The organism is Methanolobus sp. WCC1 (assembly GCF_045690315.1).
Classification (GTDB): Archaea; Halobacteriota; Methanosarcinia; order Methanosarcinales; family Methanosarcinaceae; genus Methanolobus; species Methanolobus tindarius.
On sequence record NZ_CP146979.1, the window covers coordinates 2,014,433 to 2,072,103 of the forward strand.

Annotated in this window: 45 protein-coding genes and 3 tRNA genes (1 of these 48 cut by a window edge); 28 read left to right on the plus strand and 20 right to left on the minus strand. The window is 40.1% G+C overall.

Translation table 11 applies throughout. The features are described from left to right. From V7O61_RS09690 to V7O61_RS09700, 3 genes are all read left to right on the plus strand, one after another. Positions 1 to 1,302 carry the 3' end of a PAS domain S-box protein gene (locus V7O61_RS09690; protein WP_407281958.1) on the plus strand. Its footprint begins 3,360 nt before the window's first position, so 1,302 of the gene's 4,662 nt are visible here — the last part of the coding sequence; the start codon falls outside the window, past its left edge; it ends in the stop codon at positions 1,300 to 1,302. Between the two features lie 558 nt (positions 1,303 to 1,860). After that, positions 1,861 to 2,493, plus strand: a complete 633-nt coding sequence (locus V7O61_RS09695) for a MarC family protein (RefSeq protein WP_023846205.1) — start codon at positions 1,861 to 1,863, stop codon at positions 2,491 to 2,493. Positions 2,494 to 2,571: 78 nt separating this feature from the next. Further along, positions 2,572 to 5,286: a cation-translocating P-type ATPase gene (locus V7O61_RS09700; protein WP_407281957.1), complete on the plus strand. Its 2,715-nt coding sequence runs from the start codon at positions 2,572 to 2,574 to the stop codon at positions 5,284 to 5,286. Positions 5,287 to 5,364: 78 nt separating this feature from the next. Here the strand turns inward: V7O61_RS09700 and V7O61_RS09705 are convergent, their stop codons facing one another. From V7O61_RS09705 to V7O61_RS09715, 3 genes are all read right to left on the minus strand, one after another. Further along, positions 5,365 to 6,219 carry a mechanosensitive ion channel family protein gene (locus V7O61_RS09705; protein ID WP_407281955.1) on the minus strand — a complete coding sequence of 285 codons (855 nt, stop codon included), beginning with the start codon at positions 6,217 to 6,219 and terminating at the stop codon, positions 5,365 to 5,367. Between the two features lie 118 nt (positions 6,220 to 6,337). Next, complete coding sequence (locus V7O61_RS09710) at positions 6,338 to 7,363, minus strand: DUF21 domain-containing protein (RefSeq protein ID WP_407281954.1); 1,026 nt, start codon at positions 7,361 to 7,363, stop codon at positions 6,338 to 6,340. A 113-nt stretch (positions 7,364 to 7,476) separates the two neighbouring features. Beyond that, on the minus strand, positions 7,477 to 11,043 hold the full coding sequence (locus V7O61_RS09715; RefSeq protein WP_407281953.1) for a PAS domain S-box protein: 3,567 nt from the start codon (positions 11,041 to 11,043) through the stop codon (positions 7,477 to 7,479). Between the two features lie 245 nt (positions 11,044 to 11,288). On the opposite strand from V7O61_RS09715, the gene V7O61_RS09720 reads away from it, so the two are divergent. The 17 genes from V7O61_RS09720 to V7O61_RS09800 all read left to right on the plus strand — a co-directional run bounded on the left by V7O61_RS09720 (position 11,289) and on the right by V7O61_RS09800 (position 31,383). Next, positions 11,289 to 13,091, plus strand: a complete 1,803-nt coding sequence (locus V7O61_RS09720) for a glycosyltransferase (RefSeq protein WP_407283409.1) — start codon at positions 11,289 to 11,291, stop codon at positions 13,089 to 13,091. 3 nt (positions 13,092 to 13,094) lie between these two features. Then, on the plus strand, positions 13,095 to 14,072 hold the full coding sequence (locus V7O61_RS09725; protein ID WP_023846198.1) for a DUF4931 domain-containing protein: 978 nt from the start codon (positions 13,095 to 13,097) through the stop codon (positions 14,070 to 14,072). Between the two features lie 25 nt (positions 14,073 to 14,097). Then, positions 14,098 to 15,261, plus strand: coding sequence for a glycosyltransferase family 4 protein (locus V7O61_RS09730; RefSeq protein WP_407281952.1), 1,164 nt, complete (start codon positions 14,098 to 14,100; stop codon positions 15,259 to 15,261). A gap of 46 nt (positions 15,262 to 15,307) precedes the next feature. After that, positions 15,308 to 16,375, plus strand: a complete 1,068-nt coding sequence (gene corA, locus V7O61_RS09735) for a magnesium/cobalt transporter CorA (RefSeq protein ID WP_288067931.1) — start codon at positions 15,308 to 15,310, stop codon at positions 16,373 to 16,375. Between the two features lie 33 nt (positions 16,376 to 16,408). Further along, on the plus strand, positions 16,409 to 17,128 hold the full coding sequence (locus V7O61_RS09740; protein WP_407281951.1) for a DUF432 domain-containing protein: 720 nt from the start codon (positions 16,409 to 16,411) through the stop codon (positions 17,126 to 17,128). Beyond that, a complete protein-coding gene (locus tag V7O61_RS09745) occupies positions 17,121 to 18,041 on the plus strand; it encodes a mechanosensitive ion channel family protein (RefSeq protein WP_407281950.1) in 921 nt (306 codons plus the stop codon). The genes V7O61_RS09740 and V7O61_RS09745 overlap by 8 nt, the downstream gene beginning before the upstream one ends. After that, a complete protein-coding gene (locus V7O61_RS09750; protein WP_407281949.1) occupies positions 18,016 to 19,194 on the plus strand; it encodes an alpha-amylase in 1,179 nt (392 codons plus the stop codon). Before V7O61_RS09745 ends, V7O61_RS09750 begins: the two co-directional genes overlap by 26 nt. Further along, entirely contained in the window at positions 19,191 to 20,387 is a 1,197-nt protein-coding gene (locus tag V7O61_RS09755; RefSeq protein ID WP_407281948.1) for a glycoside hydrolase family 57 protein, read from the plus strand. Before V7O61_RS09750 ends, V7O61_RS09755 begins: the two co-directional genes overlap by 4 nt. 42 nt (positions 20,388 to 20,429) lie before the next feature. After that, positions 20,430 to 21,239, plus strand: coding sequence for a V4R domain-containing protein (locus V7O61_RS09760; protein ID WP_407281947.1), 810 nt, complete (start codon positions 20,430 to 20,432; stop codon positions 21,237 to 21,239). After that, positions 21,236 to 23,254 carry a glycoside hydrolase family 15 protein gene (locus V7O61_RS09765; RefSeq protein ID WP_407281946.1) on the plus strand — a complete coding sequence of 673 codons (2,019 nt, stop codon included), beginning with the start codon at positions 21,236 to 21,238 and terminating at the stop codon, positions 23,252 to 23,254. Before V7O61_RS09760 ends, V7O61_RS09765 begins: the two co-directional genes overlap by 4 nt. Further along, a complete protein-coding gene (locus tag V7O61_RS09770) occupies positions 23,232 to 25,175 on the plus strand; it encodes an amylo-alpha-1,6-glucosidase (protein ID WP_407281945.1) in 1,944 nt (647 codons plus the stop codon). The genes V7O61_RS09765 and V7O61_RS09770 overlap by 23 nt, the downstream gene beginning before the upstream one ends. A gap of 104 nt (positions 25,176 to 25,279) precedes the next feature. Then, positions 25,280 to 26,446, plus strand: a complete 1,167-nt coding sequence (locus V7O61_RS09775; protein ID WP_407281944.1) for a glycosyltransferase family 4 protein — start codon at positions 25,280 to 25,282, stop codon at positions 26,444 to 26,446. Positions 26,447 to 26,458: 12 nt separating this feature from the next. Continuing rightward, positions 26,459 to 26,671, plus strand: coding sequence for a winged helix-turn-helix domain-containing protein (locus tag V7O61_RS09780; RefSeq protein WP_023846187.1), 213 nt, complete (start codon positions 26,459 to 26,461; stop codon positions 26,669 to 26,671). A gap of 212 nt (positions 26,672 to 26,883) precedes the next feature. Continuing rightward, positions 26,884 to 29,502: an S-layer protein domain-containing protein gene (locus V7O61_RS09785; RefSeq protein WP_407283408.1), complete on the plus strand. Its 2,619-nt coding sequence runs from the start codon at positions 26,884 to 26,886 to the stop codon at positions 29,500 to 29,502. 261 nt (positions 29,503 to 29,763) lie between these two features. Then, positions 29,764 to 30,387 carry a MotA/TolQ/ExbB proton channel family protein gene (locus V7O61_RS09790; protein ID WP_023846185.1) on the plus strand — a complete coding sequence of 208 codons (624 nt, stop codon included), beginning with the start codon at positions 29,764 to 29,766 and terminating at the stop codon, positions 30,385 to 30,387. After that, entirely contained in the window at positions 30,384 to 30,746 is a 363-nt protein-coding gene (locus V7O61_RS09795) for a DUF2149 domain-containing protein (protein WP_023846184.1), read from the plus strand. Before V7O61_RS09790 ends, V7O61_RS09795 begins: the two co-directional genes overlap by 4 nt. A gap of 286 nt (positions 30,747 to 31,032) precedes the next feature. Further along, on the plus strand, positions 31,033 to 31,383 hold the full coding sequence (locus V7O61_RS09800; RefSeq protein WP_023846183.1) for a zinc ribbon domain-containing protein: 351 nt from the start codon (positions 31,033 to 31,035) through the stop codon (positions 31,381 to 31,383). Positions 31,384 to 31,441: 58 nt separating this feature from the next. Here the strand turns inward: V7O61_RS09800 and V7O61_RS09805 are convergent, their stop codons facing one another. The 10 genes from V7O61_RS09805 to V7O61_RS09850 form a co-directional block, all read right to left on the minus strand. Beyond that, entirely contained in the window at positions 31,442 to 32,746 is a 1,305-nt protein-coding gene (locus V7O61_RS09805; protein ID WP_407283407.1) for an APC family permease, read from the minus strand. Between the two features lie 110 nt (positions 32,747 to 32,856). After that, complete coding sequence (locus V7O61_RS09810) at positions 32,857 to 34,581, minus strand: alpha-amylase family glycosyl hydrolase (protein ID WP_407281943.1); 1,725 nt, start codon at positions 34,579 to 34,581, stop codon at positions 32,857 to 32,859. A 76-nt stretch (positions 34,582 to 34,657) separates the two neighbouring features. Beyond that, the gene (locus tag V7O61_RS09815) at positions 34,658 to 35,086 is read right to left on the minus strand and encodes an EVE domain-containing protein (RefSeq protein WP_407281941.1); all 429 of its coding nucleotides are present in this window, start codon (positions 35,084 to 35,086) and stop codon (positions 34,658 to 34,660) included. 30 nt (positions 35,087 to 35,116) lie between these two features. After that, positions 35,117 to 35,341, minus strand: a complete 225-nt coding sequence (locus tag V7O61_RS09820; RefSeq protein WP_023846179.1) for a DUF2892 domain-containing protein — start codon at positions 35,339 to 35,341, stop codon at positions 35,117 to 35,119. A 112-nt stretch (positions 35,342 to 35,453) separates the two neighbouring features. Beyond that, entirely contained in the window at positions 35,454 to 36,872 is a 1,419-nt protein-coding gene (locus tag V7O61_RS09825; protein WP_288067952.1) for a sodium/glutamate symporter, read from the minus strand. Positions 36,873 to 37,014: 142 nt separating this feature from the next. Next, a complete protein-coding gene (locus V7O61_RS09830; RefSeq protein ID WP_407281940.1) occupies positions 37,015 to 38,385 on the minus strand; it encodes an MATE family efflux transporter in 1,371 nt (456 codons plus the stop codon). Between the two features lie 320 nt (positions 38,386 to 38,705). Next, positions 38,706 to 38,777 (minus strand) — tRNA-Gly (locus tag V7O61_RS09835). Between the two features lie 13 nt (positions 38,778 to 38,790). Further along, a tRNA-Phe gene (locus V7O61_RS09840) sits at positions 38,791 to 38,863 on the minus strand. Positions 38,864 to 38,926: 63 nt separating this feature from the next. Next, positions 38,927 to 39,003, minus strand: a tRNA-Val gene (locus V7O61_RS09845). Between the two features lie 321 nt (positions 39,004 to 39,324). Beyond that, positions 39,325 to 39,735 carry a hypothetical protein gene (locus tag V7O61_RS09850; RefSeq protein ID WP_407347381.1) on the minus strand — a complete coding sequence of 137 codons (411 nt, stop codon included), beginning with the start codon at positions 39,733 to 39,735 and terminating at the stop codon, positions 39,325 to 39,327. 216 nt (positions 39,736 to 39,951) lie between these two features. Between V7O61_RS09850 and lonB the strand changes: the two genes are divergently transcribed. The 5 genes from lonB to V7O61_RS09875 all read left to right on the plus strand — a co-directional run bounded on the left by lonB (position 39,952) and on the right by V7O61_RS09875 (position 47,684). Continuing rightward, positions 39,952 to 41,853 carry an ATP-dependent protease LonB gene (gene lonB / locus V7O61_RS09855; RefSeq protein ID WP_288070825.1) on the plus strand — a complete coding sequence of 634 codons (1,902 nt, stop codon included), beginning with the start codon at positions 39,952 to 39,954 and terminating at the stop codon, positions 41,851 to 41,853. 60 nt (positions 41,854 to 41,913) lie between these two features. After that, positions 41,914 to 43,245: a TldD/PmbA family protein gene (locus tag V7O61_RS09860; protein ID WP_407281939.1), complete on the plus strand. Its 1,332-nt coding sequence runs from the start codon at positions 41,914 to 41,916 to the stop codon at positions 43,243 to 43,245. Between the two features lies 1 nt (position 43,246). Beyond that, positions 43,247 to 44,557 carry a TldD/PmbA family protein gene (locus tag V7O61_RS09865; protein WP_407281938.1) on the plus strand — a complete coding sequence of 437 codons (1,311 nt, stop codon included), beginning with the start codon at positions 43,247 to 43,249 and terminating at the stop codon, positions 44,555 to 44,557. Positions 44,558 to 44,850: 293 nt separating this feature from the next. Further along, a complete protein-coding gene (locus tag V7O61_RS09870; protein WP_407281937.1) occupies positions 44,851 to 46,878 on the plus strand; it encodes a CHASE4 domain-containing protein in 2,028 nt (675 codons plus the stop codon). Continuing rightward, a complete protein-coding gene (locus V7O61_RS09875) occupies positions 46,878 to 47,684 on the plus strand; it encodes a response regulator (RefSeq protein ID WP_023846171.1) in 807 nt (268 codons plus the stop codon). The genes V7O61_RS09870 and V7O61_RS09875 overlap by 1 nt, the downstream gene beginning before the upstream one ends. A gap of 24 nt (positions 47,685 to 47,708) precedes the next feature. Here the strand turns inward: V7O61_RS09875 and V7O61_RS09880 are convergent, their stop codons facing one another. From V7O61_RS09880 to V7O61_RS09910, 7 genes are all read right to left on the minus strand, one after another. Next, positions 47,709 to 48,935, minus strand: coding sequence for an MFS transporter (locus V7O61_RS09880; RefSeq protein WP_023846170.1), 1,227 nt, complete (start codon positions 48,933 to 48,935; stop codon positions 47,709 to 47,711). A 41-nt stretch (positions 48,936 to 48,976) separates the two neighbouring features. After that, positions 48,977 to 49,837, minus strand: coding sequence for a phosphatase PAP2 family protein (locus V7O61_RS09885; RefSeq protein WP_023846169.1), 861 nt, complete (start codon positions 49,835 to 49,837; stop codon positions 48,977 to 48,979). A 230-nt stretch (positions 49,838 to 50,067) separates the two neighbouring features. Continuing rightward, entirely contained in the window at positions 50,068 to 50,460 is a 393-nt protein-coding gene (locus tag V7O61_RS09890) for a hypothetical protein (protein ID WP_407281936.1), read from the minus strand. A 66-nt stretch (positions 50,461 to 50,526) separates the two neighbouring features. Further along, positions 50,527 to 52,218, minus strand: a complete 1,692-nt coding sequence (locus tag V7O61_RS09895) for an ATP-dependent DNA ligase (protein WP_407281935.1) — start codon at positions 52,216 to 52,218, stop codon at positions 50,527 to 50,529. 31 nt (positions 52,219 to 52,249) lie between these two features. After that, entirely contained in the window at positions 52,250 to 53,245 is a 996-nt protein-coding gene (locus tag V7O61_RS09900; protein ID WP_407281934.1) for a homoserine dehydrogenase, read from the minus strand. Next, a complete protein-coding gene (locus tag V7O61_RS09905; RefSeq protein ID WP_023846165.1) occupies positions 53,245 to 53,754 on the minus strand; it encodes an allosteric regulator of homoserine dehydrogenase in 510 nt (169 codons plus the stop codon). Before V7O61_RS09905 ends, V7O61_RS09900 begins: the two co-directional genes overlap by 1 nt. 99 nt (positions 53,755 to 53,853) lie before the next feature. After that, positions 53,854 to 54,723 carry a helix-turn-helix transcriptional regulator gene (locus V7O61_RS09910; RefSeq protein ID WP_407281932.1) on the minus strand — a complete coding sequence of 290 codons (870 nt, stop codon included), beginning with the start codon at positions 54,721 to 54,723 and terminating at the stop codon, positions 53,854 to 53,856. Between the two features lie 319 nt (positions 54,724 to 55,042). Here V7O61_RS09910 and V7O61_RS09915 point away from each other — a divergent pair, with 319 nt between their 5' ends. The 3 genes from V7O61_RS09915 (at position 55,043) to V7O61_RS09925 (ending at position 57,337) form a co-directional block, all read left to right on the plus strand. After that, on the plus strand, positions 55,043 to 55,372 hold the full coding sequence (locus tag V7O61_RS09915; protein WP_023846163.1) for a hypothetical protein: 330 nt from the start codon (positions 55,043 to 55,045) through the stop codon (positions 55,370 to 55,372). A 188-nt stretch (positions 55,373 to 55,560) separates the two neighbouring features. Next, positions 55,561 to 57,021 (plus strand): hypothetical protein, encoded by a 1,461-nt coding sequence (locus tag V7O61_RS09920; protein WP_407281931.1) that lies wholly within the window; start codon positions 55,561 to 55,563, stop codon positions 57,019 to 57,021. 28 nt (positions 57,022 to 57,049) lie between these two features. Next, positions 57,050 to 57,337, plus strand: coding sequence for a hypothetical protein (locus V7O61_RS09925; protein WP_407281930.1), 288 nt, complete (start codon positions 57,050 to 57,052; stop codon positions 57,335 to 57,337). Positions 57,338 to 57,671: the final 334 nt, after the last annotated feature.

Consider the following 57,671-nt stretch of genomic DNA (forward strand, 5'->3'; position numbering starts at 1 on the left):
CTTTTGGCACCAGACCATATAAATTTTGGACCTGCAGGCATGGAAAATTTCAAAGAAACGGGAAGTGCGTCCCTATATACTCAATACCAGAAAGCTAATGGGGAAATATTTGATGCAGAAGTCAATGCAAAGATAATAGAGGGAGAAGATGATCTTGCACAGGGCATCGTCCGGGATATTAGTGAACGCAAAAAGGCCGAAGAGGAAATCATCCGAAGCGAGATGAAATACAGAGCACTTTTTGAGAAATCTAATGATGCTGTTCTTATTCATGATATGAGTGGAAAAGTTATTGATGTAAATGATAAAACCTGTGAAATGTTTGGATACTCAAAAGAAGAATTGATAAAAATCAATATTATAGACCTTATTTTTCCGGAAGATATCGAAAAAACTACCTTAGCAATAGGAAAAATAAAAGAAAATAAAAGCTGGCGTAATGAAACACGAATGTTTAGATCAGATGGAAGTATAATCCACCTTGATGTCAATGGTTCACTGATAGAAGCGCAGGGAAATATCATTCAAGCGGTTGGCAGGGATATCACAGAAAGGATTAAAGCGGAAGAAGAGATGATGCAGGCAAAAATAGAGGCTGAAACTGCAAGTCGTTCAAAGAGTGACTTCCTGGCCACTATGAGTCATGAACTTCGTACACCTCTCAATTCCATAATTGGATTTTCAGACATTATTCTGGATGGACTGGCAGGAAACCTTGAAGATAAACAGGAACATTATTTACAGCATATTTCCCAGAGTGGACGGCATCTGCTTAACCTGATAAATGATATTCTTGACATATCCAAGATAGAAGCAGGAAAAATGGAACTATACCCGGAAATAGTAGACATCAGAAAGTCTGTCAGTGAAATTGTAACGATGACTGAAAGCCTTGCATCCCGCAAGAACATAGCTGTTGATATTGATATGCCGGACGATATGCCGCTCATTTCTGCTGATAAATCCAAAATAAAACAGATAATGTATAATATCCTTGGAAACGCTATCAAGTTCACAGATAATGGTGGAAATGTATATATAAATCTCAGTAACGATGATGAAAATGTTATTATGTCCATTACTGATACAGGCATAGGTATTTCACCGGAAGATCAGAACAAACTTTTCAAGCCGTTTAGCCAGATTGATACTTCTATTTCCAGAAGGTTTGAAGGCACAGGCCTTGGACTTGCACTTGTAAAAGAACTCATTGAACTGCATGGTGGAAGGATCTGGGTTGAGAGTGAAGCAGGAAAAGGTAGTACATTCTCATTTAGGCTCCCAATCAAAACTGATGAATAAATCATTACTCAAAAATATGGATGATTTTTTTGTATACTCTTTTTTCAGTTCATAATGGACTTTTTTCCATATTTATGTCCCATTTTACAAACTGCAAACCACAAATGTAAACCACTTATTGTAAACGTCCATATTCACTAAAAATATATTCACTAAGATAGGAGCCATAAAAGGAAGTGACCCTGGCAAGCCAGGGCAACTATGGAAGTGGATGTGGTAAGTTTGAAGGAGGTAGTTAGATGGATTTCAAATGACCCACATCCGTAAATACGCCAGAGTAGGTATTCTCTGACAAATTATATTTTTCTGGAAACTAGTATATATATGTATCGAGAAAATATAAATACCCCATGCATATTTTACAATTGTGTAACAAAATAGATACATATATTGTAAACCAGCATATAAATGAAACTTCGTTTATCCAAAAAACAGAGAAAATTGTAGGTTAACAATAGAGTTACGCACTTTATGAAAATATAAACTATGTAATCTATGACACCATAAATCTTATAAATCTGGGAAAAGGAGTTTAGACGTACAGGAGAACTAACAGAAATGGACAACATTGCATTCCTCATTTATTCATTCAGTACTTTATTTGCAATAGTCAGTCCTGTAGGCGGTGTCATCACATTTGTTTCATTGACCAGTGATATAACACTGGAAGAAAAAAACATACTTGCCACAAAATCAGTTATCCTTGCCTGTACAATTGCTCTGTTTTTTGCAGTAACAGGAAAAATGATACTCAACTTCTTTGGAGTCAGCATTGACTCACTTAGAGTTGCCGGTGGAATACTCCTTTTCGTCGTAGCATTTGATATGATACTGGCAAAAGTTTCCCGTGAAAGTATTACGGAAAAAGAAATAGACAAATCAATGGACCGCAGTGATGTCTGGATATTCCCTATAGCACTTCCGCTTTTAACCGGGCCGGGAACAATAACGACCATAATCGTCCTCATGGGAAGTGCACTTTCAATATTCCAGAATGCAATCGTTATGATCTCTATCATACTTACTTTTGCAATCACATGGATATTCTTCCATTTCTCAAGAAGAATATACAAACTCCTTGGTTATACCGGAATGCTTGTTTTTACAAGGCTGATGGGACTTTTGCTGGCAGCTATGGCTGTGAATTTTGTAGCTATAGGCATCTGGAATATTTACATGTCATTCCAGTAATCCATCTGCAATACCAGATTAACAATCACAATCATTTTATTGCATAATCCCATAATAATAAAAGAGTGTGGGATAGGATTGACTAGCGATAATAAAATCCAGTGTAAATCCAGTGGCGATGAGCACAGAGTGTCCTTAGAAGAAATTCTGAAGAGACTTAATACGACAACTGGAGGTTTGTCTACAGAAGAAGCAAACCACAGAATCGAGCTTTGCGGAAAGAACGTTTTTGAAGAAACGGGAAAACAAAGTATCTTAGTCAGGTACTTCAAACAATACAAGAATTTCTTTTCACTTCTACTATTATTTGGTTCAATTTTATCATTCATAGCCGAATGGCTTGACCCGGGACAGGGCAATATTTTCATTGCCATAGCACTGCTTGGAGTAGTAATCCTGAACGGTACCTTCACATTTGTCCAGGAATATCAGGCCGAAAGGATAATGGCTAGCTTCAAGAACCTGATACCTCCGAAAACAAAGGTGTTAAGGGATGGAGAAATTACTGAAATAGTTGCCACAGACCTTGTTGTTGGTGACATAATATTCCTTGAAGAAGGAGATAAAGTACCGGCTGACGGAAGGCTTATAGAAGAGAATTCCCTGAAAGTTGACAACTCACCAATAACAGGAGAAGCTGAACCACAACTCCGATCACTGGACTGCACCCATCCGAATATACTTGAATGCAGAAACATGGTTTTCTCAGGAACCCTTGTTCAGACAGGAAATGGAAAAGCTATCATATTCGGTACAGGCTCTGATACCCAGATAGGTAAACTTGCAGCTTTGACCGAACAAACTGCTTCCGTTGACACACCCATACGCAAAGAGCTTAATGATTTTATCAAGATTATTTCAGCAATTGCTATTTTCCTTGGAATATCCTTCTTTATTGTTGGATTCCTGATACAGGATACTTTCCTTGCAAACCTCATCTTTGCCATAGGCATCATTGTTGCAAACGTACCTGAAGGACTGCTTCCAACGGTCACATTAGCGCTGAGTCTTGCTTCAAAAAGAATGGCAAAGAGAAATGCCCTTATCAAACAACTTGAATCCGTTGAAACTCTGGGTTCCACTACGGTAATATGTACTGATAAGACAGGTACGCTTACCCAGAACAAAATGGCAATCCATTCTGTTTACACAGGCTCAGGAATGCTTGATGTGCAGAACAAAGAGAAGCCGCCTGAAATGCTTCTAAGGGTTGCTACCATATGTAATAATTCAAGACTTACTGATGAAAAACCGGGATACAAAGGAGACCCTACCGAAGGTTCACTGCTGGTCTATTCAAGTGAATTCACTGATATTGATAAATTAAAAGATGATTACCCAAGAGCAGCTGAATATCCATTCGATTCCAAAAAGCAGAGGATGCAGGTTGTCTGCAAGACACCTGAAGGAACTATGGAAGCCTACATGAAAGGTGCTCCCGAAGTAATTCTCGATATGTGCAGTCATGTTCTTGTTAATGGAAAAGAAGAAACATTTGACGAGAATGAGAAAAAGGAACTTGCGGCTGAACATCTTGAGATGGCAAAGAGGGGAGAAAGAGTTCTTTCATTTGCATACAGGAAAGCTGACAGTGTTAAAGAATACGAAGACGGATTTGTCTTCCTCGGATTTGCAGGTGCTGTTGATCCTCCAAGACCTGAAGCCACGGAAGCTATAAAGAAATGTCATCTTGCAGGCATCAAAGTAGTTATGATAACGGGAGACCATCCTGTAACTGCCCGCTCCATTGCTGCAACTGTTGGACTTACCAGTGACCATGAAGATCCCGTTCTTATAACAGGTGCGGAACTGGAAGAGCTTTCAACAGATGAACTATCACATAGATTAAAAGCACCAAGCATTGTATTTGCCCGAACTTCCCCTGTGCAGAAACTCAAAATAGTGCAGGCTTTCCAGGAAGCCGGAGAGATAGTCACAATGACCGGAGACGGTGTAAATGATGCACCTGCCATGAAGAATGCTGATATGGGAGTTGCCATGGGAAGCGGAACTGATGTTGCAAGAGAAGCAGCAGACATGGTTTTGCTTGATGACAACTTTGCAACCATAGTCAACGCAATTGAAGAAGGCAGGACTGTCTTTGACAACATCAAGAAGTTCATTGCTTACATCCTTACAAGTAATGTTCCTGAAATTTTACCGTTTATCGCATTTGTTTTGCTGGCACTCCCGCTGCCAATGAATGTACAGCTGATTCTTGCCATAGACCTGGGTACGGATATTCTTCCTGCCCTGTCGCTTGCCGTTGAGAAGGGAGAAGGAGACATAATGAAACGTCCGCCACGTTCAAGTGATGAAAAGCTCCTGACGCCACAGGTATTGCTAACTTCCTACGGCATCAAGGGTCCCATAGAAGCCGCAGCAGGATTTGCATGTTACTTTGCCGTACTCTTTGACGGTGGATGGACATGGGGACAAAGCCTGCCGTTTACAGACACTCTTTACATGCAGGCAATCACTGCTTTCTTTGCAGCAGTTATCATCTGCCAGATAGCAAACGTGTTCACATCACGGACAAGAAGACAGTCCGTACTAACAAAAGGATTCTTCAGTAACAAAATGGTGCTTGTGGGAATTGCAAGTGAACTTGCCATACTAGCATTCATCATATTCAACCCACTTGTAAACCTGGTATTCAACACCGCTGCAATCTCAATGAAATATGTGCTTATTGCAGTGCCATTTGCAATACTCTTGCTTACAGTGGATGAGCTAAGGAAATATGGCATCAGAAAAGATTCGGCATTTGTGAACCGGTTCTTCAGATGGTAATTTGCAGGATAATTGTATGTAAATCCAAATTTGCAGTTTGAACTTAAAGTAAAATAATGGGCAAACTTATGGTTATACCTACATTGCCTTTTTCCTGAAGACAACCTCTGTATGAGGATAGGCTATTTCAACATCTTCAGCGTCATTTATCCTGTCAAAGATCTCTTTTGTAATCTTTGAGGAATATTCGTGCAATTGCCTTGCAGGTGAAAAATACTTTACCTGGACATCAATACCACTTGCCTGGAAATCAACCCTGACTTTCGGGGCTCCCGGACTGGTACTGATAGTTCCTGCAAGGAATTTTCTTGCAGAAAGATCTGCTATCTCTATTGCACGGTCAAGGTTGCTTTCATAGGTAACATTCACGATAACACTGTGCAACACAAAATCGTTATTTGAAGTATAGTTGATGATGTTTTTCTCAAATAACATCCAGTTAGGAACCATAATAGTCCTGCCGGAATTTTCTTCATCGGTTATCAGACCCCCGATCTCCATTACATGCACATGTGTCAGGTTGAAGTCAACGACATCTCCTTTTACGTCGCCTATAATAATCCTGTCACCAATATCAAAAGGTCTTTTTGTAACCACCATTATCCAGGCAGCAATACCTGTAATCGGCTGCTGGAGTGCAAAACCGATGGCTGCTGAAAGCAACCCAAGGAACACACCAAAACTGGACCAGGCACCTGAAGATGAAAGAATGGCCAATATGATAACAAGAAGTGACAGGGTATATCTTGAAAGCTGACCAAATATCCTGATATTGGAACGTTGTTTTTTGGTCTTTGCTTTTTTCATCAGATTCGTTCTGAGAATTGTGAAAAATACATTGATAAGCAAAAGGATGAAGAGTACTATCAGGACATTTATTCCGGCACTCACCCAGAGATCAACATTATCTAAAATATCCTGTATCACTGCCACTTAACCACCCTTCTGCAAAACAAATCCATATGAATGTCAGTTATTCATTTATTTGATACTATCCTTCCTGAAATAATATTATATCTTCTGCCTATATACATTCTTACATTACAGCAGTTCACTCGACCCTTACCACAATACCCCTGAGAAGTCTTCCCAGTATATCAGAACCGGTTATTATCATCTTTTCAGGGTCATCCCTGTTCCAGTAAAGTATAAGATCGTCATCAATGACGTCATCCTCTGCATTTACAGGATAAACTGTAAGTCGATGGAGCACGCTTCCCAGTTTTTCTTCCGGGTTGCGGACAACTATTGGATGATGACAGTATTTGTAGGGATTGAAATTATCCTTTTTGTAAATAGCATCCCTGAGAAATGATCCCGAATCCACTGCCATTACAGGTTCACCTGTCTCATCCAGAATTATAGTCCACTTTTTAGAACTGGAAGCCATCTGTCCAAGAAGAGTCTCAAATTCCTGGCTTTCCCTTGCAGGAAAAACCACAAGGCCGTTAAAAGTAGGCATGGATATGATACTCAAAGGATCTACAACAGAACCTTCCTGTTTTATGTAAAGGTCATCAATTGACAGGAAATTCAGAGCTCCAAGACCTTCAAGGTGATCGATATCACTGCTTTCAGAGACGATGTGTTTTTTAAGCATTATTCCAAGGGAGCGTTCCTTGAAGTATTCCAGTTTCTCTTTTCCAAGCCACATATCAAGTAGCATTGCAGATGGTTTTGCAACTGGATACAACAATAGTGTATAAAATTTCACAAGGGGCGAAAGTTTAGCACCCAGACGCAGAGAGTTTCTTGTAAAATATGCTTGCGGAGCTATTTCACCAAACAGTGTAATAAAGACAGTGGAGAAAGCAAAAGCTGAAGCTCCTGTTAGTACTGAATTTGTGAGCAGTGCCAGAAGTACGTTTATTCCCACGTTACCCCACAAAAGCGTTGAAAGTAACAGGTGGGAATTGTGCCTCAGGGCAAGGACTTTTCTGGCGTTCTCATTTTTCGCCTCTGCTTCTATTTCAAGACGAAGACGACTGAGCCCAAACATTCCAATGGTCAGACCGGAAAAAACACCGGACTGAATCAGACATAAAAATATCAAAAACCATATAATTAGTTCATTCATGTTTTATTCCGCTAATGCAGTTTCAAAAGTATTGTTAAATAATGGTTTCAAGGTTAATAAAAAGCTTTTCTGATAATTTTAATTAAAAGGAAGTTTCAGTTAACTGATTTAACTCACAGTTTTTTCAATTCTTCCACCAGAGTTTCGTATCGCCTTTCAAGTTCAGGAATCATATCCTGCATGCCTGAACCATTACCGGATTTGGCTTCAGCTTCTATATCTGCAACAAAATTGCTGAGCGACATCCCGCCTACACTTGCACTGGCACCTTTAAATGTGTGAGCAAGATTTTCAATGTCATCATTCCCGGTAAGAATGGCAGTTTTCAGAGATTCTAATTGCCTGTTTGCATTATTCATAAAAATAGAGATTACTTTTCTTGCTAGTTGAATATCGTCCATTGTGTTTTCCAGAAGTAATTTATCATCAAAAATAAGTTCTGAATTTTCCGGCTTTACAGATAAAGAACCATCCTGTTGTAATTCCGGATGTTTTTTTATGAGCCAGTAATCAAGGGTATCAATAAGTGACTGGATCTTAATTGGTTTTGATATATAGTCATCCATACCTGCTTTCAGGCAACGCTGACGGTCATCCTTCATTGCATGAGCAGTCATGGCAATAATAGTGGTATGTTTTCCACTGGCTCCCTGCATCTTTCTTATGTTTCTTGTTGCTTCCGGGCCGTCCATTACAGGCATCTGGACATCCATGAATATAAGATCATATTTTTTCTTTTTGAGAGCTTCAATGGCTTCCATACCATTATCTGCAATTTCCACATCCAGTCCGAGTTTTTGTAACATACTTTGCGCAACATGCTGGTTTACCACATTGTCCTCTACAAGAAGTATGCTGGCGTTAATGTCAGGCAATTTTCCGGATGAAGATGAAGAATCCATATTAGATGAGATTGACTCCTGCAACTCATAACCATCACCATAGATTGCACACAATTTATTATAAAGTTCAGAAGCCTTCACAGGTTTTGTAATATATGCATCAAAAGTCTCTTTAAGTTCCGCCCATGATTCTTCAGGTTTTCCCAGGGAACTAAGTATTACCAGCGAAATGTCACGAAGTTTCTCTTCAGACTTGATTATTTTCCCAAGAGACAGACCATCCATTTCAGGCATATTCATGTCCAGCAATACCAGATGGAAAGGCATATCATTCTGACTGGATTTTAATAATACAAGAAGTGCTTCCGGCCCATCTGCTGCTTCCTCTGCAATCATTCCCCATGATCCCAGTAATTTTACAAGATACTCACGATTTGTAGCATTATCATCAACAACAAGAACACGGCTGTTTTTCATGCTGTTGCAGTTCTTTGGCCTGGTCTTTACTTTTGAATGTTTGGTGAATGAGATTTTAAACCAGAATTGCGAACCTTTCTCCGGTTCACTGTTCACTCCGATTGTCCCGTTCATCATTTCAACAAGCTCTTTTGAAATGGCAAGTCCAAGACCTGTGCCACCGTAATTTCTGGTAGTGGAAGCATCTACCTGACTGAATTTTGTAAAAAGAACATCTTTTTTATCTTCAGGAATACCAATTCCTGTATCTTTTACAGAGAAAAGTAATGTTGTTTGCGAATCATTCTCTGATACAAGAGAAACATTGATTACAACTTCCCCTTCATGCGTAAACTTAATGGCATTTCCACCAAGATTTATAAGAATCTGCTTTAATCTGACCGGATCTGCAATTATATTGCCAGGAACATCCGGATCAGCTGCACATATGAATTCAAGGTTTTTGTCATGAGCTTTAACAGCTAAAAGTGAAGCAACTTCCTCAAGAACATCATTCAGCTCAATCGGCAGCTCCTCAATTTCAAATTTTCTTGCTTCTATCTTTGAAATATCAAGAATATCGTTGATAAGCTCAAGCAGGGCATCACCGCTTTTCTGAACAGTATCAACATAATGTTTCTGCTCTTCATCCAGATCAGTACTGAGGAGGAGCGTCGTCATTCCGATTACACCATTCATTGGTGTGCGGATCTCATGAGACATATTGGCCAGGAACTCACTTTTTGCCCTTGTGGCTTCTTCCGCAATCATTAAAGCCTCATCAAGTTCCTTGTTCTTAAGTTTCAGCTTTTCGTTGTATTCCTTTAATTTCTTCTCTGCAATTTTGATATCCGTTATATCCAGGCGGGAAATTACGACTTTGCGTGGAAAAACTTCTATGCTGGCAAATGGACGGACTTTTGTTACAAACCACTGTTCATAATCTACAAAAGGACAGAGGAACTCGACTTCAAAATAATCCTCATATCCCTGCATCACACATTCAATACCGTTGGCGAAATCCAGGGTACCACCATAGAATACTTCATTGGATTCCCTGAGTGAATGAAGAATATTTTTTCCTTCGCTGAATTTATTACTCAGCTCTTCATTGATGCCGGCAAATTTCTTCCAGGATGAATTTGTTTTAATAATGATACCTTTTTCATCAAGGACACAGACATTTGCATCAAGTGAATCAAGGGTCGACTGATTCAGATAATTTATCTCTTTGATAGTCTGCTCAGCCTTCCAGTTATCAGTAATGTCATGTCCAACACCAACAATACCGATTATCTTTCCTGAATGATCAATAAGAGGAGCTTTAATCAGATCAAGCAGAATATCTGTACCATCAGGATATTTTTCCCACAGCTTATCGGATCTTACTTTTCCTTCCCTGATAGCCAATTCATCATTTTTAGTGAAAATATCAGCTTTTTCCTTGCTGAATATGTCATACGAAGTTAGCCCGATAATTTCTTCCCTGTCTTTGCCTGTAAACTTCGAAAATTCAGGATTGCATCCCAGATATTCTCCTTCGGTGTTTTTAAAGAAGATCATATCAGGAATGGAATCCAGAAGACCTTTAAGCAGAATACGTTCATTTTCCAGTTTTGCTTCAGTGAGTTTACGTTCGGTAATATCACGAACTGCAGCCACACGAATCTGCTTGCCATTATGCATTATACTGTGTGCTTCGATTTCAATTGGAAAAACAGTTCCGTCTTTTTTTATGGCACGGACTTCATAAGGCTTAGTATTATCATTAGCTATGTTCACAAAAACTATATTCAGGTCATCAGGATGAATCAAAAGTTTCAGGATATTCTGACCAATAACTTCATCTAATCCATATCCTGTTACACGTGAAACTGCACTATTGGCATCCAGTGTAATTCCATTATCATGAATTACTATGCCTTCAAAAGTTGTGTCTGCAAGCAAACGATATTTAATCTGGCTTCTTGTCAGCTCTTCGTGTACTTTAATATCCTCAGTTACATCATTGACGATTGCACATAAAAGGTTTTTTCCTCCGATATTAACTGGTATTGCATAGATTTCTACATCCCGAACATCACCATTTGCAAGTTTATCTTTAGAAACAAATCTGTTTTGTTCCTCGTTTACGGCCATTTCAATTGAAGAAATAATTTCCTGCTCGGGTAGCATGGCTATATCGAATATTTTTTTCGTAACCAATTCATCATGCTTCCATCCGTAAAAACTGCAAGCTGCATTGTTTGCGTCAACTATGTTTGCAGTTTCGGGATCAAACAGCACCATTACTGCATGGTTATTGTCAAATAATGACCTGTAACCTTCATCATTTTTCTGATGTGTATCAGGGAGAGTATTATTGTTATTCCGTATGACCATCTTTCCTGCCAGAATATCTAATTCTATCTGAATTTGATATTGAATAACTGTGATGATTATGGAGATAATTTAAGTATCCAAGGAATTGCTTCAGTATATACTATAAATATAATAGTATGAATAATAATATATAATTGTTAACTTCTAAAAATAAAAGGACAGTTAACAATCATAGATTTTCAGTTATTTTCATATATAATCGAAACTCTATTTAGAACATAAGATAATTAAGGGAGACGGGAATGATGCTGGAAAGCAAATGTATAATTATCGCAGGAGAAGAAGCAGGTCCAAAGTCCAATAAGATGGGCGGCATCTGGAATGTTATTGATGCCGAAGCAAAGAGTCTTGCAAGTCTGATATCAAAAGGAGTCATTGAAGAAAAACCGGCTCCTACAATAATTGTTGCCGGACCTTACTATGGTCATAGTGGCTCGGACTGGAACAAAGGGCTTAACCGTATCACAGATATGAGTTATATGGAAGAACTGGAACCTGAAGGTCCTATCTTTGAAGCTATCGAAAACCTGAAAACAAAAGGTATTGAAGTATTTCCGGGTGTTGAAGTTGTCCATGATGTGAGAATAATTCACCTGATGTTCAAGACAAATGATTTTTGCCGTTTCAGTGTGGAATACAAAGGAGAAGAAACATGCCTTGCAAATGCCATCAAAGGAGAAGCATTTGATCTGATTGGCCTGGATTCTATGGCTTATGAGAATATGGGCAACGGCATGGAATACAGTCATTATGTTAATTTATCCTATGCCATCTCTGAATTTGTAAAAGAACTTGTAACATCAAAGGACTCCAGTTCCGAAGAATATGGAGACAAGGCAATTTCCGAATTTGCTGCATCTCTTATGCCGGAAGTACACGTTTCACTTCATTGTCATGAGTTTGGTGTATTCTATGCACTTGCAAGGCTTAAAAAACTTGGAATCAGTGTCAAAAGCGTTGCAACATACCATGCAACACTTCCGGGAAGATCTTCAGGACACAAATCCATTCAGAAGATCAGGGAAAATGACAGCTCCTGGGACAGTGGCGTGCCGGTAAACTTTGCCAAACTGGAATCATTATCAGGATTTGCTGATGTTGTCACTGCTGTTGGAGATTCAACACGCAAGGAAATAAAACTCTTCTATGGAATTGATTCTATCGTTGTCCGCAATGGAATTGATAATGATGAGGAAGAAGATATTGAATGGGAGAAAAAAACAGATTGCCGGGACAGAATCCAAAACTTCCTTTCTGATAAGTTGTACGCTGTATACAATGGTAAGGTAATACCACCTGAAAAGATAATACCTATTTTTTCAATATCGCGTATTGAGATCGAGAACAAAGGTTATCCTGACCTGCTGGATTCACTTGTCCTGCTTGACAGGATGGTCAAGGTTGAGATTGATGCAGGGCATCTCGATGATAAATACCGTGTGGTATGCTTCATAATAGCAGCACACGGTCCGAAAACAAATCCACCGGAGAATTTCCCTATTAACCTTCCTGAAGAAGCGCTTGTGGGTGAAGAAATACGCCTCCAGCAGATGATCAAAGCCAGGGGTCTGGAATGTTCAAGACTGACAGATGGCAGCAGGCACGTCTCAGCTGTCCTGTATCCCCAGTGGATATCTGATCATGACGGCGGACTTAACATGAGATCTGATGAACTCATGGCAGGATGTATTGCCGGTGTTTTCCCGTCAAAATACGAACCTTTCCTTCTTACAGGACTTGAAGCAGGAAAAGAAGCAACCCCTAGTATCGTAAGTAAGATATGCGGATTCAGTGATGCTCTCAAGACCTTAAAAAGACTTGTCATGGGAATGGGAGGAGTAATCGTTGTTGACAACATCAATATCCCGTACCGGGAATCAATTGCAGATTACGCTCTTGCAATGGATTATTTCATTGACACATTTACAGATGATAAAGTAAAGTACAACCTTCTTTGCCAGGAAGCAAATCTCCTTGCAAAGGACATGAACTGGGAAGAACCAATAAAGACGTATTATGAGCTTTTAACCGGAACAAGAATGGAGTGAGACATGTCCGAAATACGTAAACACTATTTCCTTGATGAGTACTGCATAATAGCAACCGGAAGGGCCAAAAGGCCATCCGCACCGAAAGCCTGTGGCGAGGATATGAAAGCAGGCAGTTGTGTATTTTGCGGCGGCCATGAAGATAAGACACCTCCAGCACAGGCTGCTTACAAAGACGGAGAAATACTGAAGGACACCGATGAAGAACTGGTTACAAACTGGCAGGTCAGGTGTATACCAAACCTCTATCCGGCATTATCTCCTGATGCCCCGGAAGTTGAATCCTCAGGATTTGAAGTTAAAAAAGGATATGGATATCACGAAGTAATAATAGAAAGTCCATCCCATGAAAATAAAATAGACCTTTTTTCTGACGAAGAAATACTGCTTCTTATGAAAGCCTACAGGGACAGGGTTGTTCATTATCAGTCACAGGAAGGTGTTGAATATGTATCACTCTTTAAGAACTGGGGGAAAAAAGCAGGTGCTTCCTTGGAACACACTCATTCACAGCTAATTGCAGTTCCTCTTATGCCGCCATCCCTTGTTAAAGAGAAAAAGGCAATTTCTGAGATGAATAGTTGCCCTTATTGCCGTATTATTGAGAAAGAGCAGGGAAAAGAAAGACAGGTTTATGAGAATGATGATTTTATTCTAATTGCCCCATATTGTTCCAAAAACCAGTATGAAATGTGGATGCTTCCAAAGAAGCATGTGAATCATATCTCTGCTTTCACTGACGAGATGCTCATGTCCCTGGGAGACTGCATACGGACTGCTGTCAAATTGCTTGACAGGACAATACCGGAGCTGGCATACAATTACATGTTCTTCCAGATAGAGCATGATCTTAGCTATCATTTCAATGTCAGGATAGCACCAATCACTTCAATTGCAGCGGGTTTTGAAAAGAATACGGACATATACATTAATACTATCCCGCCGGAAATAGCTGTAGAGCATTTGCTGAATCCGGAATAAGGAGTCTGCATTAAGAAGGGATCTGATGGAAAATAAATTAAGAATAGCCATGTTCTCATGGGAAAGCCTGAATTCCATAACTGTCGGAGGGCTGGCTCCCCATGTTACCGAGCTTTCAGAAGCCCTGGCACTTCAAGGACATGACATTCACATTTTTACACGCAACAAGGACATGCTGCCTTACGAAGTGATAAAGGGAGTGCATTACCACAGGGTGTACCACGCCCTTGATGGTGGTATTGTCCAGCAGATGGACAGTATGTGTGATTCAATGTACAGTGCTTTTACCGAAGCTACCGGAAAATTTGGAAAATTTGATCTCACACATGTACATGACTGGCATCCCGTAAACCTTGTATGCAGACTGAAAGAGGAATCAGGAATTCCGTTTATTATGACATACCATAGTACCGAATGGGGCAGGAACGGTAACAAACATGGCAATTGGTGGGAAGCCATGGAAATCAGCCACCGGGAATGGAGAGGCGGCTATGAATCTGCAAAAGTGATAGCTACGTCTACAAAGCTAAAAGAAGAAATCCAGTACCTTTACCAGATTCCGGACTATAAAATTGCCATAATACCCAATGGGATACAGGGTGAGAAAATAAAGATGGATGTAGACCCTGGAAAACTAAAGGAAGAATATGGAATACATCCGTATGCACCTGTTGTCCTTTTTGTTGGAAGGATGAATTACCAGAAAGGTCCGGATCTTTTCGTTCAGACTATCCCTGCGGTGCTGGCAAACAGATGGGACGCGAAATTTGTTATAATTGGTGAAGGTGAAATGCGACCGGAATGCGAAAGACTTGCGCATGAATTGAACGTTATGGACAGTTGCCGGTTTCTTGGTTATGTTGATGAATCCGTGAAGAAAAAGTGGATGAACGCCTGTAACCTGGTATGCGTACCAAGCCGCAATGAGCCTTTTGGAATAATCCTTCTTGAGGCATGGGATGCGGGAAAAAATATAGTTGCAACTGATGCTATATCCCTTATTGATAATTTCAGGGACGGAGTCATAGTTTACCAGAATTCTGGATCAATTGCGTGGGGAATAAATCACGTATTCAACAATTATGCAGACGATGAACTTGGAAAAGAAGGGCAGAAACTCATCGGAACAAGGTACAACTGGGATAACATAGCAGAATCTACAGTAGATGTGTACAATGAACAATTGTAACACATACTTAAAGTAAAACGATAATGAATTTGTGTGGGGTGAAAACATGAAGAAATTGTTTTACAAGACTTCAAAAAAGGCGGGACTTGCACCGGGTTCTTTGATACATATCGGAGAGGAAAGAACCGAGAAGCCCAGAATAAGCATCATCGACTATGATAAAGAGAACTATCAGGAACGCGTAGTTGAAAATGTTGAAGAATGTTTCCCATTTAAAGATCATCCTACTGTTACGTGGATAAATATAGACGGAATCCACCAGGTTGACATAATTGAAAAACTGGGACAACATTTCGGACTCCACCCTCTTGTAATGGAAGATATTGTACACACAACTCAGCGTCCGAAAATGGAGGATTACGATTCCTACATTTATATTGTCCTGAAAATGCTCTGGATTGGAGATGGTGAAGAAACTGATGTTAAAGCAGAGCAGGTAAGTATAATTCTGGGAGAGAATTTCGTCCTGTCGTTCCAGGAACTTGAAGGAGATACTTTTAACTTTGTCAGGGAGAGAATACGAAATTCAAAAGGCAGAATAAGGCAGATGGGATCCGATTATCTTGCGTATGCACTGCTTGACTCCATTGTTGACAATTACTTTATTATCATTGAAAAATTCGGGGAGATTATTGAGGATCTGGAGGAAGAACTGGTTGATAATCCTGAACCGGAAACCCTTCAGAATATACACAACCTGAAAAAGGAAATGATATACCTGCGCAAATCAGTCTGGCCCCTCAGGGAAGTTATCAACGGACTGGACCGATCAGAATCAGATCTCATAAAAGATTCGACATTCGTATTCCTCAAGGATGTTTATGACCACACAATACAGGTTGCAGACGCCATTGAAACATACAGGGACATACTTTCAGGAATTCTGGATGTTTATTTATCCAGTGTCAGCAACAAAATGAACGAGGTAATGAAAACACTCACCATCATTGCAACCATATTTATCCCTCTTACATTCCTTGCCGGAATGTACGGAATGAATTTCAGCTACATGCCTGAACTGGGATGGAAATGGGGATATCCGGCTGTGTGGGTTATCAATATATTAATATTCATTTCCATGTATGCATATTTCCGCAGGAAGAACTGGCTTTGATTAAAAGAGTAATAAAACGAGTAAAGATCCAAGATGTTTGAGTTATATCACCCACCATTCACAAGAGAAGTCGAAGGTACTGAGATAATAGTTGAGAAGCAGGGAGATGAGCTTATCTACAAACGTATCCTTGATGGAAATGTTGAAAAGGAATTGCTCCTCCTCAATAATTACACAGATATCCTCATAAATCCTATTGAACCAGTAAACCTTCCTGAAAAGATAACATCATCTCTTCTTATTGATTTTAAAAAACCGGCAATTATTCGTGCGGGTGACAGAAAAAAGATCTATCTGAAATTTCCCGTTGAAATCGGGGTTTTTGTAGCTGATAAGCCCGGGAACTATGAAGTCATTGATATCTTAACATTCACAAAAATAAAATACACACTTTACGGAAGTCACACAAACGGAATAATATGCAGGCACTGGGAAAGTGATGTTTTTACAGAGGAACCTGAGACTGACATACTCTATGAAGGATTTATTGAACTTGATGTGCTCAATGATTCAAGTTACCATATCGAAATTTCAAAAGCAGTATTCAATGCCTATGGTATGAAACTCTATTACGGAGACAAAAGACTTGGCATGAAAGCCAGTATGAAAATAATAAACAAACTGCTTGCTGAAACGGATTTCAGCACACAGCCTACAACTTCAAGATTCAAGCGTTCCATGGAACTTTACACTGCACGCAAACTTGCAATGACAAGCACAAAGGGAATTATGGAGTTTGGTATTAATGAATAATAGCAGCGCTGTAGATACTGTATCTTCATATATGCCGGTACTTTCAGATCCAGTGCTGCAGGTAGTAACTGTAATAGTTATTCTATTCTTTACCATAGTCATAGCAAAGGGTATAACAATATACCTGCAGAGGTCACTTAAAGACAAGATGGACAAGGAACATCTCAATATTCTTATCAAATCCATCTATTACGGAGCCATAGTCCTTTCCATTGTAGGGGTAATTTTCCCACTACTGAATATTGATACATCAGGTCTTCTTGTTGCAGGAGGAGTAGTTGGTATCGTTATTGGTTTTGCCAGCCAGAGCATCGTTGGGAATTTTATTTCCGGTGTTTTCCTTATGATAGAAAGACCTATCAAAATAGGTGACCAGGTAAATATAGACAACAAGCTGGGTTATGTTGAAGACATAAAAATAATCTCTACTATAATACGTACCTATGACGGGCTTTATATTCGCCTTCCAAATGAAACGGTTTTCACCACCAGCATAACAAACTATGTTGCAAACCTTACAAGAAGATTCGAATACATAGTGGGAATCAGATATAGTGATGATGCCGATGAAGCCATAAAAATCATCAAGGATATTATTGAAATGGAACCATTCGCATTGGTAAATCCCGGGCCAAGTGTCTTTGTTGACACACTTGGAGACAATGCAGTCAACATAATTGTCAGGATATGGGCACCTGCAACTCACTGGTATGATATGAAAATGAAACTTCTCTGGGTTATCAAGAAGACACTTGAGGATAATGGCATAGAAATCGCATTCCCACAGAGAACTGTATGGTTTGCCAGTGAACTGGAGACCAGAAAGATGAATAGCAGCTGTGTTCAAAAAAACACATATAATGACTCAGGAATGGAGATTGATAAGCATGAAAGCAGTATGTATTTGTTTTGAGGTACATCTGCCATTACCTCTTCGCTGGTACTGGCCAAAAGAAGGCTATGGAGATGTACATATCGAAAAATACTTTGATATGGAAAAAGCGTTTCATAACTTCACAAAATTTGCTTCAAATATTGAAACACTGAATGAAGCACTGTCCAAATCCATAGATAACGGGGGCAAATACACCCTTGATGTTTCTGGTGTTTTTCTTGAGCAATGCAAGTTGAAGCCTGAGATAATAGATGGATTCAAAAAACTTGGGAGCAAAAATGTCTCATTTGCAGCTTCACCTTATTATCACTCCATATCATGCCTGTTCCCAACTCTTGACGAATTCAAAAAGCAGGTTGAAATGGATGTGAAAACTATCAGGGATGTTTTTGGGAACGAGCCCGAAACCTTTGTTAATACCGAACTTTTGTTTGATAAAAAGATAATGAAAACACTTAAAGAAATGGGATTTAAGTGTTTTATTTCCGAAGGTTCACACAACATAATGAATGGATATGACCCCATGCATGTCTACGATAATGAAGTTCCTACACTTTTAAGACACATAAACCTCAGTGAGGATCTTGAAATCAAATTCTCAGACAGGGCATGGCCGGGATACCCGTTGATAGCTGATAAATTTGCATCATGGATTGCAAGTATGAAAGGCGAAGTTATTACTCTTTACATTAAATACGATGCAATCAACACTCATCTCCAGAACAATGAAGGAATACTCGATTTCCTGCATGAGCTGCCTCTTTGCCTGAAAAAACATGGCGTGAAAATGTTATTGGCTGAGGAAGCTGTGGAGCTTTTCAAAAGACAGGAGCTTCCGTCACTTGAATCAAAAATGACGGCACGCTATGGAATGCATAACCTGCTTGGAAATCATGCACAGCATCTCTTCATGCATGAACTGGTAGATATAGGCGAGATGCTGGAAAAACTGGATGACGATTACAAACGAGAGAAGCTTACAAAAATTTTCAGATACCTGCAGCAAAGCGAAATATTCCAGGAAATGAATTCCGAGGAGAGAAGGCTTGGGTATGAACGTGCAGTGAATGATCTGTCCATACTTTCCGATATAGAGCGGGCAATAATTATAACAGAAGCAACTGAAGCCACGCAGAATAAATCAGCCTGGAAAAAGGAGGCAGCAAAATGAACTCCATATGCCCTTTCTTTGAAGTTCACCAGCCATACAGGCTGAGATGGTTCTGGCCTGATCACAAGCAGGGATTTGATAGATATTTTGACGAGACTGTCAATAAAGAGATTTTTCACAAGGTCGCAGGAAAATGCTATATTCCTGCAAACAGGACACTGCTGGAACTTGTTGACAACACTGACGGATATTTCAGGGCAAGCATGTCCGTCACCGGAACCCTTCTCGAACAATGCATAGAATGGGGAGAAGATGTACTTGATACATTCAGGGATCTTGCTGATACAGACTGCATTGAATTTCTTGATGAGACATGTTACCATTCCCTTGCATCACTTTTTGAATCAAAGGATGAATTCATGGATGAGGTTAAAGAGCACCGTGACCTCATATCAGATCTTCTTGGAGTGACACCACGGGTATTCAGGAATACCGAGATGCTTTATAACAACAGTGTTGCACACTTTGCTGAAAAACTCGGATACGATGCCATTCTGACAGAAGGTATTGAAACCATACTCCACGGAAGGTCACCAGACTATGTCTACAGGGCAAGGCATTCAGATATTGCAATTCTCATGCGTAACTATAAACTCAGTGACGATATTGGTTATCGTTTCTCATCACAGTGGTGGGAAGAATATCCGTTAACAGCAAGTAAATGGGCAGACTGGGCTTCCCGGAACCATGGAGAAACACTCAACATTTTCATGGATTACGAAACATTCGGTGAACACCAGTGGGAAGATACCGGAATATTTGAATTCCTCAGGGCACTTCCTGGTGAAGTCAGGGACAGAGGCATGCGATTCCTCACGCCTTCAGAAACCATTGACGCGTACAAACCTGTGGGAGAGATAGATGTAGGAGACTTTTCCACGGTATCATGGGCTGATATTGAAAGAGATACCAGTGCCTGGCTTGGTAATGATATGCAACGCCGCTGTTTTGAGGAAATGAAATTACTTGAACCTTATGTCAGGAAAACAAATGACCCGGAACTGCTCAGGATATGGAAACATATGCTTACATCCGACCATTATTACTACATGAGTACAAAATGGCTTGGTGACGGCGATGTGCATTCATATTTCAGTATTCACAACTCGCCATACGATGCGGCGGTGAACTTTATGGCAGCACTTAATGATTTCAAATCCCTGGTATTCAAAACCCTTAACTCACCAGCATAATAATATATTGTGTAATGTCATATAATTCTCTGGAGTTTATGTATGGTAAGAGATCTTTACATGTTCTCGAGAGTGAATGAGAAAGCGGACGTAGTCTGGTTCAAAATTGCCTATGAGAACACATTGCATTCTGAAGCGGATATAACTTCTTTTTTTGCTGAGAAAGAACTTGATATTAGATTTGCCTACCTTGATAGTTCGGAAGATCCGACAAAGGGCAAGTATGTTATGTTCACTGAAGCTGAAAAAGGAAGAGATATAGACAGTATTGCACAAGAACTTGAAAATATGGATGTAGTGCTCTCGGTCAAATGGGGCTATTCAAAAAATAGAGCCATCCAGTCAGTGGATTTTCCCCTGCAATTGCTGAGTAAAAGAGCAGTCATTATCAGGGCAAAGACTTTTGTTGACATTATCAACATCATGAATGAACAGGTACCCCAATCTGAGGGACTGCTTACCATGATAGGAATTCGAAACGGTTCCGGAGCTGCCAGATACATGCAGGAGATGACAGAGATGAATGATGACAACTTCCTTGATCTTCTGGGAGAATTATTCATGGCTGCAGGCTGGGGAAAAATTGACCATGAAATCAATATTTCCGAACTTACCGGAACTGTGAGGATGACAGATTCTTTCCTTGCAGATGAATTTGGGGACAGTGATGTCCCTTCATGCATATACATCAGTGCATTCCTTGCAGGATACATATCAGAATGCCTGAAAAAAACAGTACAGGTAAGAGAATCCAGATGTAAAAGCATGGGTGATGAAATCTGCGAGCATGTAATATCTCCTGCTCCGGCGGGGGTTAAAATAGAGCACGTACTCAGGGGAGAGTCACATTGATCCGGCAACCTAACGCAATCCTCGGAAATGAAAAACTGCTGGTCACCGTAGGTAAAAAAGGAGAGATATTTGGTTTTTATTATCCGGGAAAAGATTTTGCCCAGCATGTGGAAGAGTCCCAGGCGTGTATACATGATGGAAATCAATTAATATGGTCCAATTCCCGGGAATGGGTCTCTGAGCAGAAATACATAGAGAACACCAATATTGTGACCACTGAAATGAAAAATTCAAACGGGCTGCAAATGGATATTACTGATTTTGTACATCCCCGGTTATCGGTTCTTGTCAGGAAATATAAAATTACTTCCCAGAGAGGCTTACATGGGAAATTCTTCTACTATTCTAATCTCCAGGTAGGGGAAATGAAAAAGAAGAACTCTGCATTCTGTGATTATGATTCCGGAATTCTGGCCCAATACTGGAAAAGTCATTATGTTGGAATTAGTTCAGAACCTTTGTTTAAGGAATGGCAGATTGGAAAAGCCATGGACACAATATGGTGGACAAATGCAAAGTATGACATGGAAGATGGAGAACTCCAGAGGAACAACGAAGACATAGGCAACCTTAATTGTGCTGTGGGATGGGATCTGAATATTGAACCAGGAAGAACTGCTGAGTTTACAGTTTTCATTGGCGGAGCCTCAAGAAGACCAACTTTATACAGGAAGATGAGAGAGGTACAAAAAGAGAATTTTGCAGACATCTATAACGAAACCCAGGAGAAGTGGATTAAATGGCTTTCAAAAAAAGTAATCCCTGAACTTCCTGACTATCTTGGTTTTGAAAAATTCAAACTCGAACTTCAAATGGCATTTAACCGTTCACTACTCACATTAAGCATTCTCAATGATCCCGCAAGAGGTTCTTTTGTAGCATCCCCTGAATTTGATCATGAATTTGAAATGAGCGGGGGTTATGGTTACTGCTGGAACAGGGACAGTGCGGAGATTGTCACTTCCCTGCTGGAATCAGGATATCCTGAATACTGTTCCCTCTTTTTTAAGTGGTGCAAAGCAACACAGATGCATGATGGTTCATGGTTCCAGCGTTACTGGCTGGACGGGAATAAAGCACCTTCGTGGGGAAATTTCAGTTTTTCAACTCAAATAGACGAGACAGGCAGCACCATATTTGCAATGGACAGATACTACCGCACACTCCATCATCCCATAAAAGAAGAGTTTCTGGACAGTGTATGGGCTACCGTGTTAAATGCTGCTGAATACCTTATGAGAAGAACTGCTGACGGAGTTCATGACCCATGCATTTGCCTCTGGGAATCACATTCAGGTATTTTTACCTATACTAATGCTGCAATTTATGCAGGACTTCTTAGCGCTGCCAACATGGCAATGGATTATAATGAAAACGGTCTTGCGGAAAGGTGGACAGAAAGAGCTGAATTCATCAAGAAAACTACAATTGAAAGATTCTGGCTTGATGAAGGCTACTTTGCCAGAGGAATTACCAACGGACAGCTTGACACTGCAATCGATGCAAGTATAATAGGTACTTTTGTTCCTTTCGGAATGCTCTCACCTGAAATTCGGCAGGAGAAGAAAATGATAGAATCCATCATGGAGAACATAGAGAAGTACCTCCGAGTTCCCGTTAGCGATCATTTTGGCATCAAGAGATATGTTAATGACAATTACATTGAAGGAAATCCCTGGATAGTTACAACTCTCTGGCTTTCAAAAGCAATGCTTGAAATGGCATATATTATTGATCCCGACTCAGGAGAAGTCGAGAACAAAGAACACCGGAAATACACTCATGGTGCGCTCAAGTATATCCAATGGTCCCTTAAAGGAACAACAAGTGCCGGAATGCTGCCGGAACAGGTCAACAAGTACTCTGGTCGTCCGGCGTGGGCAATCCCACTTTGCTGGAGCTGCGCACTTATGCTTGATAATATTCTCCTGCTTGATAAGATAGAAAAGAAACTCAATAGCTCTAAAGAGATAGATAATACCGGACTTACACATGATGTTTTCAGATTATCATGAAGGAACAGCAAAGGAATGGCTAATTACCAACGGCCTTGGTGGATATGCATCTTCCACTGTGATAGGGACAAATACACGAAAGTACCACGGACTACTGGTCGCTTCCATGAATCCACCGGTAGAGAGAGTTGTTCTGCTATCATCCCTTGATGAAGAATTATATACTGAAGATGGTGTTCACAAACTAGCTGTTCACAGGTATCCTGGCACGATTTATCCGAATGGGAATGAGTACCTGAAAAGCTTTAGTGTGAAAACTATGCCGGATTTTCTTTACAATGCCGGCGGACTGACAATCAGAAAACGTATTCTGATGCTAAATGGTGAGAATACTACAATTGTGAAATATGAGATTGAAAATCCTGAAAAAAAGCAGGCTTTTTTTAAAATACTTCCTCTGGTTAACAGCAGGTCAATCCATCACCTCACCAAGGCTTCTGATATCTTCTTTACTCAGGAATCTGAAAAAAACAATACATTAATTAAGACTTCGAATCTGCAATTTGGCCTTGTATCAGATTTGCAATACCTGGCAGATGAACACTGGTATTATGATTTTGAATATGGAGTTGAGATTTCAAGGGGATATCCTTACCACGAAGATAATTTTAATCCCGGTTATTTTGAACTCGAAATTAATGAGAAACATTGCTCATGTTTTGTGATTGCAAGTACAGAATCCGCAGAAAGCCTGAAAAAAACAGACCTGCAGACAATTGAGGAATTGATAAGCAAGGAAGAAAAAAGGATTCGGGACATTGCAAATAAAGGTGAGAACGACAGCTTTTTGCAAAAACTGCTGATTGCAGGCGACTCTTTTATTGTTAACAGGAAAAGCACAGGTGCAAGATCCATTATTGCAGGTTATCACTGGTTCGGCGACTGGGGAAGAGATACCATGATATCATTGCCCGGCCTGACACTTGTGACCGGACGCTTTGATGATGCAAAGTCTATACTCTCTACTTTTTCGTCCAATTGCAGACGCGGGCTTATACCTAATCTTTTCCCTGAAAATCCTGCCGATTCACCTGTTTACAACACCGTAGATGCTTCTTTGTGGTTTGTTCATGCTGCTGGAAAATATCTGGATTATACCGGGGATCTTGAATTTATCGGGAAAATCTGGCCGACTATAATGGAGATTATTGATAATTACCGCAACGGTACAGACTATGAAATCAGGATGGATGATGACGGACTGATAGAACATTCAGGCCAGCTCACATGGATGGATGCAAAAATCGGCAACTGGGAAGTTACTCCAAGAAAAGGGAAGGCCTGCGAGATTAATGCACTCTGGTATAACGCACTTGTCTATGCTGCAGAAATGGGAGAGAAACTTGGCAGGGATGTATCAGGTCTTAGAACAACTGCTGGAATCACGGCTGAAAGTTTCAGGGAGAAATTCCATTATATTGAAAAGAACTGTCTTTACGACTGCATTTCAGGTCATGGTGAGAACTGGAAAGATGCTTCCATAAGACCAAATCAGGTTTTTGCTGTTTCCCTTACACATACAATGCTTCCGTATGAACTTGAAAAAGGAATTGTGGATATAGTTACTGAAGAACTGCTTACTCCTTTTGGACTGAGGACACTGTCACCTGCTGACAGCAGGTATACTGGTTTTTACCGGGGAACTACTGAAGAGAGGGATGCAGCTTACCATAATGGAACTGTCTGGCCGTGGTTACTTGGACCTTATATTACAGCATATGCAAGAGTCTACAAAGACAGGACTGAGACTAAGGATAAACTTCGGGATTTGCTCAGAGATATTGAGGAACACCAGGATGAGGCCTGTATTGGTGGAATATCTGAGGTGTTTGATGGTAACTGGCCTCATAAACCCAATGGATGTGTTTCACAGGCCTGGAGTGTGGCTGAAATCATACGTTGTTATGTCGAGTCTATATAGAACTAAATATATTGTGTATTGACTTCCATACGCAATGTTTAAGAGAGTTTAAATTCATTTTAATACGTAATTTTGGGTTTTATTACAAAAAGTGTGTGGGAATTATGGAAACAATGAGAATTGCTATGTTCTCATGGGAGAGTCTCCATTCGGCAAAAGTCGGAGGCCTGGCACCCCATGTGACAGAGTTATCAGAGCAGCTTGCTAAATTAGGACATGAAGTGCACATCTTTACACGCAGTGCCTGGTACCGGGACTACGATGAAATAAATGGTGTTCATTACCAGAGATGCCGTTTTGACGAATCAGGAGATATACTGACTCAGATGAACAATATGTGTGATGCCATGTTTGAGCGTTTTGTCCGGGTTTCAAAGGAGTTCGGAGATTTTGATGTAATCCACGGCCATGACTGGCATCCTGTAAATGTGTTAAACCGCATTAAGTATGAGCTTGGAAAACCGTATGTAATGACATATCATAGCACTGAATGGGGAAGAAATGGAAATTCCCATGTAAACTCTCCGACAGCCAATGATGTTTCCCACAGGGAATGGCAGGGGGGGTTTGATAGCTCACAGGTAATCATTACTTCTGATAATTTCAAAAGGGAAGTTCAGGATCTTTATAGCATACCTGACTACAAGATTTCAATTATTCCAAATGGCATTTCCCCCGGGAAAATGGAAAAAGAGGTTGATGCCGGCTCTGTAAAAAAGGATTATGGCATACATCCTTACGCACCTGTGATACTTTTCACCGGCAGGATGCACTACCAGAAAGGACCGGATATGCTGGTCAGAGCCATTCCAAAAGTGCTTGACGGAAACAACTGGGGAGCTCACTTCGTATTCATTGGAGAAGGGGAAATGAGACCATATTGCCAGGATCTTGCAAACGATCTGAACATAGGTAATTCATGCCATTTCCTGGGCTATTCACCGGATGATGTTCTCAAAGACTGGACTAATGCATGTGACATGACATGTGTCCCAAGCAGAAACGAACCCTTCGGAATTGTGGTCCTTGAATCCTGGGATGCAACAAAAGCAGTTGTTGCAACCGATGCAGTAAAAATAGTTGATAATTTCCAGAATGGAGTCCTGAGTTACAGGAACCCCGACTCAATTGCATGGGGAATTAATTACGCCCTTGATGGCCTGGATTCACGAACACCCAGCATGGGTTCAAACGGAAAGAAACTTGTGAAAACTAAATTCAGCTGGGATACTATTGCAAGAAACACGGTTGACGTTTATAGCAAAATATAATGAAGTGATATCATGGACGAAATGTGTTTAAGTATAGGTGAGGCAGCAGGTTGTGTTTACAAGCTGCTGGAGAACGGAGAATCCAATATGGCAAACCTGAAAAGCCACCTCAAGGAAAATGGATATGACCAGCAAATGACATTTATGGCTATTGGCTGGCTTTCAAGAGAAGACAAGATTTGCATGGCCAAGAATGGAAATTCATGGTCTTTAAAATTAAAATAGTCTCAATAAACAGACTCTTTTATCACCTGAGGTACAGGAATCCTCAGGCTATCTTTTTTCGTAGACATATTACATAGTCCCATATATTTATATATATTTTTGTATTTAATGCCGCAGTAATAAATTGATAAATGTTACGGAGTAATTTGATATAGGTAAAACTCAATAAATTATATACCTTATTAAAAAACAGAATTAGGGGGAATTATATGATGAAAATGGAAAATAAATCAGTAAAGAGCTTAGCTTTTAAGCCTATGTTATTGCTGGTTGCAGTGGTTTTATTAACAAGCACTGCAGTGGCAGCAAATAACAGCACAGGAAACAGAATATGGGATGCAGATGAAAATCTCTCCCTTGAATATACATGGACAGCACTAACTTATTCAGGATTCTACTATGACCTTGACTCAGGTGTCGGGTCAGAAACACTCACCATCACACTTGACAGCGATAGTGACAGAAGCATTGGAGATGGTGACCTTGAATATGCAACAACCCCTATTGACACTGAATTTGAACAGGATGACTGGGGTTCATACCAGGTTATCGGATTTATGGCAGAGAGATACTTTGCAGGCTACACCGATGACACTGAATTTGCAGATGACAGTGTCAGCCTTATATCAGACGGAATTCTAGCAAAGGTACTGCTTGACGATGATGATGAAGTTTCACTTTATTCAGGATCCTCACTCATACTTGAAGAAGGATATGAGCTTGAAGTTGTTGAAGTCGATCTTAATGGTGACAGTGTCATGGTAACACTCTCACAGGACGGAGACGAAATTGATACAAGTATTGTATCTGCAGATGACGATTATGTATATGAGAAGGAAATTGGCACTGATGATGAAGTTCCAATAATTGCAGTACACTTTAACAACATTTTCCAGGGTACCGAAACAAACGCAGTGTTTGTTGAGGGAGTTTTCCAGATATCTGAAGACTATGTGGAAATCGAATCAGGAGATTCTTTTGGAAAGATGGAAGTCCAGACCTTAAGTTCTGACGAGATAACGATGGAGAACTCTGATGGTATTTCACTAGGAAGAGGGGACACAGTCACCATAATGGGTAAACTGAAATTCATTGTTGCAGACGACAATACCCTGAGATTTGGACCTGTACTTGATATGTCCGACCCGGGAACCTATGAACTCAGGGGTACAGTGGCAGAGGATGAAGAACTTACATGGACTCCACTGAACTTTGAAGGTTTCTACTACAACATTGATGAAGGCGTTGGAACCGAATCCCTTGAGATCAAAGACCTTGGTGGAAGGACAATAGATGATGGTGACCTTGTTTACAGGAGTGTACCACTTGACGTAAGTTTTGAGCATGATGACTGGGGAGACTTCCAGGTCGTCGGTTTCATGGCAGAGAAATATTTTGCCGGATATCCTGACAATGAGTTTACCGATGATGTAAGCCTGCTTTCCGATGGTAAGCTCTCAAAAGTACTCATTGACGATGACAGTCAGACCTCACTTTATTCCGGCTCTTCATTGATACTGGAAGAAGGATATGAGCTTGCTGTTGTGGAAGTTGATACCAATGGTGATAGTGTAATGATAAATCTCCTGCAGGACGGAGATGAAGTTGACACCGGAATTGTATCTTCTGATGATGATTACGTCTATGAGAAAGACATTGGTTCTGTAGATGATGTACCAATCATTGTTATTCACTTTGATGAGATATTCCAGGGTACCGAAACAAATGCGGTATTTATTGAAGGTATCTTCCAGATATCAGAAGACCTTGTAGAAGTAGAAGATAACGAGAAATTCGGTGAGATGGAAGTTACAAGTTTCTCATCAGATGAGATTGTCCTGAAGAACGAAGATTCGATTACACTCTCAAGAGGAAACATCATCGATATCATGGGAGATATCGCATTCAACGTAGCAGATTCAGGTGATGTACGCTACTATCCTTTCGTGGAAGTTTCCACAGAACCAACAGAATCTCTTTCCATTGAAATCGAATCTGTGATGGAAGAAGATGAAGAAATAGAGATAGAAGTTACATCCAGAGGTGCTGCAGTAAGTGGTGCTACCGTAATGTTTGGTGACGATGAAGCTGGAACTACAGGAACTGACGGAACAATTTCTTACACTCCTGGAACTGCAGGTACCTTTACAGTTACTGCTGAAAAGGACGGATATGTTTCCGCCAGTGAAAAGGTTGAGGTAATCTCTTCGGATGATGCTACAAGGAAGCTAATTATTGAGGTTTCACCTGAGAGTGTCGTAGAAGAAGACAGCATCACAATAACAGTTATGACTGCAATTGGCGGTGACGCCATTGAGGATGTACAGGTCTACTATGATAACAATCTCATTGGAAGCACTGGTGCAGACGGTACTCTTAGCTACACAGTGAAGGAGGCAGGAATGCACAAACTTGAAACTTCAGCCTCCAGTTATCTTGATGCAGAACTGAATCTTGAGGTTCTTGCCCTGGAAGCAAAGTTCACATACTCAAATCTTCAGGTAAGCCCGATACTTGTGAAGACAGGTGAAGATGTCACTGTAACTGTGGATGTAACAAACACAGGAACAGCAACAGGTGACAAGAATGTTGAGCTTATGATCAATGGAACAACTGTAGATTCACAGAGTGTCTCACTTGATGCAGGAGAATCAACTTCTTTGACATTTACAGTCTCTGAAGAGGAAGCTGGAACCTATGAAGTTCAGGTTGGCAGTTCTACAGCAAGTTTTGATGTTGAAAAGAGTTCCATTCCAGGACCTGGGATTCTTGTATCTGTAATGGCATTCATTGCTGTTGCAATGCTAATACGCAGGAAAGAAAACAAATAAGCAAAGAACTTAAACTTGAAGTCAGGTTAAATTTGTACCTGCTTTTTGCAGGTACTCCCTTTTTTATATTTTTATAATTTTTACTCACTGGATTTCATATTTTTTAAGGATCCTGTTATTCGAAAACTGTATAATCAAATTGCATACCCTTTTTAGTAAATATTAATCATTTTTTATACAGACAGAGAAACTTAAGTAATTGGGTATTTATATAGTCTGATAACGCTAGGCTCTAAAACAGGATTTAAAGAAGGCATCAAAATGGACATCACTTCCTACATCTTCGATATACTCTACATATTCTCTTCAACACTTTTGTACCCGGTGATAATAACACTGATACTGCTTGCTGTTTATTCACTGATACTCATTGGAGAGTTTGTTTCAGAATTGCTGAAACGAAAACGCGATACAGAAAAACTTGAACTCTGCTGCAGCAGTACTCGTAAACATATGCTTAGTAAAGATTACGAAAAAGCTGCAAGTTCTCTCAGACTCATCAAACAAAATTTCCTTGTGAAAAGCTTTGCATTAAGTGCTGCTTATCATATAGAAAAAGGAAATCTCCTGTCACTTGAGTGGATAGTCCAGGAATACGAAATAAAGATGGCAAAAAGACTGGAACAGACCAGAATTGTTGCAACGATATCACCAATGGTAGGACTCATGGGAACCCTGATTCCGCTTGGACCGGCACTTATAGGCCTTTCACAGGGAAACATCGAGGAACTGGCCAACAACCTGATGATAGCATTCGCAACAACTGTTATCGGACTTTTTGCAGGCAGTATCGGATATGTGCTCACACAGATCAGGAAAAGATGGTATTGGCAGGATATGGCAGATATTGATTACATTCTTGACACCCTGGAGGCTAAAGAGTGAGACGCAGCAGAAATGATCGCAGAAAGCAGATCTATGAGGATGAGGAACAAAATCCTCTCACAGGTGTTGCAAATCTTTTTGACATTGCAATGGTATTTTCTGTTGCACTTCTGGTGGCGCTTGTGATGTCCTATCAGCTTCCGGAACTTTTGAGTCCTACAGAAAACATAACCATTGTTAAAAATCCAGGGGAAAAGAACATGGAAATGATAATTAAAGAAGCAGGTGAACCAGTCCAGGTGCTTGATATGAGCGAGAACAAAGGAACTGGAACCGGAGAATACCTTGGTTCTGCTTACAGGTTGCCGGATGGTACCATTGTATATGTTCCAAATGATGGAAATTCAACTGGTGTCTGAAACATGAGGGAACATTGCTTTCTTTAATTACCGAATGATTTTGAAAACTAAAATCAATATATTTGATACAAAATCACAAAAATGCAGCTTTATGAAATTGTATAAAAATTAAAGTACAAATTCAATCATCTTTTTTTATTCCTGATACTTTTCAATCATTTTTTCAAGACTATTTCTTTTTTGTGCAATATTTACATATTTGCATATAAACACCATTACATATTTACCAGATAAAAATACAAATAAAGAAGAGTTAAATAAACCAGTGTGAGGAGTAATTGTGGATATGAATTCAACAAAAATGAACTCAATGGATATGAAATCCATGGACATGGAAGATATGGAAAATATGGATATGATGGACATGGAAAACATGAATTTGTGCCAGAGCTGCGGAATGCCAATGAAAGAACATATGGACTTTGGAACCAATGAAGATGGTTCTATGAATAATACCTATTGTACCCATTGTTATCAGAAAGGAGATTTCACTGAGCCTGATATGTGCATGGATGACATGATCAACAAATGCACACACATGATGACTGAAATGGAAAAGATGTCTGAAAAAGATGCAAAAGAAATGAATATGAGATTAATTCCCACGCTTAAGAGGTGGATGATGGGAAAAATGTAAATGTGACTTTTTGAAAGTCAGCTTGTTCTTATACTTCTTTTTTATCACAAAACTCGTCCTAATTTGATTCAGATGTACCATTTGACTTAAGGAACCATTTTTCAGCTATATACAGAAAAATCATTATTGTGAATGCGAGTGCAATTAGCATACTATCAGATGATGCCTTGAACAGAACCAGTGAACATAGTACAATGGAATCAAGGAATATTGCTATACTTATTATCAGGGAATTTGCTTTAACATCCTTACGCAAATTACGCAAAATACCCCATTGCAGAATTATGTCCATTACAAGATAGAAAATAGCTCCCAGAGAGGCTATACGACTAAGATCAAGGAATATTGTCAGAATAATAGCAATCACTATTGTATAGACCAGAGTATGTTGCTGGACGGTCCCCGGCATACCAAAATGACTGTGTGGAACAAGTTCCATTTCTGTTAGCATTGCAAGCATCCTTGAGACTGCAAAAACACTGGCAATAATACCGGAAACAGTAGCAATTATGGCTAATAACACGGTAAACCACAGGCCAAAGCTGCCAAAGACAGGTCTTGCTGCTTCTGCAAGTGCAAAATCTCTTGCCTGTGATATTTCAGCAATACTAAGGCTTCCTGAAACCGCAAGTGAAACTAAAAGATAAAGTATTGTGCATATTAAAAGAGATATAATTATTGCCCTTCCCACATTTTTATGCGGTTCCTCTACTTCAGAACCACTGTTGGTAATGGTCGTAAACCCTTTATAAGCAAGAACGGAAAGTGCAATTGCTGCCAGAAATCCCATTGGAGAAAAGGCCGACACATCTGCTGACGTTTGTGAAAAGGAAAAATCTGCAATCCACAGACCGACTATTCCAAAAACAGCAATTCCCCCTATTTTGATTAAAGCCATGCTAAATGATATTTTTTCAATGACATCATTGCCTGAAATGTTAACAATAAATGCAAAAACCAATAGAATGACACCTAAAACAGGAATTAAAAAACTTCCTTGCTGAATATCAAACAACTGTAACGTATATGTACCAAAAGTACGTGCAACAAGACTTTCGTTGATAACCATGGAAAATGCCATGAGTAGCGCACTAAAGCCTGTAATCACGGTTTTACCATAGGCTTTTTTCAAATACATTGCAATCCCTCCGGCAGAAGGATAGGCATTTGATGTTTTAATGTAAGCATACGAGCTAAATGCTGCAACAACCGCGCCAATTACAAATGCTGCGGGAAAACATTGCCCTGCAAGTTCAGCAACCTGTCCCAGAAGTGCAAATATACCTGCGCCTATCATAACGCCTGTTCCAAGTGAAACTGCGCCTGTCAGCGTTAAACTCCCAGATTTATATTGACCCAATATATTCCCCGCTTACTAAAAGCTGATTGAAACTACTTGTATGTTTTCATAAATAAAACTGGTAAAGCTTGCTGATTTATAATTTAAACTGTATTTGTCCTACGATTTCTGCCTTATTTTAGAACAAGCATGGAATAAGCATCAAGCTCTACTTTTACAAACATTGTTTCACCTGACTGTTCAATTATGAATTGCTGTCCGGGACAAAGCAAATTAGTCATTTTCTGGCCTTTTCTGTGAAGATTGCTATCTATGATTATGCAATTTTCCCCTGATTCTGAATCAAGGTTCATGACAGTGAGAATCTCAATTGTATCAAGTATCCGTGAATAAGCCAGTATGCTTTTTCCTGAGGATGGATAATAAAAATCTGTGCCGTTTTCTGAAACTTGTCTGAAATACTGCCTACCATATCTGAGTGCAGGTTCTGACATTCTTATCCCTGCAACTTCTGATATCGCGCAATAGATCGGATTTTCAGGATTAAAGAAATGATATCCTTGTGTTCCAAATGCTCCCCAACTACCACCGAACATACACTCACGGATATATGCATCATCATCCCCACCACCATTGAATCCCTGTTCTGTCCCATAATATATGCATGGAATGCCCTGACTTGTCAGTAGGTAAGATATTGCAAGAACAACTTGCTGATGAATGCTGTTTCCATGCATGAAACGCCTGTATGGTCTTATCATCTGATCATGATTATCAACAAATGTCACAAAATAACGACCTGCTTCACCGTGGTCTGTATAATTGTTCCTGAAAGCTTCATACCTGCTCCTGAGCACTTCAGGATTACTGAAGCCCTTAATAACTTCCTCAAGCACAAAATAAAGGGGAAAGTCAAGAGCTGCATCCAGAGACGGGAAACGCTCGTTGGTTCCCGGAATACGACTGTTGCGGCCTATATATTTCTGTATTGTTGCGTCATCGCCTACTATTTCCCCGAAAATGAAGAAATTATGCTTGCCGATAGACTTGGCATATTCCTTTATTGCATTACAGAAGATGGCTGTGGAACTGGATTCCAGGTGTTTCACCGTATCCATTCTGAAACCATCTATGTCGGTTTCTTTTATCCAGTACTTGTAGACCTTAATTAGAGTATCAAGGACATCCGACCTGCGCACATCCAGTTCCTTCAACGTGAAGAAATCTCCATTAACTGCCTGTTCGTTGTCGTTCCAGTCAGTAATCTGGCCTCTTCTCTTATAGTATTCAGAATTCTGAAATTCCAGCGGCCAGACAGCATCATTCTCACCGATACTATCTTTTGAACCTGATTCTTTAGAAAAAGCACGCCATTTTCCAAAATCAAAAGGACCTGGGGCATCTTTCCAGTAATAATAAGGATTATCTCCGGGATATTCCCAGTTGTCTCCCGTATGATTGATTATAATGTCCTGAATTACATACATGCCCCGACTATGGGCTTCTTTTACGAGTTCCTGAAAGTCTTCAAGAGTTCCGAATCTTTCGTCCACTTTCAGGAAATCCTGTATTCCATATCCATGGTAGCTTTCATCCATTTCCTGGCGGTTTCTGAATACAGGACTGAGCCAGACTGCATTTGCACCAAGAACTCTGATATAATCAAGTCTTCTGGTTATACCTTTAATGTTACCGCCCTGGAACTTTTTACCTTCTGAAATATCAGGTTCTCCTGACTCAGATAAGTGGTTGCAAAGCTCTATAGCCTCTTCATTATTGTCAAACCTGTCCACAAGTAAAAAATAAATAAACACATCTCTCCAGTCGGAAGGAGAAGGAAAAACATCATTTTGGATATCAAAATTTATGTCTTTAACAGATTGGATATTTTCTCCCATATGAATCCCTTTTAATTATTGTAACACAAAGATAATAATTATTTGTACCCTATGCAAAAGTTAAAATCATATAAAATCAGCCACGCATTTCAGAACAGATAAGCAAGAAGTCATCTCTGGAAACAGAGCGAAAACCATTTCTGAGAAAAAGACCCCAGCGGGATTTATTTTTGATAAAATCCAATTGAGGCAACAATGGTTTGATATCAGTTTCATGGACATCATGCAGGTATTGAACCTCACGCCTATATGGTTTGAAAGTATCAGAAAGCTTCACCTGAAATACATTCTCCCCGGTAACCTTTGCAATTGCCACAAATTTCTGATATGGTTTGGTATCGCCATATATCCTTTTTGGAGAATAGTATGCTATCCAGTCACCTACATTCATCTTTTCCAGAGGGGAACTCCTGCCGTGAGAAGCCTGAGTGAAGCCTTCCTGAATTCCTGCAAAGACATGATTCCGGGATGCAACTATGAGCCAGTAGCCGGTGTTATCTTGCATACCTGTATTCCAAATACAATATAACGAAGATCACTTTCGTGCTGTGCTGAAACCTATCAACGAATAAGGAAGACAATGCCTGGTTATTGAGGAAAAAAGACCTACCAGCGCAACTATGGCTAATATCCATTGCAAAATACCCGGTTCGACAAAGTCCATTGCAAGGATTATTATTGCTATGGTACCAAAAAGTGCCCTGATAAGGAGGTCAAAGCCACCTACATTTTCCTGAAATAATAGTTCATTCATATCCATATTTACACTCCCATTTAAACAGAAAAGAAACGTTGGTTCTGTCCTGTTTATCTTAAGTTTGTCAAAGATAAGATAAAACTTTGACCCCGAAAAGAAAATAGCGAGAACATTTTCATTTTCTGCCAAAATAAAAAATCCCGATTGAACTCCAGAAAATCATAACAATAATCGCCAGTGCAAGCATTGGAAGAGGACCGAAGTAGAATATTAGGGGAACAGAAGCAGCAGTGAAGATGCCGCCGCCTACAATTGGCTCGAATAAAAGTTGTTTGTATCCGAAACCTTCCATTGCAGGAGATGTGTTTGCAGGATCTGCAATTCTCATGAGCAAAAGACCACTTGCAGTCATTCCCATTGATTGTCCGAAGTTACCAATACCTCTTTCAAACCAGTAGGAAGGAATCATTTTAGGACCGAGAAACAGGAAAGCTACCAGATTCCATACAATTCCCACGGTAGCAAGGATAAGAAATGGTACCAGATTGCTTCCTATAACTGCAAGGGAAAGTGTGGCTATTGCACTGGTTATCAGAATGTCAAGTGACAGCCCCTGTATTCGCATCATGAGATTCCTGTCAAGTGTATGATACCTATCAAAACGTTCAAGAAGGAACTGTAGAATAATGCCACCGATCATAGCCATTGGAAAAAGCGGGATATGGGAAAACAGGTAAATGCCCGTTGACTGACCCCAGAGTAGATCTTCTGCAATTATCAACAGATGCAGAATAATATAGCCAATTCCTACAGCAATCCCTACATATCCAAAGTGAAGAGACAGCGGTTCTATGGATTCAGGTCTTGTTGTTATTTTTCCGGCTGATTCCCTTGAGTCAAAATCGATTATTCCTGTCTGGTAATTCTCATTAAGAAATATGTCTGAAGACTTATTCAGAACCGCTGTTTTATTTGTCCGTATTCCATAGTTCAGAAGGAGAATACCAAGTATAACCCCAAAAAGTATACCAATTGTTGCAAGTCCAAGTGCCAGATCTGAAGCATCCGTGAATCCGAATTCTTCGTAGGTAGCGGCCATACCTGCTGCAGTACCGTGACCACCTTCAAATGATATCTCAATCAGAGCTCCTGCTGTAGGGTCTATTCCAAAGAAGGGAGTCAGGATAAGAATCGTTACAAGTATGCCGAAAACATATTGACCCCATGCAATGGTCTGTCCGTGAGCAATCTGTGGTCCTGCAAGCAACCATATGTTCTTTAGAGAAGGTATTTTCTTTCCAAGGAAAAGTGTTGCAAATATAAGATTGATAAAAATTCCTGGTAAAGAGGACCATATATCAATCATTTCCTGAGGAAATAAGCCACCTGAAAGAAATGTCCCGTAATAACCTGTTGATGTGGCTATTTTACCAAGCACTTCTGATCCCAGAAATAGTGCAAGAAAACCTCCTATGAGGGAACTGGGAATGAAAAGTTTCTGAAGAGGAGGAGAAATGACTCTTATCCACTTTCCAAGTAAAAGTATAACTCCAAGTATAAGAAAGCTTATTCCAACCATTGAAGCTGATGACATTAACAAGAGTCACCTAAATTTCCCTGAAATAATAGTTCATTCACATCCATATTTTCACTCCCTGTATTGATCAGGAGAGGAATTATTTAAGTGTATGTCTTTGAATTATTGAGATATTCAAAAAAAACAACTTGTTAAACTCTCAGCTTTCACCTTGTGGTACTGATACCACGAGTTTACTAACTTCCTTTTTCATAAGAATAACAGCTACAACGAATCCGAGAAAGTCGGATATTGGAAATGATACCCATATTCCTGTCAGGCCCATGTACAATGGAAAGATGAATACAAGAGGTGGCAGGAAGAAAATCTGTCTTGAGAGAGTGATCATCAGTGAGCCTTTTGACTTGCCAAGGGACTGAAGCAGAGCCATTGCCACAACCTGAGTACCTATGAATGGCATCATGAGGAAACTTATTTTTATTGCTGGCACTCCTACGTCTATCAATCCGGCATCAGTGCTGAAAACGCGGAAAATCTGCTCAGGGATTAGGAATACAACAATGACACTCAGTATACACATTCCAAAAACAATATAGTTAGAGATTGAAACGGTTTCCCGTACCCTCTCTAAATTACCGGCACCGTAATTGAAACCAAAAATAGGCTGGATGCCATGCTTTATTCCTATTATAGGCATCAGCGTTAACATAAAGACCTTGATGATGATGCCGAATACTGCAATGGCCATATCTCCTCCATATACGAGGAGACTCTGGTTCAGGAGAATGAAAACCAGACTTTCAACTGAGTTGAAAATAAATTCTGACATGCCTATGCTCACGGTCTCCCAGGAAAGAGCAAGATCAGGCACCATATATGCAAGCCTGAATGGAATCAGGCTGATATTGCTTGTATAATAGTGAAGTACCAATACACAGCCAACTATCTGTGATATTACCGTGGCCACCGCAGCTCCCATTATTCCCATGTTGAACTCAAAGATAAAAAGTGGATCAAGTATAATATTCACAATACTGGAGATCAGCATGATTGACATTGCAAACTTTGCGTGTCCTTCGGCTCTTATGGTATTGCTCAATGCTGCGGAGAATGCAAAGAATATTGTCCCCATGAGTATGTACTTCGTGTACTCCCGTGCAAAAGGAAGTATGCTCTCCGATGCTCCGAATACTTTCAGTACAGGATCAATGAATACCAATCCTAAAATAGTGAATATCACACTGGAAATTATTACCAGTATTACCATATTCCCGAGAGCCTTCTCGGCTTTTTTATGGTCGCCCATACCAAGAGCTCGTGATATGATCGAGGCTCCTCCAATACCTAATCCCATGGAAATACCCATCATGAGCATCTGTACCGGGAATGCAACAGAAATACCTGCAATTCCAAGGGAACTATCTGCTCCAAGTCCTCTTCCAACGAAAATTGTGTCCACAAGATTGTAAAATGCCTGCACGAGCAACCCCACAATCGCAGGGGTTGACATTCTGTAAATAAGCTTTTTTATATTCTCGTTGGCAAGCATATCAGACCTTTCGTTTATCATGCAAAGGACACCCAGATAATAAACTATTCAGAAAAGACCGGTCAAATTTGTCAATAATGGTTGTCAATAATGGTCATTGAACAAAATACCATATCAGTCCAAGTAAAACTCCTATAAGTACCCAAAATTTGAACATGCTAAAACCACATGAACCACCACAGCAACATGAATTGCACTTTGCATCTGTTTTTTCTTTTGACATTGAATATCACATCCTCAGAAATTGACTTATCTGGTGATCAGCTTTTTATCAAGGTGAAAGTAAAGAACTTATCGATACTATACTTTAATGGATACTGAGTGAATAAGAAAAAAGTCAGTACACCAGCCGGGATTCGAACCCGGGTTCGAGCGTTGGCAACGCCCGGTGATAACCGCTACACTACTGGTGTGCTTTTGCTTAGGTGCCCAGACCCGGACTTGAACCGGGGACAACTGCCTCTTCAGGGCAGCGCTCTCCCAACTGAGCTACCTGGGCATCATGACCCGAAGCACCTAAATGCTGCTTTTACATTTAAACTTAACTGTTGCAAAACTGTCTTGGTGGGCCCGCGGAGAGTCGAACTCCGGACCTCCGCCATGTCAAGGCGACGTCATAACCAGCTAGACCACGAGCCCATTATGCAGTTTGCGAATATCTGTAAACACCTTACTGCTTTCTAGCACTTTAGTGCTATTATCGCACGCCTTGGCGCTTATCAGCACCCCTCATAATGCATAATAGATAATAAACCTTTTGGGTAAACGGATAGAATACATGAGCCTGTATATAAAGAAAAGTCTCCATAACCCGTACCTGAAACACTTCAAATTACTGAAAACACTTGTGACAATCTCATGAAAAAAGAGAGATTTGGAGCAAATCTGCATCCGACACGGACAAAAAAGATATTGCTTTCGATATTATATGGCAACATGAGGGTAAAGGTTTTTCGCACATCAAACATAATAGAATGTAGGTTCTGTGGAGCTGGCATCCATGAAACTTTGCGAGGATCCATCTGGGAAAACCATTGTCAGCATATCTACGGTTCCATTCAGATCATGTGCATCATAAAGATAATATTCGTCATTCTTACGTGAAACATCCTTTACAAATACTACAGCATTGTTTCGGCCAATCTCCAGCACCTCAAAATTCTCAAAATCATAAAATAAATTCTCAATTGCCGGCTCCAGATTGTGTGTGCCCAGAAGAGATATGTATATACTTGAGAACATATCCATGTCATAAGAAACAGTTATTACCACATCAGTGCCCTGAAATCTCATTGAGAACTGGTTGAAATGGAGATATTCCTCTCCATTAGATATCAGGTCATTACTGGCCGAAAACCAAAATAAGGACATGATAAGTACTATTATCAGAAATGCTGTGAGCTTCATAATATCAGGTCCGGAGCAACAAAGGAAGGCATAATTTCTTATATTCTGATGCCACTATAATCATATTAACTTTACTCACAAATTAAATATAATAACTTTGACCTGCATAATTATAAAAACCGTCAAGTATATATTTTGTACGTACTACTGTGAACAAACCACAAAACTTGCGAGAAGACTATGGAAAAAGAGACTACTGATTCTAGTGAAGAGATTGAGCTGTACGAGGACAATTTCGAAACCACAGACTCCATAGATGTTCCGGAACTTTTAATAGACCAGATAATCGGTCAGGAACATGCGGTGGAGGTGGTAAAAAAAGCAGCAAGCCAGCGAAGGCACGTTATGATGATAGGAAGTCCGGGAACGGGCAAGTCCCTGCTTTCAAAGGCGATGGCTGAACTACTTCCAAAGGAAGAACTACAGGATATACTCGCATACCCTAATCCTGAAGATAACAATAATCCGAAAATACGTTCTGTACCTGCCGGAAAAGGTAGGGAGATCGTAATGGCACACAAACTGGAAGCACAGAAAAAGGCCCAGTCACGTAATATGCTGATGATGATTCTGGTATTCGGTATCATTATCTATTCATTCTACGTTGGCCAGCTCCTGTGGGGTATTATTGCAGCAATAATGATATTGCTCCTTACGCGCCAGTTCATGCCAAAAGAAGAAATGATGATTCCAAAGCTCATTGTTTCAAACTACCAGAAAGAGCACGCACCATTCCTTGATGCAACAGGAACACACGCAGGTGCGCTTCTTGGTGATGTAAGACATGACCCATTCCAGTCAGGTGGTCTTGAAACACCTGCTCACGACAGGGTAGAGAGCGGTGACATTCATAAATCACACAAGGGTGTGCTGTTCATTGATGAGATTAACACTCTCAGCCTTGAATCACAGCAGAGCCTGCTTACAGCACTCCAGGAAAAGGAATATCCAATTACCGGACAGTCCGAAAGAAGTTCAGGTGCTCTTGTCAAGACAGAACCTGTACCATGTGACTTTATCATGGTGGCAGCAGGTAATCTTGACGCAATGGAAAAGATGCATCCTGCACTCAGATCCCGTATAAAGGGTTACGGATACGAACTGTTTATGAGGGAATCCATGGAAGATAATCCTGATAACCGCAAGACCCTTGTCAGATTCGTGGCACAGGAAGTCATGAGAGACGGTCATATTCCGCCGTTTGATCAGACTGCTGTGGATGAAGTTATCCGCGAAGCACAGAGAAGGGCTGGCAGAAAAGGACATCTCACACTGAAACTTCGTGACCTTGGTGGTCTTGTGAGAGTTGCAGGTGACATTGCCCACTCAGAGGATGCCCCTGTTGCTACTGCAAAGCATGTGCTTGCTGCAAAGAAGATGGCAAGGTCCATCGAACAGCAGCTTGCTGACAGTTATCTTGAGCGCAAGAATGACTATCAGCTTTTCAAGAAGATGGGAAGTGCTGTTGGAAGAGTTAACGGTCTTGCTGTAATGGGAGGAGATTCAGGAATCGTACTGCCAATTATGGCAGGAGTGGCTCCATCACTCTCTAACTCAGAAGGTAAGGTCATTGCAACAGGTATGCTCAAGGATATTGCAAAGGAAGCTGTACAGAATGTGTCCGCTGTAATCAAGAATGTGACAGGTAAGGACATAATCAACCATGACATCCACATCCAGTTCATTGGAACTTATGAAGGTGTGGAAGGTGACAGTGCATCCATATCCATTGCCACTGCTGTCATATCAGCCCTTGAAAATATTCCTATTGACCAGTCTGTAGCTATGACAGGTTCACTTTCCGTAAGAGGAGATGTACTTCCTATCGGCGGTGCAACCTATAAGATAGAAGCAGCAGCAAGAGCAGGCATAAAGAAAGTAATTATTCCAAAATCCAACGAGGATGACGTACTTATTGAAGATGCTTACAAGGATCAGATAGAGATAGTTCCTGTAACCAACATTGTGGAGGTTATAGAACACAGTCTCGTAGGTCCTGAAAAGGAAAGAATCCTTGAGAAACTTAAGAGTATCAGCAGCCTCAAGACAGGTACCGAAATGCCTGAAGTAGTCCCTGTGTGAGCAGGGGCTGTTACTCATTTATTTAAATTTTTGTTTCATTCATAATGTGAGGAGTTAATAATGCATAGTGTAGACTTTTTTGATACGAGGATAATTGAAGGGACTACAACGTCCATTGTCCTTGATAATGGCAAGATCGAGCAGATATCTGTCAATTTTACTAAAGGAGCAGCCGTCAGGGCTCTTAAAGGTGGTTCCTGGGGATTCACTTCCGCAGACGGAGATTTTGATGTTGAAAAAGCCATACGTGCAGCCTCTGAACTTGCTGTGAGCATGAATGACAAATCTCCCAAGGAAAAAGTAAAAATGCAGGACATCGCCAGCCCTGTTGTCTCAAATGCTCCGAAAGTTAAGAAAAATCCACTGGATATTTCACTTGAAGAAAAAGTCAGCAACCTGAAAGAATTCGGGAAACATGCTAAAAAAGAAGGAATCAGCAGCACCAGTGCTGTGTACAGTGAATCATCTTACAAGGTAATGTATACTGATTCCACAGGCGTGGAGGGCGAATATGATGTTGTACGCACCGGGTTTGCCATCAGTGCTGTGGCTTCCAGAGAAGGACTCTACCAGGCAGGAAGAGAAAGCCGCTTTGGAGTTACAGGCTATGAGATATTTGACAAATACAATGCATCTGAGCTTGCAGAAGAAGCTGCCAACAGTGCATTACAACTCCTTGATGCAAAACCTGCAAAAGGGGGAAACATGCCGGTGATACTTGACCCTGAGCTCGCAGGTGTTTTTGCTCATGAAGCAGTCGGACATGCATCAGAAGCAGACCTTGTACTTGAAGGAAGCTCAGTTCTTGAAAACCGCATAGGAGAATCAATTGCATCTCCTCTTGTAACAATTATCGATGATCCAACCATGCATGAATATGGTTATTTCCCTTTTGACGATGAAGGCTCGCAGACCGAGAAAACAACACTCATAGAAAACGGAGTGCTCAAATCATACCTTCACTCAAGAGAAACTGCAGCAAAACTTGGAGGCACACCAGGACATTGCCGTGCCCAGGGACATTCCAGACCGATAGTCCGTATGAGCAACACGTACATTGACAATGGCAATTCTAAATTTGAGGAAATGCTTGAAGAAATCGGAAATGGAATGTATCTTATAGGTTCCCGGGGCGGACAGGTGAATACCGGCGAAGGTGTTTTCCAGTTCAATGCTGAAAAAGGATACCTTATTGAGGATGGGCAGCTCACAACACTCATCAGGGATGTTTCACTTTCCGGAAGAATCCTTGAGATTCTCAATAATGTAAAAATGATAGGAAACGACCTTAAAATGAACTCCGGAAGATGTGGTAAAGGCGGACAGCTTGTACCTGTCACCGATGGTTCCCCGCATCTTATGATATCCGAAGCAATGGTAGGAGGGGCATGAAATGTACGACCTTGCTGAAAAAGCACTTCAAGCAGCCATTAAATATGGTGCAAAGGAAGCTGAAGTATACATTGTGAAAAGCCAGAAAACATCTGTCAATATCCAGAAAGATATGATAGAAGGTGCCAAGGAAAACATCACAACAGGAATTGGTATTCGTGCTATTGTTGACGGCGCGGTGGGATTTTCCAGCACTAACATTATGAGTTACATTGATGAAGCTGCTAAGAATGCAGTCAGCTCTGCAAAAACACAGGATGCTGACCCTGACTGGAAAGAACTTCCATCCAACCAGAAATATCCAGCTGTATCAGGTATTCTTGACAGAGATATCCAGAATATGGAACTTGACGAATGCATTGGTCACACAATGGAAATGATAGAAGCTGCAAGAGCTACACCCGGAATTATAGTTACATCCGGTAGTTTCAGCCGAAGCCATGGGGAAAGACTCATACTAAACAGCAATGGAATTGAAGTTTCAGAAGAGGGTACAGGCATATCAGGATTTGTAGATGTCATTACAAATAAAGGTGAAACTTCTACTGCATATGACTTTGCAATATCACGTAAAAATGACATTGATTTTGCAGCTATTGGAAAGAATGCCGCTGAACTTGCAAAGAAATCACAGAACACAATTTCCATTGAGCCACACAAAACTGAAGTCATCATTCATCCTTTTGCATTCTCAGACCTCATTGAAAATACATTCATACCATCAATTGATGCCGACAACGTGCAGAAAGGACGTTCTAACCTCATTGGCAGGAAAGATGAAATTATAGCTGACGAAAAACTTTCCATATACGATGATGGCCTTCTTGAAGGGGGTATTGACACTGGTATTGCCGATGATGAAGGAGTTGCATCACGTAAGACAACTGTCATTGAGAATGGAGCATTCAGGTCATATCTGTATGACACTTACACAGCAGGAAAAGATGGCGTGGAGAGCACAGGTAATGCTTCACGCAATTCATATCTTTCAACACCTTCTGTTGGTTCAAGGAATTTCATAATTGATTTCCCGAGTTGTGACATAGTAGCTGACACTGACAGTGGTGTTTATGTGAACACAGTCATTGGTGCCCACACTGCAAATTCAATTTCAGGGGATTTTTCTGTGGAAGCACGTAATGCGTTCACCATAAAAGATGGAAAACTGGACAAACCAATAAAATCACTTATGATTTCAGGCAACATATTCGATATGCTGAAAAACATCAACGGAGCAGGAACTGATGTTCGCAAAGTTGGTGGAACCATTACTCCATCCATCAGGGTCTCTGACATGAGTGTTGTTGGTTAATTTTTATTGATTTGTATTTCCCATGCCATTAGATGCTTGCAGGGCTATAATATTTCTGCAAGCTGCTTATTTCTTTCTCTTTTTTTCTGCATTTTGGCGACATAACTGTGCATGTTTACGACAATTAACGATTATTATGAGTATGCAATGGCACTGTTCTTTTAGACATATACTGAATAATGCACAATTGCCAGAAACAATTATATAGCCATATAAATTATAAGGCTGTTATATAACAAACCAGTGCATAGAAAATAAATGATTAAGAAGTATTCATTTTGAAGGGCAAGCAAATGGCAACACTGCAGAAAAAAACACTTGGCATTATAGGTGCAACTCTTATAGGTCTTATATTATTCATATACCTGAGTTCACATTCCATTGTCATTGACAGTTATGACAAACTTGAGAAAGAAAATGCCATTGAGAATGCTATCTGCATCAAAAATATCCTATTACTTGACAGTCAGGATCTGGAAAGTAAAACTGCTGACTGGTCTGTATGGGATGAAACATTTAATTTTATTCAGGGCAACAACAGCGATTATACTGAAAAATACCTTATGGATGAAACTTTTATCAACCAAAGACTTGACTTCATGCTCTTTTACAATGCAAATAAAACATTAGCTTATGAAAAAGTAATCGTTAATGATTCTGCTTTTGCAGATGAACTGGAAGAACACCTGCAAAATAATCCATACCTTCTGGAACACGAAAATTGCAGTAGCAAAAAGACCGGATTTATTGTATTTAAGGAACAGCCCCTTATAATAACCGCACAGCCTGTTGTAAAAAATTGTGGCCATGGACAAATAGCAGGAACTGTGCTGATGGGTAGGATTATCGATTCTGAAGAAATCGAAAGGTTGCATGAAACTACAAACCTCATCCTAAACATAGAAGACGTAAAGAATACGGAAACTTCAGGAAATATATCCTTCAAAAATAATGATGCTTCAAACAGTAGTATTACTACTGTAACTGATGATGCACGGATATATTCCTATGCAATTTTTACTGATGTATACGGAAACAATGCGTTTTCAATTGAAGTTGGAATGTTTCGAAATATACACCAGAAAGGAATCGATGCTATCAACTATTTCCTGATAGTTCTGGTGTTTACAGGAATCGTTTTTGGGGCAATCGTTATTTTGCTGCTTGAACGTTCACATATTTCCAGACTTAAGAAACTCCAGAACGAAGTAAGAGATATTGGTGAAAACGGAGATTTCAGAAAAAAAGTTTCAAATGGTGGAAGCGATGAAGTTGCAAGTCTCAGCAGCTCAATTAACAGGATGCTAGAATCACTTGAAAAATCACAGAGACTTGTTATTAAAAGGGATGCAACCATCAATGCAATTTTGCAGGCCATGCCTGACATGATGTTCCAGGTAAAAAAAGACGGAACCATATGTAATTATAAACTTTCAACTGACAGCTGCATTTACGAATCACCTGAGACTGACCTAAATATCACACTTGAAGACGTGCTTCCTGCACACATTGCAGAAATGGAAATGGATATTATTGAAGAGGCACTCAGGACAAATAAAACACATACCATGCATTACACAATGCCTGTAAAAAGAGAGATGAGAGACTTTGAGGTCAGGTTCGTTGTCATTGGTGACGATGAGGTTCTTGCGGTGGTCAAGGACATTACGGAAATAAAACAGGCGGAGGAGATGCGAAGGAAGGATATTCTCCTAAAAGAAGTGCATCACCGTGTAAAGAACAATCTACAGATAATATCAAGTATGCTGCGACTTCAGTCCCGGAAATTTACCGACAAGGAAACTATTGAAGCTTTCAAAAAGAGCCAGAACCGGGCAAAATCAATGGCTATTGCACATGAAAAGCTATATCAGTCCCGTGACCTTGAGAATATTGAACTTTCTTCATATATAGAAACACTGACTAAATATCTTCTGAATACATATGGCTGCGACCCGGAAAATATCAAAATTGATATAAAGATTAAAAACATAACACAGGATATTGATACAGCCATACCTCTGGGGCTTATCATTAATGAGATTGTTTCAAATTCCCTGAAACATGCCTTTAAAGACCATAAGGGGGAAATATTTGTCGAGATAATTCCGGACATCGATGGTCAATACATGTTAACTATCAGGGATAACGGAATCGGATTCCCGGAAGATCTGGATTTCATGAACACGGACTCATTAGGAATGCAACTTGTTGTTTCATTAGTGGAACAGATAGAAGGCAGCATAGAGCTCATAAGAGAAAACGGTACGGAATTTAAAATCAAATTCAAAAAAATATCCTATAAAAGAAGGGACTACTAATGACTAATGAAAAGATAATGATAGTCGAAGATGAAAAAATAGTAGCTCTGGATATTAAAGATAGTCTGGAACATTTCGGATACTCTGTGCCCTGTATGGCAGACAGCGGCGAAGATGCCATCAGCTTCATTGATCAGTGTCAACCAGATCTTATTTTAATGGATATTGTCCTCAAAGGTAAAATTGATGGTATTGAGGCTGCAAAAACCATTCGCGACAATTATGGGATACCTATTATTTACCTGACAGCATATTCTGATGAGAAAACGCTTCAGAGAGCTAAACTTACTGAGCCTTTCGGACATATACTCAAACCCTTTGATGAGAGAGAACTTCGTACTAACATAGAGATAGCCCTCTACAAACGTGAAAGGGAAAAAGAAAAACAGTTCAACCATGAGAATTGCATCAATTCCCTTCTTGACAACATAGGTGATGCAGTTATATCCACCGATATGAGCGGAAACATCAAATATATAAACCCGCTTGCAGAAGCCCTTACCGGATATTCCAGAAAAGAAGCACTCGGAAGTAAAATCAATGAAGTGTTTAAGGTTGTCTGTGAAGGAAATAAGGATGTTGAAGACCCCACAAGAAAGGTTTTCAGAGAAGGTGCCTTTTTTGGACTTGAGAACGATACTGTCCTTATTTCAAAGGATAAAACACGCATACCACTAGATATAATAGGTTCTCCGGTTACCAATAAGAAAAATGAGATTATTGGTGCTGTTATCATTTTTTATGATATTACAGAGAGGAAAGAGATTGAGCAGTCTTTCCGGTGTTATGATATATCCTACAGTTAACCATTTTTAAAATTAAACCTAATTTTAACCTGCTGTGTTGAACTTAGAGTCTGCTGCCGGTTCTTTTATTCCCACAATGACAAGCAGGAGTGCGAACAATAGCATTACAGCACAGATATAAAATGGTAATTCAAAGGAAATGTATCCGGCAAGGATACCTCCCATAATAGGACCAAGTGCCATTCCTGCTGCCTGTGATGCTGTTATTGAACTTACCTTTGAGCTTACAGAAATTCCTGCAAGATCCACTGCCAGGGCCATTACAGGTGTTTCCACCGAAGCCATTGATATTCCCTGTATTGCACGCAGAATAATTAGCTGATTCACGGTTTCCACACGACCAAGACCAATTACAATGGGAATGTTCAGCAATAATCCCATTGCAATTATTTTTTTCCTCCCAAATTTGTCAGACAGCATTCCCATGGGAGTCTGGAATAATACCCTTACAATTACATAAGCAGATACTGCTATGCTAAGGGAGATTTCACCTGTACCGAATCTTGATTCATATTCCGGCAGGAATGCAAATATTATCATTATACCTGCCATCATCATGAACATTGCAATGGAAAGAATAGTGAACTGAAAACCCTTTGCAGGTTCTTTAGGGGATACAGATGAAGACTGCCCGTTATGAGTCTCGGATACAAAAAACGATATGAGTATAAAACTTGCAAGTCCAAGCAGTGCACACACATAGAATGCAGTTGTATAACCAAAATAGCTGGCAATTACACCACCTGCAATAGATCCAGTACCAAATCCGAAACCCCTGACAGTAGAATAGATGCCTATTGCGGTTCCTCTTGTGCTCTTCGATGAAAGATGAGTAACCATTGCAACAATAGCAGGAACAGTTGCACCGACAGTTATTCCCTGGACAATTCTCAGCAATATCATGTAATCAAAATTACTGGTATTTGCATAGATAAACGATATCAGAGTAAAGCCTGCCATCCCTATAATCACAAAAGGTTTTCTTCTGTTCAGTTTATCAGACAAACGGCCAAGGAAAGGTTGTGACAGAGCATTTGACAGACCAAAAACTGTTGCTATGAGTCCGGCCCTGAAAACGATAGGGGTTTCTGAAAAGAAGTTACTATCCATTCCAACGATATAAAGCGGGAGCAGGAAAGCCAGCATCCCGGTTCCCAGATCCTTGAATAATTTGGATAATGAAAGCACATATAATGCAGGGTCCAGCTTATCGTGGGTATCAGGGTATTTGCAGGATTTGGATTCCTTCATGTAACACCTGATTAGTAATCAAAGTATAAATGAAATAGCACTCAGGATTCATCTGAAACTCCTGACACTTTACGGAACTTACAGACTATCAGGGAATAGTACTTCGTGGCGAGATAATAGCTCAAGAGAGCCAGTATAGTTCCTGCAACAAAATCAGTTATCCAGTGAATACCAAGATAGAAAATGGTAAACTGGATGGCAAGAGTTATGAAAACTACAAGTACTTTCAGGCTCCTGAGATTTGTCCTGAAAATTATGAATAGCATTGCAAGGATCGAAAGAGCTGCATGAAGACTCGGGAAGCAATTATCAAATAACGGATCCACACTTCTCAATCCATTAACTATCAACGGACTGAGGTTGTAAAGCAAAGGGCTTACACCGGGAAGAGTATAACCTGTAACCTCCACAGGTGTGAATATGTAGAATGGGAAAGCCACCATATAAATGAAAGATATTCCAAGGGTGTATTCTTTCAGCGCCCTTAACTGATCAGTTGTCAGGAAGAATATGAAAGTGAAAGTCAGCAGGAAAGCAAAGCCAAAGATGTAGATGAATGAACTGGCATATGTCAGTAAGGGACTTGTAAAAGCCTGGAAAATACTGACTCTGCTGCCTTCAAGAATTAATATGTATTTTGCAAGATCATAATCAAGGGAAAAGCCAAATGAATGTACCAGTTTGTTGACAATGATTCCCTGTGATTTAACTAAAAGGTAAATAGCAGAAACAAAACCTACGTACGGTAATATTTCCCTGACAAATGAAATGCTGTCTGTGTTTTTTCCGGCAGATGATCTTTGTCCTCTCCTGTATTTAGTAGGAACAAAAATATAGTAAGCTACTATATTCATAATCAATACAACAGGAAACAGTATCAATATCAAGCGGATATCTGTCATTTTAACATACTACTCTTTTTTAGTTTGTAAATTGCTCAATTTATTCCATATAGAGAATTATATAGAGTATATAGATCGTGCATTAAACATTTTTACAATGATAAATAAATGTTATGCCTCGCTAAATGAGAACATGGAACATTATATTGCCATAAAAAATAGAATTTTGTGGCTATAATCTTCATAATAAGAAGTACAGGCCACAATGAATATAGTAAGAATTACTAAGATCATTCAACAACTATGAAACCGCCATCAGTCCACGGATGAGTGACAAGTTCATACTTGTATGTACCTTTGTTTTCAAATGTATATGTAAATGTATCACCTTTCCTGAGGGTAGGGGACTGATAACTGCCACCACCAACCAGAGTTCCTTTTATTATAAATGCCACCGAGTCATTATTTACCCACATAACAGTATCACCTGGTGAGATGGTTGTATAATCCGGATGGAAAGCGTATTCCTGAATATAAACAATGGTGTCAGCATCTACTGCTTCCTGTCTGGATACATTTTCCGCTGAAACATCATCCGTTGCATTTTCATCAATACAACCTGAAAATATCAGACTTATAAGGGATACAAATAAAATAAGAAAAACAAAACTTCTGATTCTCATGTTTGAGATGAATTACTATTGCCTAATAACACTTTTGATTAAAAAGAAAGCGTGGTGAATGAAGATTCAGTTCCTTTCACGCTGTACAAGATACATTTCTTCGAGACGACCTATTGTTTCCACATCTTCAATGGATTTATCAGACCTTACATTGACAAGTCTTGGGAAACGAAGTGCATAACCAGAGTCATAATTGACACTCTTCTGTATTTCCTCAAAGGCAACTTCAAATATTACTTCAGGTTTTATTTCAACCTCTGTGCCAGCTTCTGTGACAATGAGATCAGAAAACATATCAGTAAGCTCTGCAAGCTGCTCATCGGAAAAACCTGTTGCTACGCGCCCTACAGGCAGGAAGCGACCGGTATCAGGATCATGGCATGCAAGTGCATAGGAACCAAGGAAACTTGTACGTCTTCCATAGCCCCATTCAGCACCGATGACCACAAGGTCCAGTGTCTCCATTACCGGCTTTTTCTTGAGCCAGTTCTTACCCCGTTTACCAGGAGAATAAGGAGACTGCGGGTTCTTGATCATGACACCTTCATGACCGGCTTTCAAAGCCTCGTTGTAGATTTCCATTATTTTGTCAAGGTCATCTGTAATATACTGGGTATCAACCCTTATTTTGTCCCCAGACCTGACACAGCCTTCAAGTTTTGCTCTCCTCTCTACAAGAGGGAGATCAAGCAACTCCTCACCGTTCAGATACATTATGTCAAAAAGATTCAGTATAAGAGGAATTTCACGTGCAGTTGACTGTACATCATACTTTCTCCTGAAACGTTTCAGTATATCCTGAAATGCCCTTGGCCTGCCGTTCTCATCAATTGCAACTGCCTCACCGTCAAGTATGGCAGATTCCGCATCAATATTTTCCCTTACAGCTTCCACAATATCAGGCAGAGAGTCTGTTATATTTTCAAGCCTACGGGAGAAAAGTGTGATATTGTCGCCTTCTTTGTGGATCTGAACCCTGGCACCATCAAACTTCCATTCTACTGCTGCGGTTCCGAGATCAGAAAGTGCTATGTCAAAATCAGGTGTGACCTGAGCCAGCATCATGCGGATTGGACGGTTAAGTTCAAGTCCAAGAGACTGAACAGCATCCCTGCCGCCTTCTCTTGCAGTTACAGCCACAAGGCCGAGGTCATTTGTAAGCATGAAAGCCCTTTCAATCTCATCAGACGGAACATCAAAAGCCTTTGATATTGCGTCACGTGCAATTCCTTCACCCACTCCAATTCTCAACTCTTCCACAGAAATACGAGCTATGTAGCCTACTTCTTCAGATGATGCGGAATTGAAGAGATAATGTAGATTCTTCATCTTAGATGTCTGGGAACCTTTGCCGGATGTTTTGGATATAGCCCGGAACCTTTCATAGACTTCAAGAATTGACAGGTCAGAACTGTCTTCCATAAAAGAAGAAAAGGTAGCCTGGCCGCTTGAAACTTTTTTCAGTGCTTTGACTGCTGTTTCACCGATGTCACCTGTTTCCCTTACAATCTCCTTGATATCAGCAACTGAAAGTCCTGCTGATTTTGCAAGAGCACTGTAAAGAATACCTGCACCAACACCTATTTCCTCACTGCTCCACGCAGGAAAGATTTCCCCCATTACAAAATGAGTGACAACAGGAAGTTCTTCAGGAGTTACTTTTACAAGTAACTCTGCAACCAGAGCAGTCATATCAAGGGAACCCGGAGTTCCTTCAATAACCTTACATGCCCTGGCAAATTCTTTGAAACTTGTCATTAATACACCCTTGTAATATGGATGCCGGACTTTAGTCCCTGTAAATAGATATCATATCACTGAGGATTGCACTTGCGGTTTCAATTGAACCGGCACCGCGTCCTGTTACAGTGATTGGACCTGAAAGGTCAGTCTGAACTGAAGCAACGTTAAGGGAACCACCAACGGCAAGCGGGTGATCTATTGGCACTAGTTTTGGTGCAACGTTGATCCTGCTGTCGTTGACCTCTCCAATCAGTTTGATAACATAGCCCTCATTCTGAGCCAGAAGAAGTGCTTCAGGCGTTATCTTTGTAATTCCGGTGATAGTCACATCCTCATGTGTTGCATTCATACCGAATACACAGTTTGCAAGTATGACAAGTTTTAATGCGGTGTCAATTCCCTCCACATCATAAGTCGGATCGGTTTCCGCATAGCCAAGTTCCTGAGCCTCTGCAAGCATCTGCGCATAAGGAGCATGCTCTTCCATCATTCTAGTAAGAATATAATTGCAGGTTCCGTTGAAAATACCTTCAACATTTGTAATAGTGTTTCCTGCAAGCACATCATTTGCAAGATTAAGAACCGGCATTGCACCGCCGACTGTTGCCTCAAATCTGAAATGTGAACCACCTGCTTTTGCAGCGTCAATAAGTTCACCATATTTCATTGCAAGTGGACCTTTGTTTGAGGTTACAAGATCCCTTCCATGCTTAAAGGCTGAAAGCATATTCTGGAGACCAACGCCACCTGTTATAATATTAGTAGGAGTAGTTTCAACTACAATATCGTGGTCCATTGTTTCAATTATTTCAAGACCACTGAGCTTCTCAGAACCTACAACACCTTCATTTTGTTTTCTGGAAAGCACAGAACTAAGGTCAACACCATTATCATCAGTGGCAGCGGATCTTGAATCTGCAACAGCAACCACTTTAAAATCAAGTCCCATTTTTTCAAGGTACTCTTTTTTATCAATCAGTACCCTGGCAACACCCTGACCTACGGCACCAAAACCAATAATTGATACACGAATAGTTTTCATCAGGCTACCCCCAGACTTTTTATAGGTTCAATTACCAGCAGATCCTTCTTTTTTGCTATTTCCTTTAAAATAGCAATAGCTGATTCCATATGCTCCTTGCTTACAGCATCTATTTTTAATGAAGCAGAAGATGCCATGTTTATCTTTGGCATTGAAAGGTTAAGATCAACAACTTCTGCATAACCTGTCTTGTCAATGGTATCTATGGTATCCTGTATGTCTGTGTGGACTATATGTCCTATAAGCAGCACTGCACCGTGCTCGAAAAATCTCTTCTCATCAATGCGTACGATACCGATACCACTCTCTTCAAGACTTGAAACAATATCATCAAGCTTGTCCGGTTTTATCTCAAAAACCAGCTGAACCGGAATGGTTCCGCGGGGAGTCCTTTTTTCGTGGTGATGGACCACTGAAATCAGATTACCTTTAAGCTCGGAAACGGGTCTTAAAGCCTGAAGCAACTGCCCGGGAATATCTTTTAACTCAATATCCATGGAAACTCGCATGTATACCCTCATAAAATCATAAATACATAAATAGAACTATTTCTGAATCTAACATCCATACTCGTTAAATGCAGTTATATATTTTGGTTTGCCTTTTCATCATTTCCCATCATCAGGACTCTCATTTGATGAGTCAGCTACATCAGAACTTAAATCCTTATTATCTGCTGAATCTGGCTCTTCAAGAATAATAATATTGCCCCGGCCTTTTTTGAATTTGCGTACAATTCCCCTGCTTTCAAGATCTGAGACCATTAAACTGACTTTGGCTTCAGAATGCTTAACTTTTGTACGAAGGTCTTTTTGCGTAATTCTGCCCCCATTCTTTGAAATGATGGAAATAACTTCACGCAGATCATCCGGCAAACCACCCAGACCACCTATTGAGTCATCAACATAATCAGGCTCAAATTCACCTGAAAACTCAGCATATGAAGAGTTTCCGGGTGTTGAAGATCCTTTCTTCTGTTTTACAAATATGATGACTCCTGCAAGAATTAAGATCAGAAGGACGATAATAATCAAAGCTGAATTTACTGACGGGAATGAAGACGTTTCCTCATCGGACTCTGAAAAACTGGCTATATCATCAAGTTCTGTAAAATCGCTTTCATTAAGCAATGGATCATCAGAGTATACCGGAAACAGAATTAAATCCAATACATAATCACCATCATCTGTAATGGTTATTTCTTCTTCAGTGTATGCCGCCAGTTCATTTCCACTGTAATAACTTGCCGATATCAGGTAGGTTCCAGGATCCAGACTGAAAGAATAAATGCCGTAATTTGCAAGCATTGACTGGGAAGGTGTTGAATTGACTTCCACAATGACATGCTCAAGCGGATCAAATGAATCCCACTCATATACAGCACCATGTATTGTTGCCTCCTGAGCTGATGCCGGAAGACAAAGAGCTGCAAATAAAATAACACTCAAGCTAAGCAGGATTATTTTTTTGTTCAACACAGGATGTATATTTACATAGTACACCCATATAATAGTTACTTCTAATGGCAATCTGAAGTATCCTAAAGTTTTATCAAGTAAAATAAACTGTTATAAGCCTTTATTCAGTATTGAAGTATCCATAAAGTTTCCATGAAGTAAAGTATGCTTATATTCCCCTCTGCCAATGCTGGATTTGCAAGTGCAGGTTGAAAACAACTATACTACCAAGATAGGACAATGTCAACCGCAAAACTATACTACCATGGCAAAGTCAGGCCTGCGCTTGCGGTCAAAATAAAAGAAAGCAAATTAGAAACAATATAGAGGGAGAATAAATATGAACACAAAGAAACTTTCACTTATTGCTGCAGCACTTATGTTGTTCAGCTTGTTTGCAGTATCTGCTATGGCAGCATATGGCGATTATAAAGGAATGGGAGACCAGGATAAAGATAGAGATGGAAGTTGTGATGGTGCCTACTGTCTTAACGATGGAATCTGCGACAACTTTGTAGATGAAGACGGAGATGGAATTTGTGACAACTGTCCAAACGATGGTGTTTGCGACGGAACAGGGCCTCGTGGGGCAGGAAATGGACAGGGTGCTGGCAACGGAGCTGGAGATCAGATCCACGCCAGAGATGGATCATGCATCAGTGAAGAATAAGTTGCATGATTAAAACACGAAAGTAAAACGAAAGCAGAAAGGGAGAGATAAATGGGATAGCCTTCACAGGTTTATCCCATTTTCACATCTTTACGTTTCACAGATATTTATATATTAAAAAACTAAAATCATATTCATAAAAATCATAAAATATTGATTTGAATACAAGAGAACTGGAGGGTACTCTTATGATGGGCAAAACAAAAAAGGGAATGCGAATAATTACGATTTTTGCAGTAATAATGATGCTTATAAGCATTATTCCAATGGGTGCAATGGCAGCATCAGAAAATGGAAATGAACATGCAAGTATAAAAGGTTCAGTGAATAGTGCCAGTGCTAAAACCACTGACGATGACAGCAGTGATGACTCCCAGAGCAATGGAAAATCACAGGTCAAAGACAGGGACAGGGTTAATGCAACAGAGAATGGAACAACTAAGAGAGCAGAAATAACAAATACTCACGCTGCTAACGCTGCAGATAACTATCAGGCGGCAAAGAGCAATTTTGCAAACGTCAAGTCCCAGAATCCTAACCTTAATACTGAAGAAGCTATAAACGCCACAAAAGAATACCTGATAAGTTCTATAGATTATATACTTACTTTCCTTGATGAGGATGAAGATTCGGATTACATAGATCTGCTTGAGGATGAAAGAGAAAATGTTGAGGATGCAGACACAAGGAAAGAACTTGCTGAAGCTGCAAAGAACATCAGAAGCATCTGGAATGATGTACGTAAAGATCGCGTAGTCTCTAAAGGAAAAGTTATTGACAACAAGGTAGGAACAGTTATTCAGACATCCAAGAACATGGCAAATCGTCTTGAAAATGAAATTGCCAGAATGGAACAGAATGGCCAGGATGTAACAGACCTTGAAGAGATGCTTGCCGAATATAACGAACTTATAGCCTCAGCCGAACAAAAGCAGGAACAGGCAAGAAATGCTTACATGCACGGTGAAGGTACTGATTCAGAGAACATCAGGGAAGCAAACCAGTACTTTACAGAAGCAGGTAAAGACATAACTGAAGCAAATGCACTCCTGCGCAATATGTTTGGTGAAATAAAGCAGCAGAGGGAAGGACTGATCACACTTAGCGGCGAAGGAACACTTGAAGCAAATGGAAACGGAACCGTTGTAATTTCAGGAAATGTTACAATTGATGTCACTGCAGAAGATGTTAACATTATTGTCAAGGACCTTGCAGACGATGCTGTGATTGATGTTGATGAGGAAGAGTATGAGGAATCAAATATAGATGCAGGAAACAGCACTGACAACAATCGTGCATTTGTATTCATCGGACTTTCTGGTGATATTCACATTGAGGGAAGCCGCCTTACAGTCATGATAAAAGGAAGTGGAATTGACCTCTTTGCTGAAGGAACAGGTTCAGTAGTGCTTGCAGGTCAGGGAACTTACGAAGCTGAAGGTACTGACGGTGAATGGGCATACAAAGCCGTGGATGACGATGATGCTGACGATGAAGATTCAGAAGATGAACTTGAAGCGGAAACCGAGGATGAGCAGGAAGATGATGGCGATGATGACTCAGTTGATGATGAAGAAGAATCTGATGAAGATTCTGAAGATGAGAGTAATGAGGACGAAAACGACGATGCAAACGTGACTGAGAGCTGAGTTAACCGGAGTTAGAATAGGTGGTATAATGGTTAAAACCAGAAAATTAATTATCATTGCTTTGGTGCTCTTCAGTCTTGCTATTTCAGGTTGTGCTGATAAAGAGAGCACTACAGAGGAACAAAGCGATTTAAGTGACAGCACAGATCAAACTGACAATACCCAAAACATTAGTGTTGCCGATGAGTTACTCAGTGAAGAAATGGTAGGAATCACTGACACTGAAATGCAGGATCTGGAAGCAGATCTTGCTGAACTGGAAGCAATGCTCAATAAAATGGATCTTGAAGAAGATATTGTTATTGAAGAGATATGAACCGGAACATTCCAAATGTTCCATCGTCTTTTTTAATCATAGCAGCCTGAAAAATTAAATAAGTCTGTTATTTTTCTTTTTTGTTGCAATCTAAATGATTTTTTTAGATTTAACTATTGAATTCAAATGTTGGATCGCTCCAGAATTACATCTTTGCAAAATGAAACTTTTTTTGCTTATAAGAGGACATTTACCTCATTGAAACAACTCTTATCACTTTGACCAACTGCATTTCTTAAACCTGAAATAACTGAATGTATTATTTTATCGTGAAATCTTTTTATAATAAGACTAATATAGCCTCTTTGGCATAAATTAATTGATAACTGTTATA

Coding starts and splice junctions, on each gene's coding strand:
- V7O61_RS09695 (WP_023846205.1), top strand. CDS start 1,861: ATGGACAACATTGCATTCCTCATTTATTCATTCAGTACTTTATTTGCA.
- V7O61_RS09710 (WP_407281954.1), bottom strand. CDS start 7,363: ATGAATGAACTAATTATATGGTTTTTGATATTTTTATGTCTGATTCAG.
- V7O61_RS09715 (WP_407281953.1), bottom strand. CDS start 11,043: ATGGTCATACGGAATAACAATAATACTCTCCCTGATACACATCAGAAA.
- V7O61_RS09720 (WP_407283409.1), top strand. CDS start 11,289: ATGCTGGAAAGCAAATGTATAATTATCGCAGGAGAAGAAGCAGGTCCA.
- V7O61_RS09725 (WP_023846198.1), top strand. CDS start 13,095: ATGTCCGAAATACGTAAACACTATTTCCTTGATGAGTACTGCATAATA.
- V7O61_RS09730 (WP_407281952.1), top strand. CDS start 14,098: ATGGAAAATAAATTAAGAATAGCCATGTTCTCATGGGAAAGCCTGAAT.
- corA (WP_288067931.1), top strand. CDS start 15,308: ATGAAGAAATTGTTTTACAAGACTTCAAAAAAGGCGGGACTTGCACCG.
- V7O61_RS09740 (WP_407281951.1), top strand. CDS start 16,409: ATGTTTGAGTTATATCACCCACCATTCACAAGAGAAGTCGAAGGTACT.
- V7O61_RS09745 (WP_407281950.1), top strand. CDS start 17,121: ATGAATAATAGCAGCGCTGTAGATACTGTATCTTCATATATGCCGGTA.
- V7O61_RS09750 (WP_407281949.1), top strand. CDS start 18,016: ATGAAAGCAGTATGTATTTGTTTTGAGGTACATCTGCCATTACCTCTT.
- V7O61_RS09755 (WP_407281948.1), top strand. CDS start 19,191: ATGAACTCCATATGCCCTTTCTTTGAAGTTCACCAGCCATACAGGCTG.
- V7O61_RS09760 (WP_407281947.1), top strand. CDS start 20,430: ATGGTAAGAGATCTTTACATGTTCTCGAGAGTGAATGAGAAAGCGGAC.
- V7O61_RS09770 (WP_407281945.1), top strand. CDS start 23,232: ATGATGTTTTCAGATTATCATGAAGGAACAGCAAAGGAATGGCTAATT.
- V7O61_RS09775 (WP_407281944.1), top strand. CDS start 25,280: ATGGAAACAATGAGAATTGCTATGTTCTCATGGGAGAGTCTCCATTCG.
- V7O61_RS09780 (WP_023846187.1), top strand. CDS start 26,459: ATGGACGAAATGTGTTTAAGTATAGGTGAGGCAGCAGGTTGTGTTTAC.
- V7O61_RS09785 (WP_407283408.1), top strand. CDS start 26,884: ATGAAAATGGAAAATAAATCAGTAAAGAGCTTAGCTTTTAAGCCTATG.
- V7O61_RS09790 (WP_023846185.1), top strand. CDS start 29,764: ATGGACATCACTTCCTACATCTTCGATATACTCTACATATTCTCTTCA.
- V7O61_RS09800 (WP_023846183.1), top strand. CDS start 31,033: ATGAATTCAACAAAAATGAACTCAATGGATATGAAATCCATGGACATG.
- V7O61_RS09810 (WP_407281943.1), bottom strand. CDS start 34,581: ATGGGAGAAAATATCCAATCTGTTAAAGACATAAATTTTGATATCCAA.
- V7O61_RS09815 (WP_407281941.1), bottom strand. CDS start 35,086: ATGCAAGATAACACCGGCTACTGGCTCATAGTTGCATCCCGGAATCAT.
- V7O61_RS09820 (WP_023846179.1), bottom strand. CDS start 35,341: ATGGATATGAATGAACTATTATTTCAGGAAAATGTAGGTGGCTTTGAC.
- V7O61_RS09825 (WP_288067952.1), bottom strand. CDS start 36,872: ATGTCATCAGCTTCAATGGTTGGAATAAGCTTTCTTATACTTGGAGTT.
- V7O61_RS09830 (WP_407281940.1), bottom strand. CDS start 38,385: ATGATAAACGAAAGGTCTGATATGCTTGCCAACGAGAATATAAAAAAG.
- V7O61_RS09850 (WP_407347381.1), bottom strand. CDS start 39,735: ATGTCCTTATTTTGGTTTTCGGCCAGTAATGACCTGATATCTAATGGA.
- lonB (WP_288070825.1), top strand. CDS start 39,952: ATGGAAAAAGAGACTACTGATTCTAGTGAAGAGATTGAGCTGTACGAG.
- V7O61_RS09860 (WP_407281939.1), top strand. CDS start 41,914: ATGCATAGTGTAGACTTTTTTGATACGAGGATAATTGAAGGGACTACA.
- V7O61_RS09865 (WP_407281938.1), top strand. CDS start 43,247: ATGTACGACCTTGCTGAAAAAGCACTTCAAGCAGCCATTAAATATGGT.
- V7O61_RS09870 (WP_407281937.1), top strand. CDS start 44,851: ATGGCAACACTGCAGAAAAAAACACTTGGCATTATAGGTGCAACTCTT.
- V7O61_RS09875 (WP_023846171.1), top strand. CDS start 46,878: ATGACTAATGAAAAGATAATGATAGTCGAAGATGAAAAAATAGTAGCT.
- V7O61_RS09880 (WP_023846170.1), bottom strand. CDS start 48,935: ATGAAGGAATCCAAATCCTGCAAATACCCTGATACCCACGATAAGCTG.
- V7O61_RS09885 (WP_023846169.1), bottom strand. CDS start 49,837: ATGACAGATATCCGCTTGATATTGATACTGTTTCCTGTTGTATTGATT.
- V7O61_RS09890 (WP_407281936.1), bottom strand. CDS start 50,460: ATGAGAATCAGAAGTTTTGTTTTTCTTATTTTATTTGTATCCCTTATA.
- V7O61_RS09895 (WP_407281935.1), bottom strand. CDS start 52,218: ATGACAAGTTTCAAAGAATTTGCCAGGGCATGTAAGGTTATTGAAGGA.
- V7O61_RS09900 (WP_407281934.1), bottom strand. CDS start 53,245: ATGAAAACTATTCGTGTATCAATTATTGGTTTTGGTGCCGTAGGTCAG.
- V7O61_RS09905 (WP_023846165.1), bottom strand. CDS start 53,754: ATGCGAGTTTCCATGGATATTGAGTTAAAAGATATTCCCGGGCAGTTG.
- V7O61_RS09915 (WP_023846163.1), top strand. CDS start 55,043: ATGAACACAAAGAAACTTTCACTTATTGCTGCAGCACTTATGTTGTTC.
- V7O61_RS09920 (WP_407281931.1), top strand. CDS start 55,561: ATGATGGGCAAAACAAAAAAGGGAATGCGAATAATTACGATTTTTGCA.
- V7O61_RS09925 (WP_407281930.1), top strand. CDS start 57,050: ATGGTTAAAACCAGAAAATTAATTATCATTGCTTTGGTGCTCTTCAGT.